The organism is Nitrospinota bacterium, assembly GCA_009873635.1.
GTDB lineage: Bacteria > Nitrospinota > Nitrospinia > Nitrospinales > VA-1 > LS-NOB.
In genome coordinates, this window is the sequence record WAHY01000010.1 from 27067 (window position 1) to 80409 (window position 53343).

Annotated in this window: 54 protein-coding genes, 6 tRNA genes, 1 other RNA gene and 1 pseudogene (1 of these 62 only partly in view); 44 read left to right on the forward strand and 18 right to left on the reverse strand. The window is 42.5% G+C overall.

From position 1 onward, the window contains the following. The 9 genes and pseudogenes from F3741_07645 to F3741_07685 all read right to left on the reverse strand — a co-directional run. A pseudogene (locus F3741_07645) lies at window positions 1–291 on the reverse strand (ParB/RepB/Spo0J family partition protein) (it extends 648 nt beyond the left edge of the window). Continuing rightward, a complete protein-coding gene (locus F3741_07650) occupies window positions 288–1082 on the reverse strand; it encodes a ParA family protein (GenBank protein MZG30670.1) in 795 nt (264 codons plus the stop codon). Before F3741_07650 ends, F3741_07645 begins: the two are co-directional and overlap by 4 nt. 267 nt (window positions 1083–1349) lie before the next feature. Further along, the gene (gene rsmG, locus F3741_07655; protein MZG30671.1) at window positions 1350–1991 is read right to left on the reverse strand and encodes a 16S rRNA (guanine(527)-N(7))-methyltransferase RsmG; all 642 of its coding nucleotides are present in this window, start codon (window positions 1989–1991) and stop codon (window positions 1350–1352) included. Window positions 1992–2013: 22 nt separating this feature from the next. Continuing rightward, window positions 2014–3000 (reverse strand): electron transfer flavoprotein subunit alpha/FixB family protein, encoded by a 987-nt coding sequence (locus F3741_07660; protein MZG30672.1) that lies wholly within the window; start codon window positions 2998–3000, stop codon window positions 2014–2016. A 126-nt stretch (window positions 3001–3126) separates the two neighbouring features. Beyond that, a complete protein-coding gene (locus F3741_07665; GenBank protein ID MZG30673.1) occupies window positions 3127–3315 on the reverse strand; it encodes a hypothetical protein in 189 nt (62 codons plus the stop codon). A gap of 15 nt (window positions 3316–3330) precedes the next feature. Beyond that, window positions 3331–4113 (reverse strand): electron transfer flavoprotein subunit beta/FixA family protein, encoded by a 783-nt coding sequence (locus F3741_07670; GenBank protein ID MZG30674.1) that lies wholly within the window; start codon window positions 4111–4113, stop codon window positions 3331–3333. 66 nt (window positions 4114–4179) lie between these two features. Continuing rightward, window positions 4180–4365 (reverse strand): DUF134 domain-containing protein, encoded by a 186-nt coding sequence (locus tag F3741_07675; protein ID MZG30675.1) that lies wholly within the window; start codon window positions 4363–4365, stop codon window positions 4180–4182. Window positions 4366–4462: 97 nt separating this feature from the next. After that, window positions 4463–4738, reverse strand: coding sequence for a hypothetical protein (locus F3741_07680; protein MZG30676.1), 276 nt, complete (start codon window positions 4736–4738; stop codon window positions 4463–4465). Window positions 4739–4868: 130 nt separating this feature from the next. Beyond that, the gene (locus tag F3741_07685) at window positions 4869–5081 is read right to left on the reverse strand and encodes a hypothetical protein (protein ID MZG30677.1); all 213 of its coding nucleotides are present in this window, start codon (window positions 5079–5081) and stop codon (window positions 4869–4871) included. Between the two features lie 443 nt (window positions 5082–5524). Here F3741_07685 and dnaA point away from each other — a divergent pair, with 443 nt between their 5' ends. The 21 genes from dnaA to F3741_07790 all read left to right on the forward strand — a co-directional run bounded on the left by dnaA (window position 5525) and on the right by F3741_07790 (window position 25201). Continuing rightward, window positions 5525–6877: a chromosomal replication initiator protein DnaA gene (gene dnaA, locus F3741_07690; GenBank protein MZG30678.1), complete on the forward strand. Its 1353-nt coding sequence runs from the start codon at window positions 5525–5527 to the stop codon at window positions 6875–6877. A gap of 236 nt (window positions 6878–7113) precedes the next feature. After that, entirely contained in the window at window positions 7114–9714 is a 2601-nt protein-coding gene (gene gyrB, locus F3741_07695) for a DNA topoisomerase (ATP-hydrolyzing) subunit B (GenBank protein MZG30679.1), read from the forward strand. An 80-nt stretch (window positions 9715–9794) separates the two neighbouring features. After that, window positions 9795–12212: a DNA gyrase subunit A gene (gyrA, locus tag F3741_07700; GenBank protein MZG30680.1), complete on the forward strand. Its 2418-nt coding sequence runs from the start codon at window positions 9795–9797 to the stop codon at window positions 12210–12212. A 10-nt stretch (window positions 12213–12222) separates the two neighbouring features. Beyond that, window positions 12223–13047, forward strand: a complete 825-nt coding sequence (locus F3741_07705) for a tetratricopeptide repeat protein (GenBank protein ID MZG30681.1) — start codon at window positions 12223–12225, stop codon at window positions 13045–13047. Beyond that, window positions 13047–14324: a serine--tRNA ligase gene (gene serS / locus F3741_07710; GenBank protein ID MZG30682.1), complete on the forward strand. Its 1278-nt coding sequence runs from the start codon at window positions 13047–13049 to the stop codon at window positions 14322–14324. The genes F3741_07705 and serS overlap by 1 nt, the downstream gene beginning before the upstream one ends. A 78-nt stretch (window positions 14325–14402) precedes the next feature. Beyond that, window positions 14403–14488: transfer RNA gene (locus F3741_07715), tRNA-Ser, on the forward strand. Window positions 14489–14703: 215 nt separating this feature from the next. Continuing rightward, window positions 14704–14795, forward strand: a tRNA-Ser gene (locus F3741_07720). 54 nt (window positions 14796–14849) lie between these two features. Next, window positions 14850–15440, forward strand: coding sequence for a hypothetical protein (locus tag F3741_07725; GenBank protein MZG30683.1), 591 nt, complete (start codon window positions 14850–14852; stop codon window positions 15438–15440). A gap of 46 nt (window positions 15441–15486) precedes the next feature. Then, window positions 15487–15563 (forward strand) — tRNA-Arg (locus tag F3741_07730). A 60-nt stretch (window positions 15564–15623) separates the two neighbouring features. Next, window positions 15624–15821, forward strand: a complete 198-nt coding sequence (locus F3741_07735; GenBank protein ID MZG30684.1) for a hypothetical protein — start codon at window positions 15624–15626, stop codon at window positions 15819–15821. A 463-nt stretch (window positions 15822–16284) separates the two neighbouring features. Then, a tRNA-Ser gene (locus F3741_07740) sits at window positions 16285–16374 on the forward strand. 145 nt (window positions 16375–16519) lie between these two features. Further along, an RNA gene (gene ffs / locus F3741_07745) (signal recognition particle sRNA small type) lies at window positions 16520–16617 on the forward strand. Between the two features lie 161 nt (window positions 16618–16778). Further along, window positions 16779–18392, forward strand: a complete 1614-nt coding sequence (dnaX, locus tag F3741_07750) for a DNA polymerase III subunit gamma/tau (protein MZG30685.1) — start codon at window positions 16779–16781, stop codon at window positions 18390–18392. Window positions 18393–18413: 21 nt separating this feature from the next. Next, entirely contained in the window at window positions 18414–18734 is a 321-nt protein-coding gene (locus F3741_07755) for a YbaB/EbfC family nucleoid-associated protein (protein MZG30686.1), read from the forward strand. Window positions 18735–18838: 104 nt separating this feature from the next. Continuing rightward, complete coding sequence (recR, locus tag F3741_07760; protein ID MZG30687.1) at window positions 18839–19441, forward strand: recombination protein RecR; 603 nt, start codon at window positions 18839–18841, stop codon at window positions 19439–19441. Between the two features lie 136 nt (window positions 19442–19577). After that, window positions 19578–19652, forward strand: a tRNA-Asn gene (locus tag F3741_07765). Window positions 19653–19788: 136 nt separating this feature from the next. Next, window positions 19789–20772 carry a porphobilinogen synthase gene (gene hemB, locus F3741_07770; GenBank protein MZG30688.1) on the forward strand — a complete coding sequence of 328 codons (984 nt, stop codon included), beginning with the start codon at window positions 19789–19791 and terminating at the stop codon, window positions 20770–20772. A gap of 54 nt (window positions 20773–20826) precedes the next feature. After that, window positions 20827–21642: a prolipoprotein diacylglyceryl transferase gene (gene lgt, locus F3741_07775; GenBank protein ID MZG30689.1), complete on the forward strand. Its 816-nt coding sequence runs from the start codon at window positions 20827–20829 to the stop codon at window positions 21640–21642. Between the two features lie 227 nt (window positions 21643–21869). Then, a complete protein-coding gene (locus F3741_07780; protein MZG30690.1) occupies window positions 21870–22910 on the forward strand; it encodes a DUF4325 domain-containing protein in 1041 nt (346 codons plus the stop codon). Between the two features lie 109 nt (window positions 22911–23019). Further along, window positions 23020–23700 (forward strand): thermonuclease family protein, encoded by a 681-nt coding sequence (locus F3741_07785; protein MZG30691.1) that lies wholly within the window; start codon window positions 23020–23022, stop codon window positions 23698–23700. A gap of 61 nt (window positions 23701–23761) precedes the next feature. Then, complete coding sequence (locus tag F3741_07790; protein MZG30692.1) at window positions 23762–25201, forward strand: sigma-54-dependent Fis family transcriptional regulator; 1440 nt, start codon at window positions 23762–23764, stop codon at window positions 25199–25201. Window positions 25202–25383: 182 nt separating this feature from the next. On the opposite strand, the gene F3741_07795 is transcribed toward F3741_07790, so the two are convergent. Next, window positions 25384–25563, reverse strand: coding sequence for a hypothetical protein (locus F3741_07795; protein ID MZG30693.1), 180 nt, complete (start codon window positions 25561–25563; stop codon window positions 25384–25386). A 144-nt stretch (window positions 25564–25707) separates the two neighbouring features. Between F3741_07795 and F3741_07800 the strand changes: the two genes are divergently transcribed. The 4 genes from F3741_07800 (at window position 25708) to F3741_07815 (ending at window position 28748) form a co-directional block, all read left to right on the forward strand. Beyond that, entirely contained in the window at window positions 25708–26100 is a 393-nt protein-coding gene (locus F3741_07800) for a cyclic nucleotide-binding domain-containing protein (GenBank protein ID MZG30694.1), read from the forward strand. Between the two features lie 136 nt (window positions 26101–26236). Continuing rightward, window positions 26237–26608, forward strand: a complete 372-nt coding sequence (locus tag F3741_07805; protein ID MZG30695.1) for a cyclic nucleotide-binding domain-containing protein — start codon at window positions 26237–26239, stop codon at window positions 26606–26608. 348 nt (window positions 26609–26956) lie between these two features. Next, the gene (locus F3741_07810; GenBank protein MZG30696.1) at window positions 26957–27346 is read left to right on the forward strand and encodes a cyclic nucleotide-binding domain-containing protein; all 390 of its coding nucleotides are present in this window, start codon (window positions 26957–26959) and stop codon (window positions 27344–27346) included. A gap of 115 nt (window positions 27347–27461) precedes the next feature. Further along, a complete protein-coding gene (locus tag F3741_07815; protein MZG30697.1) occupies window positions 27462–28748 on the forward strand; it encodes a U32 family peptidase in 1287 nt (428 codons plus the stop codon). A 19-nt stretch (window positions 28749–28767) separates the two neighbouring features. Here the strand turns inward: F3741_07815 and F3741_07820 are convergent, their stop codons facing one another. Beyond that, a complete protein-coding gene (locus F3741_07820) occupies window positions 28768–28965 on the reverse strand; it encodes a hypothetical protein (GenBank protein MZG30698.1) in 198 nt (65 codons plus the stop codon). 203 nt (window positions 28966–29168) lie between these two features. Between F3741_07820 and hpnH the strand changes: the two genes are divergently transcribed. Further along, on the forward strand, window positions 29169–30176 hold the full coding sequence (gene hpnH, locus F3741_07825; protein MZG30699.1) for an adenosyl-hopene transferase HpnH: 1008 nt from the start codon (window positions 29169–29171) through the stop codon (window positions 30174–30176). 134 nt (window positions 30177–30310) lie between these two features. Here the strand turns inward: hpnH and F3741_07830 are convergent, their stop codons facing one another. From F3741_07830 to F3741_07840, 3 genes are all read right to left on the reverse strand, one after another. Next, window positions 30311–30760: a pentapeptide repeat-containing protein gene (locus F3741_07830; protein MZG30700.1), complete on the reverse strand. Its 450-nt coding sequence runs from the start codon at window positions 30758–30760 to the stop codon at window positions 30311–30313. A gap of 95 nt (window positions 30761–30855) precedes the next feature. After that, window positions 30856–31701 carry a tetratricopeptide repeat protein gene (locus F3741_07835; protein MZG30701.1) on the reverse strand — a complete coding sequence of 282 codons (846 nt, stop codon included), beginning with the start codon at window positions 31699–31701 and terminating at the stop codon, window positions 30856–30858. Window positions 31702–31878: 177 nt separating this feature from the next. Then, window positions 31879–32418 carry a hypothetical protein gene (locus F3741_07840; GenBank protein ID MZG30702.1) on the reverse strand — a complete coding sequence of 180 codons (540 nt, stop codon included), beginning with the start codon at window positions 32416–32418 and terminating at the stop codon, window positions 31879–31881. 521 nt (window positions 32419–32939) lie between these two features. Here F3741_07840 and F3741_07845 point away from each other — a divergent pair. The 10 genes from F3741_07845 to F3741_07890 all read left to right on the forward strand — a co-directional run bounded on the left by F3741_07845 (window position 32940) and on the right by F3741_07890 (window position 42181). Next, window positions 32940–33734, forward strand: a complete 795-nt coding sequence (locus tag F3741_07845) for a tetratricopeptide repeat protein (protein ID MZG30703.1) — start codon at window positions 32940–32942, stop codon at window positions 33732–33734. Between the two features lie 8 nt (window positions 33735–33742). Beyond that, entirely contained in the window at window positions 33743–34651 is a 909-nt protein-coding gene (locus F3741_07850; GenBank protein MZG30704.1) for a helix-turn-helix domain-containing protein, read from the forward strand. A 3-nt stretch (window positions 34652–34654) separates the two neighbouring features. Beyond that, complete coding sequence (locus F3741_07855; protein ID MZG30705.1) at window positions 34655–35728, forward strand: type IV pilus twitching motility protein PilT; 1074 nt, start codon at window positions 34655–34657, stop codon at window positions 35726–35728. Between the two features lie 7 nt (window positions 35729–35735). Continuing rightward, the gene (locus F3741_07860) at window positions 35736–36908 is read left to right on the forward strand and encodes a PilT/PilU family type 4a pilus ATPase (protein MZG30706.1); all 1173 of its coding nucleotides are present in this window, start codon (window positions 35736–35738) and stop codon (window positions 36906–36908) included. Between the two features lie 15 nt (window positions 36909–36923). Further along, window positions 36924–37592, forward strand: coding sequence for a hypothetical protein (locus F3741_07865; GenBank protein ID MZG30707.1), 669 nt, complete (start codon window positions 36924–36926; stop codon window positions 37590–37592). Then, window positions 37589–38014 (forward strand): cyclic nucleotide-binding domain-containing protein, encoded by a 426-nt coding sequence (locus F3741_07870; GenBank protein MZG30708.1) that lies wholly within the window; start codon window positions 37589–37591, stop codon window positions 38012–38014. Before F3741_07865 ends, F3741_07870 begins: the two co-directional genes overlap by 4 nt. An 11-nt stretch (window positions 38015–38025) precedes the next feature. Next, window positions 38026–39225, forward strand: coding sequence for a type II secretion system F family protein (locus F3741_07875; protein ID MZG30709.1), 1200 nt, complete (start codon window positions 38026–38028; stop codon window positions 39223–39225). 33 nt (window positions 39226–39258) lie between these two features. Further along, the gene (locus F3741_07880; protein MZG30710.1) at window positions 39259–40953 is read left to right on the forward strand and encodes a PAS domain S-box protein; all 1695 of its coding nucleotides are present in this window, start codon (window positions 39259–39261) and stop codon (window positions 40951–40953) included. Between the two features lie 39 nt (window positions 40954–40992). Further along, window positions 40993–41220 (forward strand): CDGSH iron-sulfur domain-containing protein, encoded by a 228-nt coding sequence (locus F3741_07885; protein ID MZG30711.1) that lies wholly within the window; start codon window positions 40993–40995, stop codon window positions 41218–41220. 115 nt (window positions 41221–41335) lie between these two features. Then, window positions 41336–42181, forward strand: coding sequence for a formylglycine-generating enzyme family protein (locus F3741_07890; protein MZG30712.1), 846 nt, complete (start codon window positions 41336–41338; stop codon window positions 42179–42181). Window positions 42182–42255: 74 nt separating this feature from the next. Here the strand turns inward: F3741_07890 and F3741_07895 are convergent, their stop codons facing one another. The 4 genes from F3741_07895 to F3741_07910 form a co-directional block, all read right to left on the reverse strand. Beyond that, complete coding sequence (locus F3741_07895; GenBank protein ID MZG30713.1) at window positions 42256–43185, reverse strand: motility associated factor glycosyltransferase family protein; 930 nt, start codon at window positions 43183–43185, stop codon at window positions 42256–42258. Window positions 43186–43289: 104 nt separating this feature from the next. Beyond that, the gene (locus tag F3741_07900; protein ID MZG30714.1) at window positions 43290–44519 is read right to left on the reverse strand and encodes a flagellar hook protein FlgE; all 1230 of its coding nucleotides are present in this window, start codon (window positions 44517–44519) and stop codon (window positions 43290–43292) included. A gap of 25 nt (window positions 44520–44544) precedes the next feature. Continuing rightward, entirely contained in the window at window positions 44545–45201 is a 657-nt protein-coding gene (locus F3741_07905; protein ID MZG30715.1) for a hypothetical protein, read from the reverse strand. 35 nt (window positions 45202–45236) lie between these two features. Further along, window positions 45237–46835, reverse strand: coding sequence for a flagellar hook-length control protein FliK (locus F3741_07910; GenBank protein ID MZG30716.1), 1599 nt, complete (start codon window positions 46833–46835; stop codon window positions 45237–45239). Window positions 46836–47216: 381 nt separating this feature from the next. Here F3741_07910 and F3741_07915 point away from each other — a divergent pair. The 8 genes from F3741_07915 to F3741_07950 all read left to right on the forward strand — a co-directional run. After that, window positions 47217–47288: transfer RNA gene (locus F3741_07915), tRNA-Val, on the forward strand. 289 nt (window positions 47289–47577) lie between these two features. Next, window positions 47578–49332, forward strand: a complete 1755-nt coding sequence (gene thrS / locus F3741_07920) for a threonine--tRNA ligase (protein ID MZG30717.1) — start codon at window positions 47578–47580, stop codon at window positions 49330–49332. Window positions 49333–49356: 24 nt separating this feature from the next. Next, entirely contained in the window at window positions 49357–49956 is a 600-nt protein-coding gene (gene infC / locus F3741_07925; GenBank protein ID MZG30718.1) for a translation initiation factor IF-3, read from the forward strand. Between the two features lie 19 nt (window positions 49957–49975). Further along, window positions 49976–50170 (forward strand): 50S ribosomal protein L35, encoded by a 195-nt coding sequence (rpmI, locus tag F3741_07930; GenBank protein ID MZG30719.1) that lies wholly within the window; start codon window positions 49976–49978, stop codon window positions 50168–50170. A 77-nt stretch (window positions 50171–50247) separates the two neighbouring features. After that, a complete protein-coding gene (rplT, locus tag F3741_07935; GenBank protein ID MZG30720.1) occupies window positions 50248–50604 on the forward strand; it encodes a 50S ribosomal protein L20 in 357 nt (118 codons plus the stop codon). Window positions 50605–50713: 109 nt separating this feature from the next. Then, the gene (pheS, locus tag F3741_07940; protein ID MZG30721.1) at window positions 50714–51718 is read left to right on the forward strand and encodes a phenylalanine--tRNA ligase subunit alpha; all 1005 of its coding nucleotides are present in this window, start codon (window positions 50714–50716) and stop codon (window positions 51716–51718) included. Between the two features lie 90 nt (window positions 51719–51808). Next, window positions 51809–52786, forward strand: a complete 978-nt coding sequence (locus tag F3741_07945) for a hypothetical protein (GenBank protein MZG30722.1) — start codon at window positions 51809–51811, stop codon at window positions 52784–52786. Between the two features lie 87 nt (window positions 52787–52873). Further along, window positions 52874–53343 (forward strand): hypothetical protein (locus F3741_07950; protein MZG30723.1); only part of this gene is annotated, 470 nt, incomplete at its 3' end.

Genomic DNA, 53343 nt, shown 5'->3' on the forward strand with positions numbered 1-53343 from the left:
ACCCGCTTTTTTTGAAGCTCGCCATCGCCTCTCACCCACTACCAACTCATAACCCGATTCTGCTCGTTGCACCACTACCGGCTGCAAAACTCCATTCTCCTTAATAGAGGCTATCAGCTCTTCAAGTTTTTCATCATCAAAATATTTTCTAGGTTGAAAACGATTAGGCGAAATTTCGTCGATCAACAATTCCTTACTATGCATCGTTTCTTGCGCATCTGTTTCAGGAACTCCCATCTCGAAGTCTGGGATCAACGCATTGATACCTTTGCCTAATGCTTTTCTATTCATATCGCAGTGCCAGAAAGCGAAACCTGTTCATCGGTTTTGGAACGTGAAATAATTTCTTTAGCCAATTCCACATAAGCATCCGCACCCCGGGAACGACCTGCATAGAGCATGATGGGCTTGCCATGACTGGGAGCCTCGCTCAAGCGCACATTCCTGGGTATGACCGTTTTCAATAAAAAATCGCTGAAATATTTTTGCACCTGATCTTTCACCTGCGCGGCCAAAAGAGTCCTGGTGTCATACATTGTTAATAAGATACCTTCCACTTTTAAATCCGGGTTGATTGATTTTTTTACCAGCTTTAATGTCTTCAGCAAATGACTCAATCCCTGGAGTGCATAGTATTCACATTGCATGGGTATCAATACAGAGCTGGAAACAGCAAGAGCGTTCAAAGTTAAAAGTCCCAAAGAAGGCGGGCAGTCAATCACCACAAACTCAAATTCTTCACGTACACCATTGAGGGCCGACTTTAAAACTTTTTCCCGCGCTTCCCTTGCGACCAATTCAATTTCGGCACCCGTAAGATCTACCTTGGAAGGAATAATTTTAAGAGTTTCAATTTCGGTGGAGCGTATGACTTGCGCTTGCGGCACCTCACCCATCAAGAGCTCATAAATTCCCTGGGTGTTTTCGTCAATACCCAAACCACTGGAGGCGTTGCCCTGAGGGTCAATATCAATCAGCAACACTTTTTTGCCCGAAAGGGCTATTGATGCTGCCAGATTGATAGCAGTAGTGGTTTTACCCACCCCGCCTTTTTGATTTGCAACGCTTATGATTTTGCCCATGAAACTCCCGGGGAATAGTGCGGCAATCGAACTAAAACTACCATATTTTCAATTCTCTGCCAACATAATTTTGGATTATCAGACCTCTCGGTTCGGTGCCGGTGAGGATGAATTTCTCAGTCGCATGCATTTTTATATAACCGATTGATAATTTTAATCTTCCAGTTGACAGCTTGACATTGTTTCACGTGAAACACCGCTCGGCGTGGGGCCGGTGATTGTGAACCTCCCGGACGGATTTCTTTTTCAGGGTTATATCTATTGCTTCTAGCGGTTCGCCGCCAACTCATAAACCAGCAAGCTTGAGACCAGACCTTTATAACTGGTAATTGGGATATCTTTTTTTATGACCAGGTTTGTACTTTGTTGGCAAGGGGCTTCGTCCGGGGGTTTTTTTACTATGAGCGTTCCGCCTGGTTTCAAAAACCTCTCTCCAAGAGCCAGACATGATTCTAAACTTGTTACAGCTCGGAAAACCACTTTGTCATATCGGTCCTCATGTTCCCCAGACAGATCTTCCGCGCGAGCGTTGATCACCTCGACCCGATCCAGTCCCAGCTCACGGACCACAGTTTCCAGAAAACTGCAACGCTTGCGTTGGCTCTCTACCAGGATCAATGTGATTCCGGGACAAGTAATTTTTAATGGCAGGCCTGGAAAACCGGCACCGCTACCAATGTCCATCACTCTTGAATCGGGGTCCAGCACACGTAAATATTGCAGTGAGTCAAACACATGCTTCTTAAGCATAATGTCCGGGTCTTTGTCTGCTGTAAGATTAATTTTGTCATTCCATTTTACCAATAGGTCTAAAAACTGCTGAATCTTCACATCCGTATCATCCGGAAGTTCTCGATTGATAGATAATCGGGGATCCTGCAGAACTTCTGAAAGGCTGGCCCGCTGCATATTAAAAAGAAGAAAGTATTATTCAGGAAGCGAGAATCTTTTTAAATTCCCGGGTGAGAGCAGGTACCACTTTTAGCGCATCACCGACAATTCCATAGTCAGCGACGGAAAAAATAGCGGCATTGGGATCGGAGTTGATGGCCACAATACATCTTGAAGAAGACATTCCTGCCAGATGCTGCACAGCACCGGAGATGCCACAGGCAATATAAAGGTCGGGGGAAACGGTTCTGCCAGTCTGGCCGACCTGATTGGAATATTCACGCCATCCATTATCAACCACCGGCCTGCTTGCACCCACCGCGCCATTCAAGACATCGGCAAGTTCTTCCAATAAACCAAAATTTTCTGGTCCCTGCATACCCAGTCCACCTGACACCACGATGCGGGCTTCCGTGATGTCCATTTTCGAGCCGACCTGTTTGACCAGTTCACGGGCCCTTTTAGAAAATTCCGGTAATTGGATTTCCTCCTCAACAATATCACCTTGCCGCTCAGTTTGAGGACTACGAAAAACATTTGGCCTTAAAGAAACAATATAAGGTCTATTCCCGCTAAAGCTGATCGTAGAATGTGCCTTGCCAGAAGAAACAGGCCGCACCGCTTCTACATCCCCTTCCCCATTGACAGAAAGGGATATGCAATCGGTCGCCACCCCTACTCCCAGTTGAGCAGAAAGAACTGCTGATAATTCTTTGCCATTATTGCTGGCAGGCATGAACAAAAAATCAAACGGAGATTTTTCATGTTGCTGCAATAGAACCGAAGAATAATTTTCATGAATATAGTTTTGCAGATCTGGATGAATAAGAAATCGTACTTCATCAGCACCATGCTTAATAAACGACTCAGGATTTAAATCCTTAGAATGACTACAACATAAGGCAATAACTTTTCCTGAGATCTGATCCGCAAGTTTTCTGGCTGCGGCAAGAACCTCTAAAGATACCGGCTTAATGTTACCCTGGTCATGTTCAACAACCACTCCCAATATCCTGTTATCACTCACTAAAAAAACTCCTGCATAAAAAATTTATCCGCCTTGATATCAACCCAACAATAAAAACCATATTTGCCCGTATGGGCTCATATTAATCAAAGCCTTTCAGAATAGATGGAAATCTTCACAGAATGGTCAATATTTACCGGGGGGCCGAAACAGGGGCAGATCCAAAATCCATTCTATCTCCCAGATTTCACCAATGGTTCCAAGTCCAAGAAGAAAAACATACAAAACCAGGAGACCGATTCCAATTTGCCCCTTGTATTTCTGTGCAAGGCCTTTTATCCCTGTATCATCAGGGGTGGAGGAATTTTCATTCATAGGATAGATAAAAAATTATATGATTTTCTCTTCTTCCCGCAAAAGACGCGTCAGTTCTTGACTGATCTCTTCATCAGTACCTTGAAGAATTATTCCCTTTTTTCGTTCCGGGGGCAAGCATAGATTTTTCTCAATCACACGCTTGTCGCCAATTTCAAGCGTTTCAAAATCCAGATCCGTTGCAGAAACTGTTAAAACCTCTTTTTTCTTAGCAGCCATTATACCTTTAAGCGAAGGCAGTCGCGGTTCATTCAATCCTTTTTGGCAAGTGAGTAAAAGTGGAAGAGGCAACTCACGAACCTCACTACCCCCTTCAACCTGCCGGGTAATTTTTGCATGTTTAAAATCATCGGAGAACTCCATGCCGGTCACAACCGTAATAAAAGGTATGCCAAGAAGTGTTGCCAGGGCCGGACCAGTCTGGGCCTGGTCAAGGTCGACAGCCTGCCGTCCACAGAGAATCAGATCGTAAGGAATTTTTTCAATACTGCGAACCAGTAATCTAGCAAGAGAATAAGAATCCAGCTGTTCAAATTTTTCATCCATCAAATGAACAGCCTTGTCGGCCCCCATGGCAAGAGCCTTTTTTATGGAGTCTTTAAATCCCTCTGGGCCCAGAGATAAAATTGTGATTTCAGTATCAGGTTTTTTTTCCTTGATACGGACAGCTTCTTCAATCGCAAACTCATCATAAGGATTAATAATGCGGGGGCTTCCGGGAGAAACCACCTGTCCATTTTCAATCTGTATTTGAGCCGCTGTGTCCAGCACCTGTTTGACACAAACAATGATCTTCATACTTGTACCAAAATTAAAGTTAAAGGGATATTATCTCAGAGGAAACCAATTTGCAAAACACTTAGTTTATGTTAAAGCCTGACTGATTTTTTTCAGAGCCGCCTTGATATGATCCGAAATTGCCTGGCTGCTTATTTTCATTATTCGCGCCGCAAGTTTTTTACTAAGCCCTCCATAAAAAACCAGCGACACGGCCATCAGTTGCCGGTCCGTTAATCCCATGCCTTCAAGATTGATCGGCTCTTCTTTCAAATAAGAATATTTTGAACCTAGAAGATAATCATGCCACGCAACACCAAAGTTTTGAGCATTACGAATAATCTCCAGTTAATCAAGGTGCTCCATGTTATCAGACAAGGACCCAGACATATCTATTTTCCCCGGCGTTCAGCGCACCAACAATTTGATTTACAGACTTTGCAAGCTCGTTCAATTGTTTAAAGATTCTGATTATCAAAGCTTCATTTTTTTCGAAGGCAACATAAAAAGCTTTTAAGTCTACATACTGCTCTAAAAAATATTTTTGATCGTCCTGTCTTATTCGATCAATGTCACGAAGCAAACCTTCGATATCTTCAATATTTTTCTTAAAATCGCTAAATCGCAGGAGGTTATCTGCCAACATCCAACGCAATAACCATCCTATCGTTCCAACTACAAATAATAGTAATAGCGTGATTCAGGGGGTTAAAGCTCGGAATAATTCAAGATTCATACTTTTGATCTCATAATAGTGTTGTAGGATTGACCCATTGTTAACCCGCATGGGCAAAATTTATATTCTTCACGACTTCATGAACAATACTTTTCTGGGTTTGGCTGACCCCAATACGTAAAGTAGAAAGACCCATAGCTTCCAGAATGTTGATGATTTGTTCACCATTTAAAAACTCTTTCAGTGTTAAGTCGCCGGTGAATTGATGAATTAAAGACCACCAGGAAAGAAATAATATACGTTTTTTAGCCATTCAACCAACTCATTCACATCTGCCCTCATCAAATAAATTAATTTTTTTCGGTTGCTTACCAATTGGAAGGAGGAAAGGCTTGATAAGTAAATAAGTAATTATGGGCTAACTTTAAGTCAACGAACTAATATCCGTTTTTCCCGAAATATTTTTTTCCAGAGTTAGACTTTAGAGTCAGCCTCTTAAACTATGTAAAAAAGAACAAGGTATAAAGCTCCTAAACCACTAGAAAAACATGTCTTTTATTATTAAAAAGTTAAGTAATCAAAAAAGGGTAGTTAAAAATACTGAAGGAATAAAAATGTTTGAAATGAAAACTTTTGTTAATGCTGGAGTTGGAAAGCTTTTGTTTGAACCTGAGCTTTTGAGGTTGCTTTAAGCACTCTTCTTTTATATATTGGGTGCCGATTTCCCCCCACAACTCATTATCTGTTTCCAAAATTATGGAAGTTAAAGAAGCCCTTTGGAAAAAGTGTCTAGAAAAGATTGAGGAGCAAATACTCCCGGAAAACTACACCACCTGGTTTTCCCCAACATATCCGAGAGCCTTTGATGAAGGCTTAATGACAATTGCGGTTCCAAACCAGTTTTATAGAAAGTGTCTGATAGAAAATTACAGGGACCTGATTGAAACCACTTTAAAATCTGTAGCGGAAAAATCTATCTTAGTAGATTTTTGTATAGAGTCTGAAATATTAGCCCAAACGGAACATATCAATGAGGCGCCTGAAGTGCCTGTAACAGAACCCATTGAAAGTTCAATATCTTCGGTTTCGTCCTCTCTCAATCCTAAATATGATTTTTCTAATTTTGTCGTCGGTTCCAGCAACCAGTTTGCTCATGCTGCTGCTTTAGCGGTCGCTTCACATCCGGCCATGGCCTACAACCCCTTATTTTTATATGGGGCCGTTGGGTTGGGTAAGACTCATCTATTGCACGCGATAGGCAATAAAATTCGTGAAAATAATCCTGATTCTCGGGTTCGTTATATCTCTGCAGAGAGTTTTACCGTAGATCTTATAGAATCTATTAAAAGAGATAAGATGCCGTCTTTCCGAAAAAGATATCGGCCTTTAGATGTTTTACTTGTTGATGATATCCAGTTTATTGCTGGAAAAGAAAGAACACAGGAAGAGTTTTTTTATACCTTCAATGCACTATACGAATCCCACAAGCAACTTGTTATTTCAAGCGACAGATACCCTAAAGACATTCACAACATGGAAGAGCGGTTGAGATCCAGGTTCGAATCCGGGCTTGTAGCTGATATTAACCCCCCGGACTTGGAAACGAAAGTTGCTATTCTGTACAAAAAAGCTGATTTCCATAAGAAAACGATCCCACAGGACGTTGCGATCTTTATAGCAGGAAACATAAAGTCCAATATCAGGGAATTAGAAGGGTTTTTGCTGAGAGTGATAGCATATTCATCCTTTACACATCGTAAACTTGATTTAGAGCTCACAGAGGAAGTTTTAAAGGATTTTACTCTGGATAAAAATAAGCATTTTACAATCTCAAATATCATCAAATTTGTTGCCGCATATTACGGACTCAAGGTCTCAGATATAAAATCAAAAAGGCGCACCCGGGACATTTCCATACCCCGTCAGATAGCCATGTTTTTGTGTCGGGAACACACCAAATCTTCTCTTCCTGAAATTGGTCGCCAGTTTGGCGGCAAAGATCACACAACGGTAATTTTCTCTCACAAAAAGATATCCAAATTAATCAAAGAAAACAAAGAGTTAGAGACCTCCATCCAGGAAATAATAAACCTGATCGAAAAAGGATAACCTGTCTAAAACATGTTAAAAAAACCTGAAAAAAAAAGGCAAAATAAGGTATAATTGAGCGAGTAAAAATTTCCCCCACCTTTACTCAAAAAAACACATTTTTTACAACGGTTTCTTCTTTAAACTCTGCCTTTAAAATTGAAAACTTAGCTGGCTTTTCCACATACTTATAGGCTCTACAACTACAACAAAATATATATAGAAAATTTTCTTATCAAGTAACTATTAAAACATTTATGAACACTCCTCAAAAAACAACTTACGACTCCTCTAATATAAAAATATTGGAGGGACTAGAAGCCGTTAGAAAAAGACCGGCAATGTATATAGGTGGGACAGGTATAGATGGTTTGCATCACCTGATTTTTGAGCTTGTTGATAATAGTGTAGATGAAGCAATCGCTGGGTTTTGTTCTGAAATTGAAGTTATCTTACATATTGATGGAACGGTTACTGTTGGTGATAACGGACGCGGTATTCCTGTTGATATGCATTCGGATAGAAAAATCTCGGCGGCAGAAGTGGTTATGACGGTTCTTCATGCTGGAGGTAAGTTTGATAAAGATACGTATAAAGTATCAGCAGGTTTACATGGTGTTGGGGTATCTGTTGTTAATGCTTTATCTGAGATATTGAAACTGGAAATTAAGAAAGATGGAAAAGTTTATACTCAAGAGTATTGCAAGGGAAATCCAACCACCAAATTAGAAATAGTAGGTAAAACGAGTTCTTCCGGGACAAAGATAGTTTTTAAACCAGACTCTGAAATTTTTGAAGAATTGATTTTCAGTTTTGAGGTTTTATCTAACAGGCTTCGTGAGCTGGCTTTTCTAAATAAAGGTGTGAAAATTCATATCCATGATGAAAGGGATGGCAAGGATAATGAATTTTTATTCGAAGGGGGAATACGTTCCTTTATCGAACATCTTGGAAAAAAGAAGAAAATTATTCATCCAGATCCCATTTATATCGAACGGAGCAAGGACGATTGCGATTTAGAGCTAGCACTTCAGTATAACGATAGTTACACGGAAGAAGTTTTCACATTTGTCAATAATGTTAACACCAGGGATGGTGGAACACATTTAAGTGGATTCAAGTCGGCTCTTACGAGAACAATCAATAGTTATGCCACCCAGAATAATTTACTGAAAAACACCGGCGTTACACTGACCGGGGATGATGCCAGGGAAGGACTGATCCTTGTTTTGAGCATAAAAATACCGGAACCGCAATTTGAAGGCCAGACAAAAGGGAAACTCGGTAACACAGACGTAAAAGGAGTTGTTGAACAGATTGTCAATGAAAAATTAGGCCAGTTTTTTGAAGAACAGCCTGCGACAGCCAAAAAAATAGTTGCGAAGGTTATCAGTGCGGCACAGGCCCGCGAAGCAGCTAAAAAGGCAAAGGATCTGGTTAGAAGAAAAAGCGCGTTGGAGGTTAGTGCTCTACCGGGAAAACTGGCAGATTGTTCCGAAAAAGACCCGGCTTTATCTGAACTCTATATTGTAGAGGGAGACTCGGCTGGAGGTACCGCCAAGCAGGGCCGTGACAGAAGGTTTCAAGCAATTTTACCAATGAGAGGAAAGATCCTCAACGTTGAGAAAGCTCGTACTGAGAAAATGATCGGTAGCGAGCAGATCCGAACCCTGATTACAGCATTGGGGACAGGTATTGGAAGCGACTTTAAGATAGAAAATCTCCGTTATCATAAAATTATCATAATGACGGATGCGGATGTTGACGGAGCGCACATCAGGACACTGCTCCTAACCTTTTTCTTCCGTCAAATGCCCCAATTAATTGAAAAAGGATATTTATACATCGCCCAGCCCCCGCTTTATAAAGTGAAAAAGGGTAAAAAAGAAAACTACTTAAAGGATGAAAAGTTTCTATTTAAGTTCTTGATGGAGCAGGGAACAGAAAAACTTGAAATTACCACTCAAAAGAATGGTCATAAAATTTCAGGGTTGGAGCTGAATCAGCTCATAAACAATTTATATAAATTCGAAGAATGTTTTGAGCAGGTCGTAAAAAATAATATTCCGCAATCTGTCTTGAATGTATTGATAGGGCTGAGTTTTAAAAATGAGGCCTTCAAGAGTCTGGAACAAGTCATGCAAATAGTCATTCAGATTCTGGATGCGTTGATTGATGATGAAAACAGGAATAAATACGAATACAAGTCGCAGCACCTTAATGTCCCGGTCGAGTTTGATAAAAGCATCGACCTCAACATAGAAAAAGAAAATCGATTAAAAGAGTTTTTGGTAGAAGTCAACAGGGACAAACCCGCAGAAGTCTGTGCCAGAACATCTCATGGCTTTAAAAAGATCGACTTAAACCAGGAATTAAAAGATGTGTTTTTCCGGTTGGAGTTTGACTCAGAAACCGCACAGTACGAAATCTTGATGTTTGGCTCAAACAATGGAAGGGATTTTCAGATAAAGTTTAATGTGGAGTTTATGGAGTCCGTAATTTTCCAGAATATTCTGGAAGTGTACGAGCCTATCCGGGAGAACGACCATCCACCTTTTATTTTAAACAACAATGGTGAAAGCATTACCGTAGACTCTAAACATGATTTGCTGCGGGCAGTTTTAAGCATGGCTAAGAAAGGCATATACATTCAACGCTATAAAGGCCTTGGCGAAATGAACGCCGAACAGTTGTGGGAAACAACAATGGATCCGGAAGTTAGAATACTTCTAGAAGTCAGGGCCGACGACCTGGTTGCGTCTGAAGATTTATTCACCGTGTTAATGGGTGAAGAAGTAGAACCTCGACGAGAATTCATTCAGAAAAACGCGTTGCAGGCACGAAATGTAGATGTTTGATATACAGCCTATGGCTGTTTTCCTTTTTGACCACTGCGCCAACACCACTTTTTAGAATTCATACACTGAAAGGTATTTGAATGCCAGAAACGATCGAACCGATCAATATAGATGATGAAATGAAAAACTCGTACCTTGATTACGCAATGAGCGTAATCATTGGACGTGCCCTGCCAGATGTTCGAGACGGGTTGAAACCAGTACACCGCCGTGCTCTGTACGCGATGCATGAAACCGGTAATGCCTGGAACAAACCCTACAAAAAATCGGCGCGTATTGTTGGTGATGTAATGGGTAAATATCATCCTCACGGAGATCAGGCAATATACGACACGATTGTTCGGCTGGCACAGGAGTTTTCTCAAAGGTATCCACTGATTGATGGTCAGGGGAACTTTGGTTCTATAGATGGTGATTCCGCCGCCGCCATGCGTTATACAGAAATCCGTATGGAGGAAATCACCGGGGAATTACTCCGGGACCTGGATAAAAACACAGTCCAATTCATTCCCAATTATGATGATTCATTGGAAGAACCTTCCGTCCTTCCGGCGAGCTTTCCTCAACTGTTGGTTAATGGTTCGTCAGGAATAGCTGTAGGCATGGCGACTAATATTCCTCCGCATAACCTGGGGGAGGTTATAGATGCCACCGTTCACGTTGTTGATAACCCTGATTGTACTGTTGAAGATTTGATTGCGCTTATGCCCGGCCCCGATTTTCCCACCCGGGGAATCATACAGGGAAGAAACGGCATTCAGGCGGCTTATAAAACCGGCAAAGGAATCATCAGGGTTCGGGGTCGTGCAGAAATTGAAACCATGGAGAAGGGCGACCGGGAGCGCATAATTATTAACGAATTGCCATATCAGGTAAACAAAGCGAAATTTGTAGAAAAAATCGCTGAACTGGTGCGAGATAAAAGGTTGGATGGGGTATCGGACCTGAGAGACGAATCTGACCGGGATGGAATCCGCGTAGTGGTTGAGCTGAAAAAGGGCACTGTGGGTCAAGTGGTTTTAAACTCCCTTTATAAAAACACCCAACTTCAAGATACCTTCGGGGTCATCCTGCTGGCACTGGTAAATCAACAACCCAGAATTCTTAACCTGAAAGAGTTTTTACACCACTTCATTCTCTTCCGTAAAGAAGTGGTAACCAGAAGAACGGAGTTTGATCTAAAGAAGGCCCGGGAAAAAGAACACATACTCGAGGGACTGGCCACCGCGCTGGATAATCTGGATGCTGTCGTCCAGCTCATTCGCGATGCTGACGACCCAGTCACCGCCCGTGATGGATTGATGGCAGAGTTTGGCCTGTCAGAAATCCAAGCCAAGGCGATTCTTGAAATGCGTTTGCAACGCCTCACAGGATTAGAACGGAAAAAAATAATAGAAGACCTGGAGGATACCCGCAAACTGATCAAAGAACTTTTGGAAATACTGGCCCATGAAGAAATCAAACTCAGAATAATTAAAGAAGAGTTGATAGAAATTAAAAACAAGTACGGCAATGAAAGACGAACAGAAATTGCCGATACGGATGAAGGCGATTTGGTAATTGAAGACCTCATTGCGGATGAGGATGCTGTGGTCGTTTATACACGCAGTGGATACATCAAACGCCAAACGGTCGATAATTACAGAGCGCAAAGAAGAGGCGGCAAGGGTATCAGGGGCATGAACCTCAAGGAAGAAGATGTTGTTGAAAAACTTTTCATTGCCTCAACACTGAGCCACCTCCTGGTGTTTACCAGTATTGGAAAGATTCATGCCTTGAGGGTTTACTCCATTCCCGAAGTGAGCCGGATTGCCAAGGGAAAATCCATTGCAAACCTTTTGCGGCTCCAGCCTGGAGAATCTATCGCCAGCATTCTTTCCCTAAGGGAATTTGAAGAGGATAAATTTGTAATGGTAGCCACAGAGCGTGGTATCGTTAAAAAAACATCTTTAATGGCATACAGAAAACCCAGGCAGGGGGGAATTATCGGGCTGACCATTGATGAGGGAGACCGTGTGATTGCCGCTGAGTTGTGTGATGGAAAAAGTGATATTTTGCTTGCCACCGAAAAAGGATTTTCCATTCGTTTTAATGAGGAAGAAGTGCGCCCCATAGGACGCACAGGTAGAGGGGTTCGAGGGATACGACTTAAAAAAGATGACCGTGTGGTGGGTGCGGAAATTGTTCAAGATGGCAATAAACTCCTTACAGTTACCTCAAATGGTTATGGCAAAAGAACACCGTTGGAAGAATATCCCCAGCAAGGCAGGGGCGGAATGGGTGTTATGACGATTCGTTGTAACGAAAAAATAGGAAGCGTGGTGGGTGTGCAACAAGTTGATGAGCAAGATCAACTTTTGGTCATCACTTCTGATGGTAATATTGTTCGTATGCGGGTTAGCGAAATATCCTTGATAGGTAGAAATACCCAGGGAGTTCGCCTGGTAGGTACCGGTCAAGACAACCAGGTTGTCAGCATAGAAAAACTGGTTGAATAATACTTTCCTTATGGATGTAACCACTCCCAGGAGCACTAACCTGAAGGGTTGGAGCAAACTGAGCGCAGGCATTTTTCTTCTGGCATGGGTTTTCTCTGTTTCCTGCTCGGAACAGATGGATCCTCTACTTCAGAAGGCTAATGAAGAGTGGATTGAAGGCAGAAACCATAGCGCTATTGAGATGTTTAATGAGGTGTTGAAAAAACATCCCAGCGGACCGTTAGCGGAAGAAGCCCTGTTTCGACTCGGAGAAATACATCATTTCAGCCTGAATAACAGTTCACGGTCTCTGGTTTATTTTCAGGAAGTCCTGCAAATGAATCGAGATGGGGAGTTTGCGTATCCGGCGCAAAAATACATTGCGGAAATCGCTGAGTTTGGATTGAAAGATTACGATCAGGCCATCATTGAATACCAGAATTTAATCAATCAATATGCTAATAAAAACGGAAACGATGACCATCAATATCGAATAGCCTCTATCTATTATAAAAAACAAAACTATGAGCAGGCCCTTGTAGAGCTGGAAATTTTGCTGGAAAACTATCCTAAAAGTTCCTGGGCGGAAGAATCTAAATTTAAAATAATAGAAATTCTTTATGCGTTAAGCCGCTGCCCCGAAGCGAGGGAAAAGTATCGGCATTTTAATCTGGAATATTCAGAAAGCCGCTTCAAAGAAGATATGGATTTTGTTGTCGCCTCTTGCCTGGAAGAAGAAGGACACCTGCAAGAGGCTTATAACCGGTTTAAAGCTCTGGAAGGTCAATATGTCTACCCTGCCATACTTAAAATGAAACTCGTTGGCATTGAAAAAAGGATGAAAAAGCAACGCTGATGCTTGATATAAAAATCATTCGCGAAAATCCCGAAGCTGTTAAAACCAGCCTCAAACGCAGAGGCGGTGACTTTAAGGAACTGGATGAACTGCTCAAACCTGAAGAAGACAGGAGGGCGGGACTTCAAGAGTCGGAATCATTAAAAAACAGGAAAAAGAAACTTTCGGCTGAGGTAGGGAAACTTAAACAAAATGGACAAGACGCTTCACAACTTATGGAAGAGGTCAAGGCCATCAATGTTTCTATAAAAGAGCTGGACGATAAAATCCAATCCTGGGAAACACAGGTACAGGAAAAACTGCTTGGTATCCCAAATATTCCTGACGACACAATTCCCGATGGTGCGGATGAAACCGCTAACCGAATGGTGCGTGACTGGGGAACGAAACCGCAGTTTTCTTTCAAACCAAAAAGCCATGTTGAAATCGGGGAACAACTTGGACTGATAGATTTAAAAAGGGCGGCAAAAATCTCCGGCGCCCGCTTTGCTGTTTACAAAGGACAAGGGGCAGGGCTGTTGCGGGCTTTGATTAATTTCATGATCGATGTGCAGACTCGCGAAAATGGTTATCAAGAATTGTATCCACCTTTCCTGGTTAATAAAGAAAGTATGCAAGGTACAGGGCAACTGCCCAAGTTTGAGGAAGAGTTGTTCGCTACACGCGATGACCCTTTGTATCTCATCCCGACAGCCGAAGTTCCTGTGACAAACTTTCACCGTGATGAAATACTGGAAGAGGAATCGCTGCCAATCTGTTATGCCGCTTACACTCCTTGTTTCAGAAGAGAAGCGGGATCTTATGGAAAAGATACGCAAGGGTTGATTCGGCAGCACCAGTTTGACAAGGTCGAGCTGGTTAAATTCAGTCGTCCCCGGGAATCAGAAGCAGAGCTCGAAAGTCTGGTTACGAACGCGGAGTCTATTCTTCAAAAACTTGATCTGCATTATCGGGTCGTGGAGCTTTGTACGGGTGACCTGGGTTTTTCCGCCGCTAAAACTTATGATCTGGAAGTATGGCTTCCCAGTCAGGATACTTATCGTGAAATTTCATCCTGTAGTAATTTTACCGACTATCAGGCCCGACGTGCCCGGATTCGCTGTAAAAAACGTACAGGCGGTAAACCTGAATTCGTGCATACCTTGAATGGGTCCGGCCTGGCCGCGGGCAGATTGTTTGTAGCTCTTCTCGAAAATCATCAACAGGAAGACGGAACCGTAAACGTGCCGGAAGCCTTGCGGCCTTATTTGCATGGTCAGGAAGCTATAAAGCTATAAAGCATTGACTTAAAACTGGAAACAGTCGCTTGACATTTTCCCGCAAGTAGATAAATATAGCCGGGTTCACGATATAATGGAGGGATGGCCGAGTGGTTTAAGGCGGCGGTCTTGAAAACCGTTGTACGAAAGTACCGTGGGTTCGAATCCTACTCCCTCCGCCACCCACTTGCGTGGGGGGCAGTTAGCTATAGCTCATCAGTACCATATAAGGGATGAGCGTAGGAAAAGGATATAGCGTTTTATTTGTGGAAGTTATTTTTCCCACTTGAGTGGGATGCCACTTACAATGATCGCTGGTCAAAATGCTCACTTGGGTGAGGGCAAATAACAAGTCCGATCAAGCTTTGTAGTTTGCTGGCAGGGTAAAATATAAAACGGAGAGGTGGCCGAGCTGGCTTAAGGCGCACGCCTGCTAAGTGTGTGTAGGCTTATCCCCTACCGAGGGTTCGAATCCCTCCCTCTCCGCCACCCACTTGCGTGGGGGGCAGATAGCATTGGGCCTATATACTAAAAGGACAAACTTTGAAACAACTAATTAAATATATAGCCGTACTGGTATTGGTCACAGGTTGTACTTATGAGAGCAAGGAAGATATTGCCAACCTGGAGAAGAAGGACATTAGCAAACTGAATGTTTCCCAATTCGAGGGGTCGCGGTCGAAAACCCCGCCAATGCAGGCTGATTTGGATAGCCCACTACCTGAAGACGGAAGTCACCCCAATGTTCAGGAAGCGGTAAAAATCGAACGGAAAATTGTTGTACCCGATGAATCAGAGGGCAAGTGGAAAGCGGTCAAGCTTCTGATCAAGAACAAAAAAGACGAAGCACGCAATGAAATGAAAACCGTTAACCTGGGTTCCAAATTTGAATTGGAAGACTCAGGCATCAATGTCACGGTGGGACCGTTTCTACCTAATTTTGTGATGAGCAAGGGTGCTTATACATCCAAAGGCAATGACTTGATCAATCCGGCTGTTCAATTAGTGGTTGAACAAAACGGCAAGACCCTTTATACAGGGTGGGCATTTGCGAAATATCCCACAATGTATGCGTTTGAGCATGAAGATTTTGCTCTGCAATTAATAGATTATATACCTGTAGACGTATCCTGATCTGCTCGCTACAGGAGCGGAGTCACTCCGCTTAAAACCCAATTATGCGCCCATGGCTCAGCTGGATAGAGCGACGGTTTGCGGTACCGTAGGTCGCAGGTTCGAGTCCTGCTGGGCGCGCCAGTTTTCGGGGAGAGGGCATGCTCTCCCCCAAGTTTAAAATAAACCAGGGAAAAGTTTTTTATGGCTAAAAGAGAGAAACGGCCGAAGATGGTTTTTCAAAAGTTTTTAAAGGACAACCAACAACGAATGTCAAATTACTTGAGTCGTGTTGAAGCTTCCGAAAAGTATGAACGGGAACCCTGGATGTTAGGATCCGATCCTGAAAAAATCGTCACCCCTGAAACCATTGTTGAACTCAATCAATTGGGAGACGGTTAAGAACATTACGCTCCGACTCAAATAACCATAACTTTAGTTGAGAAACGGGTTTAAATTCATCCTGAATGTTATGACCATCGGTTGGCTCATTGGGGTCGCTATGATCTATTATTATTCAGGTGGAATGGGCCCGGGTATTTATATGAGCGGTGTCATGGTAGGTTTGACCTGGGCGGTCTGGTATTTCATGGATTGATATTTGCAGGAACTCTTTAGTTTTCAGTCAGATTCGAAAACAAAAGGTTTGAGAGTTTTTAGATTGGAATTGACCTTGAATCTCAAGGTGGATGAAACTAGAATACTGCACGCTTTGATTGTGGTCGGGACCAACGTCGAATAAGCGGACGTGTTCTCGGCCTTTTTTGTTAGAATAGCCCTTAACAGGGCAGGTAAATTATCAATCCTGCAGAGAAAACTATTGTTTGCAAGGTAGGGTGATTGCTCGTTGGCCCTGCGCCTGACAGGAGAGGTGGCCGAGCGGTTTAAGGCGCACGCTTGGAAAGCGTGTGTAGGTTGACCCCTACCGAGGGTTCGAATCCCTCCCTCTCCGCCACCCACTTGCGTGGGAGGCAGTTAGTATTGATCTTACGGTTTGCTAAACTGCTGGTTGCAAGATAAATTATTGCAAATCACCAGCGGAGGTACTCCGCTTGGTTGAATAGAGTTTCTGAGTCCAGTGTCACGCTGGTTGGCAGTTTTGTTGGGCCTCACGCAACATAGCTTTGTGAAACCCGTCAGGTCCGGAAGGAAGCAGCGGTAGCAAAATACTATGTGTGCTGTGAGTTCCCCAACAATTCTGCCTTTTACGATATAATCCAGAATGGGGAAACCACCCCGGCCCTTTGCGGTACGCCCTTCATTTGATTTCATGCCCCGAAGGGGTGCTTCATAAAGAGGGGTCCCGTTAAACATTGCCGGCGATCAGTGCTCGCAGGCAAATCATTGATGTATTGAACAATGGATTTTCAAGTCTCAGCCCGAAAATGGCGTCCCCAAAAATTTAATGAACTGGTTGGGCAGGAACACATTGTCCGTACCCTTTCAAATGCTATTGAGCTGAACCGTGTTTCGCATGCGTTTTTATTTTCCGGAACAAGGGGTGTCGGTAAAACAACCATGGCGAGGATTCTGGCACGGGTCCTCAATTGTGAAAAGGGTCCGACCATAGAGCCTTGCGGAACCTGTAGTTTGTGCGTCGAAATTACAGAAGGCCATTGTATTGATGTCCAGGAAATTGATGGTGCCTCAAATAATGGAGTGGCTGAAGTTCGTGATCTCATCGACAATGTGCAATACGCCACATCTTCCGCCCGTTACAAAGTTTATATAATCGATGAAGTTCACATGCTTTCAAAAAGCGCGTTCAATGCTTTGTTGAAAACACTGGAAGAACCACCTCCACGCGTTATATTTATTTTTGCTACCACCGAGTTGATTAAAATTCCTGAAACGATTCTTTCTCGTTGCCAGTGTTTTGAGTTCAAACCGTTGTCTAATGCCCAAATCACAAAACAACTGGAACTGATTTGCGGACAGGAAGGAATAGAAATTGACGCAAAAGGTTTGGATGAGATTTCAAAAGTAGGCGCAGGCAGTATGCGTGACGCGCAAAGCCTGCTGGATCAGGTTATCGCATACAGCGGTAAAACAATTGATGCTGATTCGGTGGAGTCGGTGCTGGGTATTGTTGGGGGAACCACTCTGGAACTTTTTGCTGATCGTCTTATCAAAAGAGAACCTGCCGAATTGATCAGCCTGGTACAGGAAGTTGCCAACCAGGGTAAGGACCTGGGACTTTTCTGCCGCAGCGTGATGGAATATTTAAGGAACCTGTTGATGGTCAAAGTTTCCCGCAACCCGGAAAAGCTGTTAAACACCCATACCTGCAATTTGGATGTTTTGAAAAAACAAGCCGAAGGTTTTCATGTCGATGAGTTACAGCAAATGTTTACCATTCTTTCCCGGACGGAAGCAGAGATGAAACAAAGTTCGTTGGGGCAGATGGTTTTTGAAATGGCTATTTTAAGGTTGACGGAAACAAGGCCGTTTAAAAATATTGATGACCTTATTAACAAGATTAATCAGGCGGAAGGTGAAGTACAACCCGCCCAACATACAGTAACAACGGTTGCGCCGGTGCCGCAAAATAATTCCTCGCCCGTGAAGAGCGCTCCGACTGCTCCGCAACCTGAAAATGGTTCTTACGACTCTAAGGTTTGGGACAAGGTCCGCCAGGAAGTATCACGCAAAAGGCCCGCGTTTGAACATTATCTGGATAAATGCAAGGTGCTTGCGCTTGACGATAAAGAAGTTCAATTGATGTTCGGAGATTCTTTCACTCTTGAAATGGTTGAGAGCGCGGAAAATATACAGTTCATAAAAGATATAATCAAGTCCGTCAGTGGTAACGAAGTTCAGGTAGTTTTGAAACTGGGCGAGGCCAAACCTGTTTCTTCATCAAGTCAACAGGAAAAAAAAAATTTAGTTGATGAAAACCAGGGTAGGCAGAAAACGGAATCGGAAATCATTCAAGACGCTCTGGATATTTTTGGGGGCACGGTAGTGAAGTGAGAAACAATAACAGGTGTATTTATGAGCGATAGCAGCTGGCTTTCAATATTCAAACAAGCTCAAGACATGCAGTCCAGGCTTTCTGAAATTCAGGAAGGGCTCGCTGAGAAAACGGTAGAAGTGTCCACCGGGGGCGGTATGGTAAGGGTGGTTGCAAATGGACTCAATGAAATAGTCTCGGTTCATATCGATGACGAGTTGATTAATATGAGTGACCGGGAAGTTCTTGAAGACCTGATAGCTGGCGCCATGAACGAAGTTCAAAAAAAAGTGAAAGAACTGGCGCAGGGCGAAATGTCCAAATTGACAGGTGGACTGAAAATTCCCGGACTCTTTACTTAAGGGCGCCTCTAAAAATTGCCATAAAGTATAAATATTGAAATATTAGGGTTCTCTTTAATGAGTTTGTTGAAAATTTTAGACAAGAACTGTTGGGATGTCTCACCGTGAAACGACCTGCCGCTGTTACCAACCTCATAGATGAGTTAAAAAGGCTGCCTGGCATTGGTCAAAAAACCGCTGAACGGTTGTCATTTTTCCTGATGCGAGGAAAAGCCGAGCAGGCCCATAAACTTGCCGCAGCAATCCAAAACCTGAAGGAAAAAATAGTTCTTTGTTCGGTTTGTCATGGTATCACTGAGCCCGACCCTTGTGATATTTGTTCAGATACTTCCCGCGATCATTCTCAGGTTTGTGTTGTAGAAGAACCGCACGATGTATATGTGATGGAAAACATGGGTTATTTCAAAGGAGTTTATCATGTGCTGATGGGGGTGATTTCTCCTCTGGATGGTATAGGGCCTGATGACCTGAATATTGAAGGATTGAAAGATAAGGTTGAAAAACAGGAAATCAAGGAAGTCATTCTGGCAACCAATCCTGATATGGAAGGGGAATCTACAGCCGTCTATATTTCAAAAGTTTTAAAACCTTTTTCACAAGTCAAGGTTACACGAATAGCCCGGGGTCTTCCGGTTGGCTCAGATATTGAGTATGCCGACTCGGTGACACTGCTGAAATCCCTGGAAGGCAGGATGGAAATGGGCTAACGGCTTGCCGCATGGGCAATGAGTGGCTAGTGGTCCGTCGTGTTGGAAAATCTAATTTTTTGGCTTCAAAACACCTTGACATTATGATACAAAACAATTAAATTTCAGTGTTTTAGTTCAATTCAAAAAATACCATTCCGGTGTGGCGCAATGGTAGCGCAATCGGCTGTTAACCGATGTGTTACAGGTTCGAGTCCTGTCACCGGAGCCAGTTTTTTCCCTTTAACAAGGGTATAAACCCGCAAACCCTGTCGAATTTTCGGCAGGGTTTTGCTTTAGGTTGCATTGGCCAAACTGATTCGCTATTCTTCTTCATGTTGTTTAACCTACTGAAATAAGAAATACTTATGATTCAGCGACCGCGTAGAAACAGACTGAACCCATCCATTCGGGGACTGATCCGCGAATCGCAGGTGAGTTCTGCCAATCTTGTCTGGCCGGCTTTTGTTCAGGAGGGTAATAACCTGCGCAGTCCTATTGTTTCCATGCCGGGCATTTCACGCCTTTCCATTGATGAATTGGTGGCCGATTGCCAACAGGCATTTGATTTGGGAGTTCCGGCGGTTGCCCTCTTCCCCGCTTTGGAAGACTCGTTGAAAAACTCTGAGGGAAAGGAAAGTCTCAATCCCAACGGACTGCTGCAACGTGCGGTGAAGGAATTGAAAAAAACCATTCCAGGTATGCTGGTGATTACCGATGTGGCGTTGGATCCTTATTCCAGTGACGGGCATGATGGGCTGGTTAAGGATGGCATAATAGTGAATGATGAAACGCTGCCTCTGCTTGCGGGGATGGCCGTGGCACAGGCAGAAGCGGGTGCCGATGTGGTGGCCCCTTCCGATATGATGGATGGACGGGTTGAGGCCATTCGCTGGGCTCTGGATGAAGCCGGATTCCAGGATGTATTAATCTGCAGTTACTGTGCGAAATACGCGTCGGCATTTTATGGTCCGTTTCGTGATGCTCTCGATTCGGCTCCTAAAGAGGGTGATAAAAAAACTTATCAAATGGATCCCGCCAATGCCCGTGAAGCAATACGGGAAATCATGCTGGATGAGGAAGAGGGTGCAGACTGGATACTGATTAAACCGGGTCTGCCCTATCTGGATATTATTAGGTTGACGCGAGAACACACGGTTTTACCTGTTGCTGCTTATCATGTTAGTGGTGAGTTTGCCATGCTCAAAGCCACCGCAGAAAAAGGCTGGCTTGATTATGATAGTTGTTTGATAGAATCGCTCCTCAGTATGCGCCGGGCAGGAGCAGACATGATCTTCACATACGGCGCCATCGATGCCGCAAAACTTTTAAGCGACACAAACACCAAATAGCAGTTTTATCTCAGCTGATTTACTTCCGCCACCTTAACAGCCAGGTTTGAGACTATGGCAAGCCCCAGTTACTGGGTTCACGATCTGGACCCGTTCCTAATTCAATTTTCAGAGAACTTTGGCATCCGTTATTACGGGTTGGCCTATGCGTTGGGTTTTCTGGCTGGAATGTGGTTGTTGCACCTTTTCTGTAAACATGGAAAAGCGGCTCTCACGCCTGAACAGCAGTCGTTCACGATCACCGCTATGATGATCGGTGTATTGCTGGGTGGGCGTTTGGGTTATTCCCTGTTCTACGCCCTGAATGAAACTTTGCATAGACCCTGGACCGTATTTCAAATTTGGAAAGGGGGCATGGCCAGCCATGGCGGGTTCATCGGTGTGATTGCGGCCTGCTGGTGGACAGCGAAAAAACTGAAGATTTCTTTTTTACAACTTGGGGATATCTTATGCCCTCTGGTTCCTCCGGGAATTTTACTGGGACGCATTGCCAATTTCATCAATGGAGAATTGTGGGGCAAAGTCACCAACGTTTCCTGGGCGGTGATCTTTCCTCAAAGTGCCCTGCCGGGAACTCCTTTTGATCAAATCGCGTCTCGGCACCCTTCGCAACTTTATGAGGCTGGCCTGGAAGGAGCATTACTGCTGATCTACAGCCAATGGCGGCTGTGGAAAACAGATGTTCTGAATTATCCCGGAAGATTGACTGGAGAATTTCTGATTATCTATTCCGTGGTGCGGGTCTTTGGTGAACAGTTCAGAGAACCCGATGCGCCGCTCATTTTTGACCTCAGCCGGGGCAGTTTTTATAGCCTGTTTCTGCTTGCCGGTGGACTTTTCCTCGTTTTTCGATCCAGAAAAACAGCTTAGTTCTACGGGTTCGCCCCTACCCGATTGCAACCCATTATATTCCAATACTCCAATCGTTATAATCAGGCCTACAAATAGTTATAATAAAAATATCATATAGTTATAAAAGCTAAATACACTATATAGAGTATAGTTTTAATATAGATTTCTCATTTAACGTCTTTTGACAGACAAATTATAATTAGTTATAGTTATAATTAACATTAGTTATAAAAAAGGATTCAAAAATGGTCAAGAATCAGGCTGAAGAAATACGCACCTATTTATTAGCAAAAATACCGGTGCACCCGAAAAATATTGTCGCCAAAGCTTCTAAGGCGTATGCGTGCAGCCGCATGACGGTCCATCGGCATCTGAATCGCCTGATACGCGATGGAAAGATCATCAAAACCGGTACCACCAGACAGGTGCAATATTATTTAATATCTGAAAAGAATAAAGAGATCATTGTCTCATTGAGAGATGGTGTTGTGGAGGAGCATAAAGTCTGGCAGGAAAATTTTTTAAAGGATTTTGAAACATTACCCCAAAATATTCTGGAAATTTGCGAATACGGTTTTCTGGAAATGCTCAACAACGCCATCGACCATTCAGAGGGAAAGGCCGTCGTTATCAGTACAGAATGGGAGCCTGATTCCGTTAAGATAGAGTTTGGGGATGATGGCATTGGAATATTCCAAAAGATCAAAAAAACCTTGAGCCTTGAAGATGAAAGAGAAAGCGCCCTGCACCTTTCGAAAGGCAAATTCACGACCGACCCGGAGAACCATACCGGTGAAGGCATATTTTTCACTTCCCGAGCATTCGATGATTTTTATATAACTTCAAGAGGTATGGCTTATCGGAAGGATAATGTAGTCGAAGACTGGTATATAGAAAAAGTAAAAAACTCTAAATTTTCCGGAACGGGTTTGGCAATGGAAATTGCTCTGGATTCAGAAAGAAAAATGCAGGAGGTTTATAATGAATACCAGCAAGAGGGTTCTGACGGAATAGAAAAGTTTGATAAGACTCATATTTTAGTGCAATTGAGCATGTTGGGTGACGAACGCTATGTTTCACGCTCACAGGCAAGACGCATCTGTTTAGGTCTGGAAAAATTCAAGCATGTTGTTCTCGACTTTAAAAACATTTCAACAGTGGGCCAGGGCTTTGTCGATGAGGTGTTTCGCGTGTTTCAGTCCAAGCACCCCCGGATAAAAATCACATACACCAACGCCAATGACGATGTTCAATTCATGATCGAAAGAAGCCTCCCTGTTCTGTAGAGAGACCGTAATTATGGTGTCTAAAGCCTGGAACAGGGTTGCTTGCCAGTTCAAGTTATTGCCAGATGGACCCATTGCCAGCGGCGGCTCGCCGGTGTAAAATTTTATTATGGGAATAAAGACGGGTTTATTAGTTCTGATGTTGTTTCTGGTTCCGCAGGCGGAGCTGACGAAGATCAACGGCGAAGTGACTCTCGTTCGCGATGGAGACACGTTGACCGTTAAAACAAAACGCGACAAATTATTTAAGGTGCGTTTGGCCGATATTGACGCACCGGAAATAGGTCAGCCTTTTGGCAAGCCTTCCCGCAGACTTGCATCTGATTTGGCTTTGCATAAAACGGTGCGCGTGAACTATACCTTTAAAGATAAATATGGTCGTTTGATAGGAGAAGTATTTTTACCCGATGGCAAACTATTGAATGAGGAGATGCTTAAGGCAGGCCTGGCCTGGCACTACCGGGTTAAGCACCCCCATAGCAGTTTTCTTGAAAAACTCGAATACAAGGCGTGGAAAAAACAGTTGGGACTTTGGGTCCAGGAGAAACCGATTCCACCGTGGGAATTCCGTCGGGAAAAAAGGCTACCATCTCCTCCCTCCCGGCCAGAGAATATGGATTATGACCTGTTTTTGTTATATGGCCTGGTGGGAAACCCCAAGACTCTTGTTTATGAGTGGCCGGAATGTGAAGGCTATCCTGAAGATACCAAGGGTTATCTTAGTTTCGGAAACCTTCTTGAAGCCGAAACCCTGGGGTACAGGGCTTCCTCAAGGTGTGAAACAGAATAATTATTTTCCTAATGGTAAAATCCATATGATCACCGGAAAAACCATAACGATATACTAAACCATGCCAACTAAAGACCTGTTATTTGTTGTGGATACGGACATACCTCATCGAGACATGATGGCGGGATGGCTTCAGGACCAGGGTTATCGGGTTAAAGTTTTTGATAATGGAGAGCTTTGTCTGAATACCCTGGATGAAAACCCGGGTGCAATTTGTTTAGACATCAACATGTCAGAAGGACTGGATATTCTCAAGCAATTAAAACTGGCTAACAGGGATATTCCTATTTTAGTGGTGACAAAGAATGATGCGGTGGATTCTGCTGTGGAGGCTATGAAAATAGGCGCGTTCGATTATATGGCAAAGCCCGTGGATAAGGTTCGCCTGAAAACGAATGTAGACAGGGCCATAGAAATGCACACGATGGTCAACAAGATCCAGCGGTTGCAAGGTGAACTGAAGCAAACGTATTCTTATAAAAACATTGTAGGGCAGAGTGACTCCATGAAAAAGGTGTTTGCCCAGATAGATGAGGTTTCAGCGATCAACATCAATGTTTTTATCAATGGGGAAAGTGGAACCGGAAAGGAGTTGGTAGCAAAGGCTTTGCACTTTAACAGTGCCTACAAAACGGGAGATTTTGTTGCGATAAATTGCGGCGCTATTCCCGAAGAGCTTCAGGAAGCCGAATTTTTTGGTCATGAAAAGGGAGCTTTTACCAGCGCAGATGATTCACGTGTTGGAAAACTGGAAGTCGCTAATGGGGGCACCTTGTTTCTCGATGAAGTGGGGGAAATGCCTCCTAAAATGCAGGTAAAACTTTTGCGTTTTTTACAGGATAAAAGTTTTGAGAGGGTGGGTGGTAATAAAAAAATACATGTGGATTTAAGAATCATTTCTGCGACAAACAGAGACCTGGAAGAAGCTGTCCGAAAAGGAAAGTTTCGAGAAGACCTTTATTACAGGTTGGTGGTTTATTCGATATCAATACCTCCGCTTAGAGAGCGTAGAGAGGATATTCCTATTCTGATCAATCATTTTCTCAAAAAATACAAATCGGATATTACTAAAAAAATCACAACGGTCAGTTCCTATGCATTGGAAGCGCTTGTCCGTTATATCTGGCCGGGAAATGTGCGGCAGCTGGAAAATGAAATATACAGAACCATGGTTTCAACTCGAACCGATACGGTGCAAATAGAAAACCTCTCCCCTGAAATTCAAAAGTTTCGCGCTGGATATGTGGGTGAAGATAACCGTTTCATACCTGCGCAGGAAAACCCCGAGCCAGCTTTTCCCGCAACCCCCACCCCTGTAAAACAACCGATACCTCGTTCCGTCCCTTCACCCGACTCATCAACATTTGACGAAATTGAGAAACGGGCGTTCCTGGAAGCGCTAAACCGGGCGAATGGAAAGGTTCCGCAGGCTGCGAAGGAATTAGGAATCAGTCGGGCTACATTTTATAGAAAAATTAAAAAATACCGTCCTCCCAACTAGGAAAACTACTGTCTCAATCTGTCTCAAATAGTCTCATATTGATACAATTTTGTCTCATAATGAGACAAAATCTCACCGGGATAGACTTCACCTTCCAGTATTCACTTTCAATAAAAACCCTTATTTATTGTCACTTATGGGTTTTTACCCCCTGCCTGTCGGGGTTTGGCATAACTTATGCTTTATATATTGATATAAATAAAGATAGTTAATTGAGGTGAAATAATGACAGCAGCAACAACAATTAAATCCAAAGCGAAAATCAAATCACGAAAATCAGCCAGGTCTTCTGAGCGGAATGCAGAAAGTTCTGTCCCTAAAAAGAGGGGTGTGGCCAGAAAAAATTCGCCTTGGAAAGCCATATTAATTTTCCTGATCTTTGCGGGTTTGGTGGCATATATGTTCTCCCCGAACGTTCCGAATTCGCAAAGATCGGGTTCTCAAAGTTCATCTGATAGTGGATTTGCTAAAACCTTGGCTAAATAATTTTCAGGCTTATAGCGTATATGACAAATCAAGTTGAAACTTTGAAATATAAAAAAGGCGAGCCCATTATTCGTGAGGGTGAAAGAAGCGACTGCGCCTATATTCTGGAATTTGGGTCCGCTGAAGTTTACAAATCTCTTCCAAACGGCGAACAACAGTTTTTAGGAGTTCTAAAATCAGGAGATATTTTTGGGGAACTGGGGCTGATTGATGGACTTCCCCGTTCGGCATCTGTCAAGGCGCTTGATACTTGTAGAATTCAAAAAATATCGCATGAGACTTTTAATTCGCTTGCTCAGCAAAATCCCAAGGCTTTAATGCCGATTTTAAAAGTTATTGCAACTCGGTTGAGACAAACCTTGAAGCTGGTCAACAGGCTTGAAAATAAGAGGCTGGAGCCAGAGGCAGTCTAGCCAGGTTCATATTTTATCCCTTATTATTTTTACTTTCAAAAAATCTTAACATTGGTTTTGCTGTTCCCAACGGTGTTTTGCTTCTCAAAAAATACTTAATTCTTCCTATTACCAGATCAATATAGATGGAGTAAAAATGAAAAAACAATATTTCAAAAGAGGCGCACAAATCATAAAAGAAGGTACCTTGAGTGACTGTGCCTATATCATTGACTCAGGAAGCGTAAGGGTTACTAAAACCTTGAGCACAGGTGAAGTACAAACTATAGGCACTTTACAGGAAAATGATATTTTTGGGGAAATGGGTTTAATTGACAACCTTCCTCGATCTGCCAACGTGGTAGCTTTGGAGGATTGTTCCGTATCAGTGATGACTCAGGAGGCTTTTCAATCACTTTCAAAACACAACCCCGGGGCCTTGGTTCCTGTTTTAAAAGTTCTTGCGAAACGTCTGAGAAAAACGTTAAGCACTATTGAAGAGCTTGAAGGCTCTAAAAGCTTTTCATGAAAAATCAGGATATATCAGGAGTTGGTTTGAATTCTAAGAGACAATAATTTTGGTGTCTAAAGCCGAGAACAGGGTTGTTTGCCAGTTCAAGTTATAGCTAGTTGGCCCCACGCCAAGTGGATTGATATAAATTATTTCAAATTTTCAATGGTTTGTGCAGGATCTGCAATGCCAATATGCAGATCCTTTTTACTTTTATTGTTGTTTACAGGCTCTTTTGCGAGCACAGGCTTATATTGCAATTATATACTTAAAGAATTACACTAGAGGACCATAAATTTCGCCAGGTTCATAGCTCTGAGCCAAAGGTTATTATATTCCCGGTAACGAACTCGTTGGGTTGTTTTTATGAAAACAGTATATTTCAAAAAAGGCGAAGAAATAATTCAGGAAGGAACCCTGAGTGATTGTGCCTATATTATTGACTCTGGTCAGGTTGAGGTTTCAAAAAAAAAGCCAAATGGTGAAAAGCAAATTATAGGTATACTCCAAGAAAATGATATTTTTGGAGAAATGGGGATGATAGATGGGTTTCCACGCTCTGCCACTGTAGTGGCTTTGGAAGATTGTACAATTTCGATCATGACTCAGGAAGCATTTAATTCCCTGGCTCAACATAATCCACAAGCTCTTATGCCCATACTTAAAGTTTTGGCAAAAAGGCTTAGGGCTACCTTGTCGCTTGTAGAAGAATTGCAGGAAGGCAAGCCTTCCTCACATTTGAAAGACCATATTTAACACTCCTTTGTATTTTAAATTTATTCAAACTATCCATTTTATTTGAGATTATTGCAGTGAAGCGCTTCTTTGGTGTAAGCTGGAAAGCTGAATAATACAAAATGGCAATAAGGTTATGACCCCAGAACTATTAGCGCCTGCTGGCAGCCCTGAAAAATTGAAATACGCTTTAGCTTATGGCGCGGATGCCGTGTATGCAGGCATCCCAAAATTTTCGTTACGGGCGAGAGAGAATCCCTTCAAAAATGACTTGCTTGAAGATGCCATTGCCTACACCCATGATAAGGGCAAGAAGATTTATGTTACAGCTAACATTCTTCCGCCTAACAGAAAAATTGCATCCTTTAAAAAGTCCTTGGCTCAACATGCTGAGTTAGGGCCTGACGCATTCATCATGGCTGATCCGGGAATGATTCAGTTTGCTCTAAAGGAGTTTCCCCATATTCCTGTTCATTTGTCGGTTCAGACGAATACTATGAACTGGTCATCCGTTGAATTTTGGTACAACCTTGGGGTTAAGCGGATCATTTTATCGAGAGAACTTTCTTTAGAAGAGATTCAGGAAATTCATGAGCGGGTTCCGGGTATGGAACTCGAGGCTTTTGTGCACGGGTCGATTTGCATTGCTTATTCTGGGCGGTGCCTGTTGTCGAATTATTTTAATCATCGTGATGCAAATCAGGGTACCTGTACAAACAGTTGTCGATGGGAATTTAATATTAATGAAGAAACCGGAACGGAAACCGAGCAATATCAACCCCTGAAGGGTAATTATGCCATTGAGGAAAATCAGCGGGATGGAGAAATGATGCCTATTGATGAAGACGAACATGGCACTTATATCATGAACTCCAAAGATCTTAGGGCGGTAGAATATTTAAAACCGCTTCGTGAGTCTGGTGTCATGTCATTTAAAATTGAAGGCCGTTCGAAATCTATTTATTATTTGGCCATGGTTACCCGGGCTTATCGAAAAGCTATCAATGATATTACAGAAGGGAAATCATTTGATCCAAGTTTACTTGGAGAAATAAATAAAACAGCGAATCGGGGTTTCACATCGGCATTTCTAATTTCTCCTTCCAACAGAGAAACAGAACGGTTTGATTCGCCACAGGAAAATGACCAGCCTCAGGTATTTGGTGGCCAGATTGTTAATGAGAGACCAGGCTGGATAGAGGTAGATGTGAAAAACAGAATTGAGTTGGGAGATGAAGCAGAATATATTTCTCCCAGCGGGCAACACAAGTTTTCTATAAGTGCCATGGAAACCAGTGCTGGTGAAAAAAAGAATGTAGCGCATGGTGGCAATGGAACTGTTTGGATCGGGATTGATTGGCAGGCAGAACCTTTTTCTCTATTAAGTCTGTTGCAAAAAAGCGGGACCCTAGAGACAACCTGAAACTTATCGGCAGTTATATTCACTTATGGTTGTTTTCGTCCGGGTGGGTTTTGGTGGTTTCTGCCCAGTACAGGGTGAGCAAAACCCCTATGACTAAAGCCAGTCCCAACCAGCCTGAAGCTGTATGAATCCCATAATCGAAAATATCTTTTGCCAAAGTTCCGTCAATAGCTATTGCTACCAAGACAAAAACAATAAAGAAAAACAACTTTTTCAAAATTGATTTCCGGTTAAAGGGTCTTTTGCCAATATACGTATGTTATGGCAAAAATCTATAGGTTTCATTTTAGAGTCAGGGATAAAGTTCTTTATTCCCCAAACAATCTGGCTTTATAATAAGGTTTTAAAATTTTAACAAGAAATCTTGTTGGTGCAATTGATTATTTCCTTACTTAAACAATTTAATTGGATTTTAATTACATGTCTGTCCCGCTGATACAAGCGTTGAAAATAGGAACTTATATTTTCCGGCAAAAACTAAAGGGGAACAAGCGTTATCCACTTGTGATGATGTTAGAGCCTTTATTCCGTTGTAATTTAGAATGTATTGGTTGTGGAAAAATTCAAAAACCCAATGAAATTCTAAAACAGAATATGACCCCTGAGCAGTGTTTTAAGGCCGCCAAAGAATGTGGTGCTCCTGTTGTCTCTATTGCAGGTGGAGAACCGTTGATGCATCCGCAAATTGTGGAAATCGTCAAAGGCCTGGTTGCGATGAAACGTTTTATTTATTTATGCACCAACGCCATTCTCCTTAAGGATTTTCTAGACCAGTTACCCGTATCACCTTATTTAACCCTTTCCATCCACCTTGATGGCATGGAAGAAGAGCATGACCGCATTGTTGACCAGGAAGGAACTTTCAAACTGGCTATTGAGGCGGTCCGGGAAGCTAAGAAAAAAGGATTTCGAGTAACCAGTGCAACCACATTTTTTGATGACACAAGTGTGGAAATGGCAGAGCAGTTTCTTGATTTTTTAGTTCCTTTAGGGATAGATGGTGTGACCATGGCATCTGCATTTCGCTATCCTGACGCACCGGATCAGGACCATTTTTTTGCACGGCGACGCACGTTTGAATTTTTTGACAAATTGTTGGAGAAAAATAAAAAAGGGCGATGGGATTTAAATCATTCGCCACTATACTTACAATTTTTGCGTGGTAAAAGAGATTATTCCTGCACTCCCTGGGGCAACCCGAATTATTCTGTATTAGGTTGGCAGAAGCCCTGCTATCTTTTGGACGATGGATATGCAGAATCTTTCAAAGAGTTGATGGAAACTACAGAGTGGGAAAACTACGGGCACCAGAATAATCGTAAATGTGCGGATTGTACTGCCCACTGTGGATATGAAGCCACTGCTGTTGAAGATGCGACCTCCAGCTTAAAAGGGATGTTTGATTCTGCCAAAATGGTTTTTCAGTAGTTCTGATCCTGGGAACATACCCCTTCTTGCCATATCAAGATTTACACTTTTCCAGTATTCATTTCCATACCATGAAGGGCTTATTGAGTCTTGGAAATTGGATAATTTCCAGTTGAGGCATTTTTCTTCTCTCGTTAGAGAGTGGTTTTTTCATCGGTGTGGGCTGTTGCCAGTTGTTCCTGTGTGAGCCCTTCAGCCATTTTCAGGTTGGCACCTTCGAGTCTGGCGTCTTTAATATCAGCCTGAAGAAAATCAACGCGAACAAGATTGGCATTTTTCAAATCAGCATTTTTCAGATTGGCCCACCGAAGATTGGCCCCACGTAAATTAGCCCCCTGTAATGTTGAATTCTCAAGGTTGGCATTTTTTAAGTAGGCTCCGTACAAATTGACCCCCTCAAGGTTCGCGTTGCTGAGATCAGCACCCACCAGCACAGCTCCTTTTAGATAACAACCTTCCAAGTTAGCGGGTTTTCCATCCTGACCGTTTGAATTCAGCCAGGTTTTGTGGTCGGTAAGAATGGCTTTTAATTCTGCAGCCGTAAAAGTGTTTTCTTTGGAAGTTTGGGAGTCAATATTATCCATCCCGGTATTGTACATCCGGAGAATTTAGAACTGCAAGTATTCCTGCGCGAAACTATTGGGAGCTGAATCCCTCCCTTGGTATTGTCAAAAATATTTTAGGAGGAAAAAGCTTTATTATAAAGTTCCTGAAACTTTAAATTTCCAGGGTCGGCCTGAATAGCTTTCTCCAGGTTTAGTTTGGCGGACTCTTTATTATTGGTTTTAAGGTGGGTATTCGCAAGCTGGTAATAGGCTTCAGTGTATGTTGGGTTGATATTTAATGATTTTTGAAATGAGTCAATAGCTTTTTGAAACTTTCCATTAGTTTGGTAAAGGATTCCCAGGTTGAAATGGGTGAGCATTCCATTTGTATCAATTTCAAGGGACCTTAATAGTGTTTTTTCGGCTTTTTCCAAGTCTCCTTTGAGCCGGTAGCTGTCTCCCAGGTTATTCAGGTAAGTAGAGTTTGTAGGCTCATAGGCAATGGCTTTTTGATAATACTCGATAGCTTTTGGGAAATCGTTGTTCGCTTTGTAAATATTTGCGATATTATTCAATGCTTTAGAGTCATTATCATCAGGGTTGATGCCTACTGCGTGCTCCCAGCTTTTCAGAGCTTTGTTTTTGTTCCCCGAAGTGAGATGAACCATACCAAGATTGATATGGGCCTGAACGTCTTTTGGGTCTAATTCAATAGTTTTTTGAAAACTGTTTTTAGCCTCTTCATATTGTTTCATTCCGAAAAGGAGAATGCCTTTTTTCCTGTATAGTTTTGGATCTTCCGGATTAAACTTTATGGCCAGATCAAATTCTTCCAAAGCATTTTTGAACAGATTCAACTGTGCCATTTCCAATGCTAATTTATAATGCGATTGCGATTGTTTCGCATCAATTTTTATGTCTTGGTTAGAACAGGCAAAAAATAAAGAAGAAATTACAACGAGGAAAATTGAGCGTCTCATAGTTCAGATCCTTTGAACAATAAGGTGAAAAAAAGGGGCCAGCCATCAATGGCCGGCCCCTGAGGTGAAGATTTGATTCTAACAACCGGTCTAGTTGATACCTCGACCAGCCGGAACAAAACCATCAGCTCTGCCACCCGCAGCAACATTAGTGAGGTTACCACCAACAGTGGAATCCTACATGTCGCCGATAAACTCCATGGCAAATCCCGTAGTGTTTTGTTCTATAACCACCGAACCCCAGAAGGATAACATCGTAGCATCACGATATCCATCACCAGCCCCAAGAGGATCAGCACCTGTCAAGGAATTTACATCAGTGGCTATTGGATCGATGCGAACATGTCCATGAGTAAAATTGGTGGTTCCACTAATGAACTGTCCGGTCGGAATACTGGTCGGATTAACCGTTGCGTGATTCGTGCTTACGAGAAATACTCTGGTCGTTGATCCTGAAGTGATGGTGAAATCCACTGCTGTACCAAAAGTACTGTTCTCACTGGTGATGGCGTTTACAGTTAATCCAATCTGAGAGGCCATACCTGAAAGTGAGGTGTGACTCACAGCAATAAAGGTATAGGAACCAGAATCAGACTGCCAGTAAGGAGATACAATTCTACTTCTATTCTCTATCGCGAAAGCGTTTCCTGCCAAGAGGGCCAGAAAGGCTAAAATCGCGATTAATTTTGAAAATCGCTTTGTCAGCTTAGTTTTCATTATACTTCTCTCCTATTGTATATATGCTTCAATTGAAAGTGATATCTATTTTGGGTAAATCTTCAAAACAAGTTTTTCCAGGCGCCTCCTTTCAAAAATTTGGTTAACAAGATAATTTATATTGAGCTTATCCACTCTATATTCAAAGGGTCACGCAACAAACACGTCCCCTTAGATACAAAATAGTATATATAATTCAATAATATAATTCTACCAATTTGGCTTAAATTATCTATTAAAGCCCTGTCTTAAAATAACCCATCTATTCTTTTTAATAACTAAAACCACTTTATTTATGGTGGTTTATGTCATTTTTGGGCACAAAAACAGGTGTATTAGACAATTTTCATCATAACTTTTATCGGCCCAATAAGTGCTATTCTTTAAAAAAATTTTAATGTTTTTTGATTTTATAGCTTTGGCCTTTGATTCTTTGTTAGTTACGCAGTTGAGAAAAATTTAGCGATTTGGTACAATCGGTACTCGGTATATTTAAATAACTTTATAAAATTTATAAACTTATGGGCTTTTTACCGGTGAGGACTCTATTGTCTGAAAAATGGGGTGAGGCTGTAATTTTATTGCTGATGCTGGCATTTTTTACTTCTTGCGCAGCCTCTGATCTGAAACCGGATGATAATAAATCTTTGGCACAACAAAAACTCAAGGAGGCCCTGCAGGCAGGATCATTAAACCAACAAGAAAAAATGGTGGCTTTGCTAAAAGAGGCCCAGGAGCTAAACCCTAAAGAACCAAACTACTATTTTTTCCTGGGAGAGGCTTATTTTACTCAAGGGGATCTAAAGCAAGCAGAACAGGAGTTTCTAAAAAGTATACAGTTATTCAAAGATTTAAAGGACTCTTACCGACAGCTGGGTTTGATTTACATGCAACAGGGGCAATGGGAGAAGAGCATTCAATACTTTCGGGAATATCTGGATAGACCCGGAACCCTGCAACCCCAGCAAATATATAATTGGGTTGCACTGTGTTTCTACAATTTAGGGAAAAAGAACGAAGCGGAAATTGAATGGAAAAAAGCCCTTGAAATTAAAGATAATGCAGGAATCAGGCTTAATCTGGCATTGGCTTATATAAACCAGGAGCGTTTTGATCGAGCCAAGACTTCCTTGCTGAAGGCTTTGTCTTTGAAACCTCGTTTTTCGCAGGCCCATTATGAATTGGCACAATTGTATTTAAAGGAAAAAAATAAGGACCAGGCACTGGATCATTTTCAAAAAGTGATTCTTTACTCTCCTAGAGGTAGCTTGGCCAAAAAATCTAAGGAATATATTGAACTGGTTCGCCCGGAATAAAAAAAATAATGGTAGAAGATTTTGGTTCCTATTTAAAACATGAACGCGAATTAAGAGGTGTGCCTCTGGAAGAAATCTCCGGGGCCACAAAAATTCATATTCGTTTTCTTAAAGCTCTCGAAGAAAACTCATTTGATGAACTCCCTGGCGAGGTTTTCATTAAAGGATATATTCGATCTTATGCAAACACCATAGGTTCTGATGTAGAGGAAATGCTCAATATCTACAAAGAGTCTGTGGAATTGAAAAATCAGGAAAATCTTCCAGCTGAAGAACCTTCTTCTAAAGGGAGCCAAAAAAACTATTTATCGTTTGGTTTGATGGCTCTGGGATTTCTTGGGCTCCTGTTTGGGGTTGGTTTCCTGGTAACAAAAGGAGATGACCCAAAGGAGATAAAAATATCTCCTGATCAAAAAAAGGTTGAGGAAATCAAACCGGAACCTTCAGTTCAATCCGAAATATCCAAAGAAATGACAAGTGAAGAAACATTGGATGCTAAGGATGAGGCTTCTACCCAATCTAAAACTGACAAAAAACCTGAGAGTTTGGCTGTTCAACAGGTTCCGCAGGAAGACTCGCTTCAAACGAAGTTGACAGAGCAAAGTGAAAAAAAAGTAAATGATTCACAGTCTGATCTTGGTCTACAAGGTTCTCGGGATATCGAAAAACCTTTGAAACTTATAATTTCTACTAAGGAAAACTCGTGGTTTAATATGACTATCGATGATTTCCGTGAAGAGGATTTTATTCTTACTGCTGGATCCGCAAAGACCTTTTGGGCAAATGATGCCTTTCGGTTGACCGTGGGGAATAAGTCGGGAGTGGAATTATCATTAAACGGCAAGGATATAACTTTGCCGGAAAGTAATAATAAGGTGATAAAGGACTTTATTATTAACTCTGAACGGGTGGAATAAACTGTGGCTAAAATTGATGCCTTCTTCAAGCTGATGAATGAGCAGGGTGCTTCAGATCTTCATCTTGTTGCAGGCTCACAACCCATACTCCGGGTTCATGGAGACATGGAGCGAATCAAATATAAGCCACTTGATAATGATGAACTGAAAGCCATGTTGTATGAAATTGCTCCAGAAAACAAGATCAAGGATTTTGAAGAAACTGGAGATGTGGACTTTGCTTATGAAATTCCCAACCTGGCCCGTTATCGGGCAAATTATTTTCAGCAGAAATGGGGTGTGGGAGCTGTATTCAGAGAAATACCGAGCGAGATCCTGACCGCTGAACAACTTGGATTACCAAAAGTCATCACAAAACTTTCCATGCTGCATAAAGGAATGGTTCTGGTTACCGGTCCGACGGGTAGTGGTAAGTCTACTACTCTTGCTGCAATGATGGATTTCGTCAACAAAAACAAAAAAAGCCATATTATTACTGTTGAAGACCCGGTTGAATTTGTTCATAAAAGCCAAAACTGTATAGTGAATCATAGGGAAGTGGGAGTGCACACAAAAGGTTTCAAGTCAGCCTTGCGGGGAGCTTTACGGGAAGACCCGGATATCATTCTGGTTGGTGAAATGCGTGATTTGGAAACGATTGAACTGGCTTTGGAAGCTGCATCCACGGGTCATCTGGTATTAGGAACACTTCATACCCAAAGTGCAGCAAAAACCATTGACAGGATTATTGATGTATTTCCGGCACATCAGCAACCTCAGATTCGTACTACTCTTTCAGAATCATTGAAGGGGGTTGTGGCTCAAAACCTATTTAAGCGTATTGATCAAAAAGGCAGGATGGCTGCTTTAGAAATCCTGATTGTAACTCCAGCGGTCTCCAACCTGATTAGAGAAGGAAAAACCTATCAAATTCCTTCAGCAATTCAAACAGGTAAAAAGTATGGTATGCAATCTTTAGATGACGCAATTCTCGCTGCTTTGGAAGAGAAAAAAATTAGCCCTGAAGATGCGTATGACAAAGCAATAGTTAAAGAAAGGTTTATCCAATATTTAAATACGCCACCAGAGTTTTTATGAATTATTTATGAGAAAAGCCGAAGTTGATCATATTTTAACTACAATGCTGGAAGCGTTCGGAAATATTTCCGATTTAAATATAACTGTCGGTAAAGCTTGCCAGGTTGAATCTTCAGGGCAGTTAACGGCTGTGCCTATCGTTCCTCCTATTGAGAAACTCACACCCTTTCAGGCAGAAGTATTTGCCTTAAACCTAATCAATTCAGACAGAAGGCTGACAGAAATATTAATCAGGGAAGGTTCTTGCGATTGCTCCTATTTTCTTCTGGGCAAAGCTCGTTTTAGGGTTAATATTTTTTCTCAACGCGGAAATTATTCAATTGTATTAAGAAAACTAGAAACACGAATTTCATCTATAGAAGACTTAAAACTTCCGGCTCAGTTTGCAAAAGCTGCGGAAGAAAAAAATGGATTGATTCTTGTAACAGGTGGGACTGGTAGTGGTAAGTCTACGACTCTAGCTGCGCTGTTAAATGATATGAACGAAGGTAAATCCATACATATTATTACTCTTGAGGACCCGGTTGAATTTGTACACCCGCATAAAAAAGCCACCTTTAACCAAAGGGAATTAGGGATTGATTACGATTCTTTTTCAAGTGGACTTAGGGCTGCTCTTCGTCAGGCGCCCAAAGTTATTCTAGTCGGGGAAATGCGTGACCGGGAAACGGTTGAAATAGGTCTTAGTGCTGCTGAAACGGGTCATTTGGTAATGAGTACTTTGCATACGGTTGATGCCGGGCAAACCATAAATCGTATCGTGGGTATGTTCTCCCAGGAAGAAGAACAACAAATACGCATTCGTCTTGCTGATACGATTCGTTGGATCATTTGTCAGCGTTTGCTTCCCAAAGTGGGAGGAGGGCGAGTGGCCCTGCTTGAGATTATGTCTTCCAATATGCGGGTGAAGGACACAATCATCAATGGCGAATCTGAAGGAAAAACATATTACGAAATCATCACTAATGGTGATGCATACGGTATGTGGACTTTCGACCAGCATATAATGAAATTGTATCAGGACGGTCTTATAACAGAAGAAACCGCTTTGGCATATGCTTCACGCAAGGCTGTGGTGGGTAGAGGAATTGACACGCTCAAGTCGGCGAAAGGTGAAAAAACCACAGATATTGATGAGCTTGGTATGGACGATGAATATGGGGCAAACATTAAAAAATAGGAAGGGATAAGAACTATGCAAGTAGTATGTGATTCTTGTAAAAAGTCCATGAATATTCCTGATGAAAAGTTGCCGAAGGATCAGGCTTTTTCAATCACTTGCCCTGGGTGTAAAAACAAAATCAAAGTGGACCAGCATCTTAAATCCAATGAGCCATCAACTCCTCCCGCACCTGAACCAGAAGAAGCTATAGATACACAAAGCATGGTTGTTCAACATGAAGACTTTGAAGATGATGAGCTGGTCATTTATGATGAAAACGACCAACTGGCATTGGTGTTGGATGAAAAAAACCAGTCTGTGTGGACCGAAGCACTCGAAAGTAAAGATTTTAAAATTCAATACGCTAAATCACCTGAGCATGCTGTGCATAAAATGAAGTTAACCCATTTTCACTTTATTGCATTGCACGAAAACTACGGAAACAAAAACTTGGAAAGCAGCCCGGTATATCAAACCTTACTCGAAATGCCTATGGTCACGCGTAGAAACATATTTCTTGCACTATTAGGATCAAACTTTAAGACATTAAACAACATGGAAGCTTTTCAGAAAAGCGCTAACGTTGTAATCAATGAAAAGGATTTGGATAAATTGAGAGACGTGTTAAAAAAATCAATTACTGATAATGAAATGTTTTACAAAGTGTTCAAAGAAACTCTTCACGCAATGGGGAAAGCATGAGCCTAAAAGACACACCTATTCAGCAACATTACTCTGATGGCGATACGATCGTTACAGAAGGAATTATGAGCAATAATGCTTATGTGATTATAAAAGGTCAGGTTCGCGTTTCACAAAAAGTCGATAAAAAAATTGTGACCATAGGAACCCTCAAAGAAGGGGAAGTATTTGGAGAAATGGGTTTAATAGCAGAAACAGTGAGAAGTGCCAATGTTTCAGCTGTTGGAGATGTGACGGTTGGTGTGATTGGAAAAGATTTTTTTGACAACGCGATGGACGAACTTTCAGATGATATGAAGCCTATCATTTTAGCTTTGGTGAAGCGCCTGAGTAATACAACTCATTTATTGACGCGCATTGGACTTGAGCTTGAAAGCACAAAAAGTAAGATTAATGCGTACACCTTGAAACAACAGGAATAGTACAAAATCATATGCCTACTTTTACCTATAAATCGCGAGTCCGGGGAAAAATGAAAGCCGGAGAAGTGGAAGCGGAAGACGAAAAGGCTGCGATCTCGAAGCTCAAACAGCAGAATATTCGTGTTACCACCGTTAAGAAAAAAAGTGAAGGCAGCGCTTTATTTGGGCCTAAGCAACATAAAATCACCACCCGTGATGTGGTTATTTTTACAAGGCAATTTTCTACCATGGTTGATGCCGGATTGCCCCTGGTTCAGTGTTTGGAAATTCTTGGAAAGCAGTCTGAAAATCCAACTTTTGGCGAAACAATTCTAAAGGTCAAAGGGAATATTGAAATCGGAAACAATCTCTCTGAATCCCTGAAAAAATTTCCTGAAATTTGGGACTCGTTGTATTGCAACCTGGTCGAAGCTGGCGAGGTAGGGGGAATTCTGGATGTCATCCTCCGGAGGCTGGCTGAATATATTGAAAAAGCAGAAGCACTGAAGAAAAAAGTAAAATCTGCAATGGTGTATCCGGGAGCCATTGTTACTGTGGCGTTTGTTGTCGTGGCATTTTTAATGATATTTGTAATTCCTGCCTTTGCCACCATGTTTGAAGGGGGAGGAAAGGAACTTCCGGGACCAACTCAGATTGTTATGAATGTCAGTAGTTTTTTCCGAAACCAGTGGTGGGTCATGTTAGGAGGGGCGGTAACCTTTTTCTTTGTTTTCAAAAAAGTCTATGCAACGGAGCGAGGAAATATTGAAATAGACAGGCTTGCTCTAAAACTCCCTGTATTTGGGATGTTAATTCGCAAGGTTTCGGTGGCAAAATTTACCAGGACCCTTGGAACGCTGATTTCCAGCGGGGTGCCTTTGATTGAAGGTCTGGATATCTGTGCGCGTACTTCAGGAAACAAAATTGTCGAAATAGCCGTGTTTAAAACTATTGAGGCTATTAAGGAAGGTGAAACCATTGCGGCACCTCTTGCGCGCGAAGATGTGTTTCCACCAATGGTTATTCAGATGATTGATGTTGGAGAAGCCTCTGGTTCCCTGGATAAAATGCTGGCCAAAATTGCAGATTTTTATGATGAAGAAGTTGATGCCGCGGTTGAAGGCCTGACGGCCATGCTTGAACCCATGCTCATGGTTTTTCTGGGAATTATTGTTGGATTCATTGTTGTCGCCATGTATCTACCTATATTCAAGATGGGAGAAGCTATTTAGAAGAAGGACAATTTTAGCGGAACCGACCGCACTATGGCACGAGATATCCAAAATAAGGATCAAGAGCTACAGCAAAGAGTCAGAAGAATAATGCTCTTAAGAGTTTTCTTTTTGACTGGGTTTTTGGGCCTGTTGCTTGTATTTCAAAAACGACTGGGAATCACCGCGCCTATCGAGCCTGTCTGCACGGTAATCGGGATAGGCTTTTTCATGTCCTTGATTTATGCGGTACTTTTTAGATATTTGACCCTGACTGAGACTGCATCGATCCAGGTAGCAGGAGATTTACTTCTCGTAGGCGGCATTCTCTTTACCACGGGGGGTATTGATAGCCCCATTTCCTTCCTTTTTTTATTTGTAATTATTGCCTCCGGTGTCATGTTACCAAGAGCCGCAGCTTATTTGGCGGCCTCCGGTGCCATTATCATTTATGGCGTACTGGTTGACCTGGAATATTTTGGCATCATTACACCCGTTTATTTGTTTCCCGAATCTAAGGTATCTTTTGCAAGTGGTTATGTCTTTTATGTGATTTTTTTGAACATTGTTTCTTATTACACAGTGGCCTATCTCAGTAGCTTTCTTTCGCATAGGTTACGAATTGTTAAAGAAGAACTGGCCCGCATAAATTTAAACTTAGAAGAACAAAGGGCCTTTAACAGAAATATTGTTCAGAATATGGGAAATGGGTTGATCACCACCGACTCTGAAGGCAAGATCACATCAAGTAACCCTGCAGCAAGTGCCCTAATGGGTTTTTCTGTGAAAGAAAGTTTGGGGTACCCAATAGAACAATTAATACCTTTAACAGAGTTAAAAGAATTATTTCATGGTGATAAAAAATTTTATCTTCCCAAACAAATAGAAGGTGAGTGCCAAAGGAAAGATGGAAGAATAAATTTCATTCGTATAAAAATCAGCCACCTTTCAGACCTTAATAACTCAGCAGGATACATCCTCGTATTTGAAGATCTCACGGAAGTTAAAGAAATGCAGAATAAAGTATTGAGGACCGAACAGCTGGCTGCTGTAGGAAGGTTTTCTGCGGGGCTGGCCCATGAAATCAGAAACCCGTTGACTTCTTTGAGCGGTTCTATTCAGGTTCTATCCAGAGGCCTTAAACTTGAAGACTCTTATAAAAAACTCATGGAAATAGTTATGAAGGAAACGGATCGTTTAAATAGCATTCTTTCAGATTTCCTTAATTATTCTCAGCCAAAAAAAAATAATAATACTATTATTGATTTGACCCAACTGATTCAAGATGTAATCACACTGTTAAAAAACAAAGAAGATTTAAGTACTAGAAAAAATATTGTTTTCAATAGAACCTCAGACCATTTGACTTTAAATGGGGATGAGGAGCAAATTAAACAGGTTGTATGGAATTTGTGTATCAATGCTTTGGAGGCAATGACCCAGGGAACCCTGACCTTATCTTTAAAGGAAGTTGTTTCTTATAATAGCGGTGATTTCAAAACTGATCAGGCAGGAATGGTGCTTGAGGTTCAAGATGAAGGATGCGGAATAGCCTATGACCAGATCAATAATATCTATGATCCATTTTATTCTAGCAAGAAAGACGGTGTTGGGTTAGGGTTGGCTACTGTTTATCAAATTGTTAATCGAAATGGAGGAACTTTGAATGTTCAAAGTACTCCTGGTAAGGGAACTTTGTTCACGGTTTTTTTACCCGATCAGGAAACTATAAAACCGGTTTCTTTGTAATAAGATTAATTAAAAAAACTTTTTAAAAGGATTCCAATCATGTCAGGAGAGGGACCAATAAAAATAACCGATACTTCTGAAATAGCTGTTTGTACCTGTATGCAGTCAAACCATTGGCCGTTTTGTGATGCCACGCACCATACTACAGGGGGCGAGCCAGAAATCGTCCAACTGGATAAAAACAAAACCTATTACTTGTGTGGATGCTTCAGAACGAAAAAAAGGCCGTTTTGTGATGGGTCCCATGAAAAAATAAAACCAGCATGAAGATTTGGATTAGACTGGCAATAACTGGCGATAGGTAAAAAGTTTCTCGTCTTAAAGAAATAATGAAGCATTGCTAATGCGTGGCAACTTTCCATTTCTAACCGATTTCCAAACAATGAAAAACAAAAAATATTTTAAAATCCTGAAAGGGTTGATAATAGCTCTTCTATTTCCTGCATGCACTTCCAGTTTTGAAAAAAATCCTCCTATGGTTTTCATTCCTGAAGGTTCTTTTACTATGGGATTTGCCATTGAAAACGAAAACGAATGGGGAGACATGGACGAAGACCCTGTTCATGAAGTTATGCTTAGTGATTATTGGATCGATAAATTTGAGGTGACAAGTGCCGACTTTGCCGAATTTTTAAATTCTCATCAGGATTCAGCAGAGAGGTTTATAGAAATTACCCCAAGCGTAACCATTCAATATGTAGGGGGAAAATACAAACCCCGTCCCGGTGTGAAGAAACTTCCTGTCAATCGCGTATCCTGGTTTGGTGCTGATGCTTATTGCAAATGGAAAAATAAACGCCTGCCTACGGAAGCGGAATGGGAAAAGGCCGCGAGGGGAACTGACCAGAGAATTTTTCCCTGGGGAAATGAATACCCTGACAATAGCCGGGTTACTTTCCGACGTAAATTTTCTGAACAGGGTTTTAAGGTGATGGAGCCTGTAGATAGTATGAGCCAGGGCGCATCTCCTTATGGTCTTCATCACATGGCTGGCAATGTCTGGGAGTGGGTGTCAGACTGGTTTGATGGCGGTGCCTATGAAGATCGAAATCCTATAGACCCTCAAGGTCCCAAATCGGGAGTCAGCAAGGTCTTAAGGGGAGGCAACTGGTATTACAAGGCCTATTATATGAGAACCACATACAGGTTTAATGAGCGCCCTGAAAAGTTCAATATCTGGCAGGGGTTTCGCTGTGCCCGTACTGCGGCTGATAGCAACAAGCCGTGACTTCATCTTTTTAAAAGTGGTTTTGGAGTGATTACCTGCTGGAGAATTTTATCCGCAACGTTATTTGCTTGAGCTCAAGCCTGGTTGCGGTTTTTTCGTTTCAGTGCTTTTTTCAATATCCAGGGGATATTAATTTTTTTTGTACAATGCTTGATAATAGCTTCCGTCAACGGTTCAACGGTGCAGTTATCCGTCAGTATGCCGGCCTCGCTGCAATTGGAAAGTTTTAATGGATTATCCCGTTTCCAGGTTGTGAATGCCCAGTTAAACCATTCTTTGGATACAGACATGGATTTTAATGTTCGCAAACTTTTTCCATTAATGTCTGTTTCCAAAACCAGGTTGTCCTTTTGTTTTTCCATCATGAGTTTCAAGCCTTGTCCCGAAGCATCGCTGCCTTGGCTATGTGAGTTTTTTTTGGGATAAGAAAGATCCTGACCAACAAAAATAATCGGAGCACTTCCAGCCTGAAAGGCCAGATCATAGGTTACCGACAACACCGTTCCCCCGGGAGTTAATATGCCGATGTGGGGAACAGCTTTTTGAATTTCAACTAATGTGGGAATATCAGGAGCAAACTTGTTGAAAAACAGAATATCGCTTTCCCAGAGTTCAAGTATATGCGGGTGCACGATGGAAGGGACTACAAGGGTAATTCCCTTATGAGGAACATTCATAAGAAACCGGGAAATTTCTTCTTGTGGATCAAGGCAGACCACAAAGTCCGGGGTGATGCCGTGACTCATTAAAGGCTTTAATGCTGCGTCACAAGAAATTATTACAGCTTTATTTTGAGCACGATGAAGAAAGCGTATATTTTTATCCAACGATGGCCCAGCCCCTACCACGATACTGGGTAAATCTCGGAATTTGTTTTTCAAGGCTATGACACCGGGATTTTTTTGTATGGCACTTTTATTGGTCTGAAAGTTTTGTTTCCAAATCTGATTAAAGCGGAGAAATGTGGCGGATTTTACTTCGCGGATTTGTTCATCACGACTCATGTGTCTAATGTAGCAAAGCCTGGGTTCTACAGGCAAGTTATCGTTGCAATAAAAAAGGCCCGGGCTAAAACCCGGGCCTTTAGAAGATTAAACCTGTTGCAGATTTACCGTACTAGATTCACAGCTTCTGTCAGTAAATCGTCAGTTGTGGTAATGATTCTGGCGCTGGCTTGAAAAGCTTGTTGCATTTGAATAAGAGAAACAAATTGTTCTGCTAAGTCAACATTTGATAACTCTAAGGACTGGCCAGTAATATCACCAAAACCTCCGGTCCCAGCAGTTCCAAGTACAACTTGCCCTGAGTCAGCAGTTTCTGAAAATAAGTTGTTACCCATTCGCGTTAATCCTGAGGGTGCCAGAAAATCTCCTAAAGTGACTTGATATAATTGATCTGTTTGTCCATTATTAAATAAACCTGAAATAATACCGGCTCCATTAGTTGTCAGGCCAATAAGAGTCCCTGTGCTAAAACCGTCTTGCACAAGAGAATTATTATTAGATGATGCAGCAAAACCCGTAAGTTTACCATTTGTAGTACCAGATGAACCTATTAGATCCCAATTTAAAGTCTGGCTAGCGGCAGGTGATGTAGCAGAAGAGTAATCAATAACTATACTTGGGTCGGTTGTTGGTGAACTCAATTGTCCTGAGTTATCAAAACTAACAGTACCAGATGCGCCTGAAGTAACGGTACCCTCAGAAGTAGTAATTCCATAAGTCCATGAATTGCTACCTGAGACTTTAGTAAATTGAATACTAGCTATAACTTGAGTACCTACAGAATTATAGATACTTACGGGTGTAGTAAAAGTAGTAGACGCAGATGATGAGGAGTCTAGGTTTGTTCCAATTGTAAATGTTGTTGTGGCTTGAGGAGCAGATTGAACTCCTGCAAGATCTATATTACCAACAGTAGTAGAAACAACACCATTCTGTATTTGTTGACCTTGCAATGTCTCTCCAGTAATAGATTGAACTAAACCATTTTCACTTAATCTAAATTGACCGGCTCTAGTATATTGATTTCCACTACCATTGTTCACAACAAAGAAACCAGAGCCATCAATAGCCATATCTAAAGCATTTGATGAAGATTCAAATGCACCCTGACTGAATTCCTTAAGGGACCCAGATAATGCAGCTCCTCGTCCTAATTGCCGGGTTGTCGAACCGTTTGCCAAAACAGTGCTAAATAATTCGCTGAAAACAGCTCTACTACTCTTAAACCCAACTGTATTTACGTTTGAAATATTATCACCAATGATTCCCATAGCTTCAGAGTTTGCCGAAAGGCCTGAGACTCCAGTGAATAATGAACTAAGTAAAGAGGGCATTATAATCTCCTAGTATTTATATTGATTAAAGGCTTACTTTTGAAATTTCGCTTACAGAAAGTTTTTGTCCATTTACAACTGCAAATGCTTGGCCGTCCTCAAAAATTACGTCAGTAACTTTTCCTGCAGTAAACGTTTCAGCAGATACGAAATTATTTGAAGTATCAGAAGCTGTTACACTGAAGGTATACATTCCGGGAGGCACTAATGAACCTGAAGTGTCTCGACCGCTCCATATGTATTCATGTATTCCTTTGTCTTGAGCGCCAAGATTGACAGTATTTACTTTAACTCCCGTGCTATCATAAATATCAATACTAACTTCACTAGCATCATCTTTTACTGAGAAGGATAAAGTTTCGATTTCACCAGATTTTAAGTCTATAGTATTGCCAGGTGCATCAACAGACTTTCCAATTAAGGCAAGTGTTGAGTTGTTACTCAAGGCGATATTAAGGGACTGCATTGTTTCTAAGTTTCCATTTACATTAGTCAATTGCTCAAGACTACTAAACTCTGCTAGTTGCGATGCGAATTCCTGACCTTCCATGGGCGAGAGTGGATCTTGGGCTTCCATTTGAGCAACCAAAATTTTCATAAAAGCGTCTTTACCTAAGGAGCTATCCCCGGCGACACCTTTCACTCCTATTGAATTTGTTGAAAGTGGGTTTATAATTGGCATATAGATTCCTGATCAAATAATGTTTTTATTTTTTACTAAGCAATAATACTTATAGATTGATTGTCGTTAAAAAACAGAGGTAGTGTCTCAATCTCTTCTTTTTCATTTAGGTTTTTGTCAATAGTATCTTCAGGCATGGAAGCAATATTTTCTTTGCTGGATGAGTCTTCAAACTGATTCTCCTGATTTGACTCACCCCCAACCGTTACAGTGAAGCTATCTACCTTAAGACCCTGTTCCCCCATAGCATCACGCAACTGATTAAAATTATTTTCGATGACCTGCTTCACGGCATGGTTTTCCGCAACAATCACAGTCCTTACCGTATCTCCGGAAGTGGTGATATTCATCCTCACTGTTCCCAGAGATGGTGGATCGAGTTTTAGATGAACTTCATTCTTTGACCCGTTGGAACGGATAGTCATCTTGTCAGCAATTTGGTTGATAATTTTTGCTTCCGTTGCTCCCCTGGCCAGCAGGTTCTCAGGTAAAATTGGTTTGCTAGACTCCACCGATTTCACAGCGTTATTAGCGGTTGTCGTGGGAGGCTGAATTTGCAGGTCGGGGCTTGCCTTGGTTGTTTCCAGACCTTTAATATTCTTGCCGTCGGAAAAACTTTCCGTTTGGAGTATGTTTGCCTGGGTATTTTTGTCAATCAACAACTCACCTAGATTGGAAGTTGCGCCAGGCTTTTCTCTTACCGGTTCCTGATTGGTAATTCTTGGAGCCTCATTTTGTTTTGATTTTTCATGGAGCTTGTCAGCAGAAGAAGAGCTATTGGTCTTTTCTGTTCTTTTAGAGAGGGTGTCGGTTTTTTCAGTTTCTTTTGCAGGATTCTTAAGTTGTGCTAATACATTTGGTCCTTCTTCAGTATCATCCTGAGTATTTTCAATTTCAGAATTTTTTGTGGTTGTTTCAGAAGACTGGCGTAACTGAGAATCTATTTTGGCCTGAAGATCGAACTCCTTATTAAGTTCTTTTTGAGCGTGTGCATTTTTCAAAGATTGTAAATGATCCAGCAGTTTATTTGCATCCTGCTCAGACAAACCAGCCTGCTTAAGAAGATCAACCGCCTCCCCTTTATTTTGTTGAATTCTATTTAAAAGATCTACAACACCTGTTTTTTTAACAGCGTTTTCCTGTGTTTTTTCAACAGCATTTTCCTGGGCCATGTTTAATGCTTGAGATAATGTCTCGAGCAAATCATCCATATCAGCATCACCGTTTAAACCCAGTAGATCCAATAATGCTTCAAACTGATCCTGGTTGATATCAAGCTCCTGCAACTGGGCGGAAAGAACCTCTGTATCTTCTATGAGGGACTCTTTGGAAACCCTTTCGAGTTTTGTTTGAGGTTTGTCCTGGGAAGAGACTGAGACCTCTTGATAATTTGAGTTTTCCTCGTCTTTTGGCTCGGTCTTCGGTTTTTGAGATTGAGTCTTACCAGTCTGAGTATCATTCTGGTTTTGCGGAGAATTTTCTTTGGATGGTTTTTGAGCCGTGTCGGTTTTATGTACGGCTGTATCCATAAAGTTTTTAAAGTCTGAACTGTCGTCACCTATTAAATCCTGATTAGGACCAGTAGGTTCCACAGGGGGTTTAACAGCGAATATAGCTAGTGCGTTTGCGGCCATGTGTTATTTCCGATCAAGTAGTAATAATTTTTCTGCACCCCCTTCTTGAGCAAAACCGATGCCAAACACAATTATTTGTTTGCAAATGGTTTAATTATATAGGCTTACGCTATTTTGTGCGGATGAGTTTTATTCCTCAGAACAGGGTAAAAACTGCCTTGATAAGAAAAAAAATTCCTCACCCCACTCGGAGTGGAGAAGAGAGGAGTTAATTGTTTATCTAACGCCTTCCCTCGCTCGGAGTGAGGTCAATGAACAAGCACTTTTTGAAAAGTGAAAGAGCCAGTCGGCAAAATAAAGACATGCGAATTTACCTGCGGAGATTCTCCGCACTTGACCAAATTCGTTGTAGGAATTACAATAACCAACATCTTTTTTTTCAGGCGCGTAGCTCAGGGGTAGAGTACTTGCTTGACATGCAAGGGGTCGGCGGTTCGAAACCGCCCGTGCCTATTTTGTGAAAACCTTTTCATTGAGTTAGCCTTATCCGGTGAGGCAAGGTAGTTTATAAATCCACCTTCACCCCCACCCTCTTCCTTCAAGGGCGAGGGGGCTAGAGGCTTTCATTCCATAATTCATGAATAATTGGATTTTGGATCAAAGTCGGGCATCATACCGGTGCGTATGGTGCCTTTTGTCTATGAACAACAAATAAATGTGAATCACTCTCACCCCAACCCTTTACCCTCAAGGGAGAGGGAGTTATAAAGGGGAAAATAATTTTTAATCTGTATTTTAAGTAATGATACCTAACGCAAATCCTAGCGAGCTGGAAACCATTCGACACAGTTGCGCCCATTTGATGGCGCAGGCGGTTCAGGAGCTGTTCCCCGGAACCCAGGTCACCATCGGACCTGTTATCGAAGACGGATTCTTCTACGACTTCCACCGTGACAAGGCGTTCGTTCCGGAAGATCTGGAAAAGATCGAGAAGCGCATGAAGGAGATCGCCAAACAGGATCTCAAAATAGAACGATCGGAACTCACCCGCGAAGAGGCGGTCAAAAAGTTTGGCGACATGGGTGAGAAGTTCAAGCTCGAGATCATCGACTCGATTGAAGAGGGCGAAGCGATCACGGTTTATTCCCAGGGCGACTGGTCGGACCTTTGCGGCGGACCACATGTCGAGTCGACCAAGCAGATCAAGGCGTTCAAGCTGTTGCACACGTCTTCGGCCTACTGGCGCGGGGATGAGCGCAACCCGGTTCTGCAACGCATTTACGGCACCGCCTGGAATACGGAAAAGGAACTGCGCCTCTACCTGAAACGGCTGGAAGAAGCCAAGAAACGCGACCACCGCAAGCTGGGTAAGGAGCTCGACCTGTTCTCGGTTTCGGACGACATTGGTCCCGGGCTCATCCTCTGGCATCCCAAGGGCGCGCGCATTCGCCACTTGATGGAAGAGTTCTGGAAGAAGGAACATTTCAAGCACGGTTATGAGATGGTCATCAGTCCGCACACGGCGAAGATCGACTTGTGGAAGACCAGCGGCCACACGGAGTTCTATAAGGAGAACATGTTCTCCAATATGGATATCGAGGGCAAAGAGTATGTGATGAAACCGATGAACTGCCCGTTCCACATTCAAATTTATAAAAGCCAGTTGCGCAGTTACCGGGACCTGCCGGTGCGGTTTGGTGAGCTGGGCACGGTTTATCGTTACGAGCGTTCCGGCGTTTTGCATGGGTTGCTCCGTGTACGCGGATTCACCCAGGATGACGCGCACCTGTTCTGCCGTCCGTCGCAGATTGAAGATGAGATCACCAAGGTTCTCGACCTGATTGTTTATATTCTGCAGTCGTTCGGGTTCTTCGAATACAAAATTTATTTGAGCACACGACCGGATAAATATGTCGGCGCGGATGAGGACTGGGAAAAGGCAACCAAGGCGCTGGAAACCGCGTTGAACAACAAGAAGCTGGATTTTGAGGTGGACCCCGGCGAGGGTGTTTTTTATGGACCGAAGATCGACATCAAGATCAAGGACAGCCTGAACCGGTATTGGCAGGTATCGACGGTGCAGGTCGATTTTAACCTTCCCGAACGCTTTGACATAAGTTATATTGAGGAGGATGGTCAACGCCATAAGCCGATCATGCTCCACCGGGCTTTAATGGGCTCGCTGGAGCGTTTTTTTGGTTGTCTGGTCGAGCATTATGCAGGCGCTTTCCCGTTGTGGCTGGCCCCGGTTCAGGTGATTCTTTGTACCATTACCGAAAATCAGGCCGAATATGCCGAAAAATTGGCCAAACAGCTTGAAAATTCAGACATACGGGTAGAAAAAGACTTGCGAAATGAGAAGATTGGGTTCAAGATACGGGAGGCCCAACTACAGAAAATCCCTTATATGGTCGTTTTAGGGGATAAAGAAGTTGAATCCCAGACTCTGGGTGTTCGCAAACGCCGTTCCAAAGAAACCCGGACCCTCGATTTCGAGACCTTTCTTTCAGAACTGAAATCTGGCATAGATTCTAGAATTATAGAGTCTGATGATTAATATTTTTTAGAAGGTTGTATTTAAATTAATAAGAAACAGCGTATCAATAATATGATTCGGGTACGAGAAGTATCCGTGGTTGATGATGACGGAGAGTCGATCGGTGTAATGCCGACGGAAGAGGCTCTGAGTTTGGCTCAAGATCGCGACTTGGATCTTGTAGAAGTTGCACCCAACGCTAATCCCCCTGTGTGCCGTATCATGGATTATGGCAAACACAAGTATAAGATTAGCAAAAAGGCGCACGAGGCAAAAAAGAAGCAGAAGGTCATTCACCTCAAGGAAGTCAAGTTTCGTCCCAATACCGACCAGCACGATTTCGATTTTAAATTGCGGAATGTCCGCCGGTTTATTGAAAATGGCGACAAGGCCAAGGTGGTGATTTTCTTTAAGGGACGTGAGATCGTCCATCGTGAATTTGGTATGAGAGTGCTGGAGCGTATCGCCGAGGCTACTGAAGACCTGGCGATGATTGAACAGCAGGCCAAGCAGGAAGGGCGCACTCTGGTCATGATTCTGGCACCCTTAAACACAAAGACTAAAAAAGGCGGCGCCGTTAAAGTGCAGCCGGTTGCTGATCCCGAACCGGCGGTTACTGCTGACGAGAAACCTGAAGAAAAATAAATAGAACACGGAGCTAAAAATGCCAAAGATGAAAACCAACAAAGGTGCCGCTAAACGGTTCCGCAAAACAGGCACCGGTAAGATTGTCAAGAACAGCGCTTTCACCAGCCATATCCTGACAACTAAAACCACCAAAAGAAAAAGAAACCTGCGTAAATCCACCATCATGGCGCCGGGGGATGCAAAACGCATGAAAACTTTGCTCCCTTACTAAACAGGGTTCATCGCAAAAATAATTACACATTGCCGCATTGACGCTGGTGATTGTGCAGGCCAAAGGAGAAATTAAAAATGCCACGAGCAGTAAACGGGACTGTTGCCCGAAACCGAAGAAAGAAAATCTTAAAATTAGCCAAAGGCTACCGCAGTGTCCGCAGTAACTGTTTTCGCAAAGCCCGGGAAGCGGTTGAACATGGTCTGGCTTATGCCTATCGCGACCGGAAAAACAAAAAGCGCGAATTTCGACGGCTCTGGATTTCCAGAATCAACGCTGCGGTCAGAGCTGAGGGATTGAACTACAGCCAGTTCATGTATGGCCTGAAAAAAGCTGAGATTGAGCTCGACCGTAAAGTTCTTTCTGAAATGGCAATCCATAACCAGGATTCCTTCAAGGCCCTGACCGAAACTGCCCGCGCCCAACTCAGCTAGGTTTCGGGCCCGTGGGCTCGTGAATTTATCCTGAGCTATCGAGGGGTAATCGTTAACCAAATCCCTGGCGTTGGAAATAGTTGTCAGGTCGATCCTGCCGAACCCCAAAATGATTGATACCATAGAAAAACACCGCAGGGAATTCGACTCCCGCATCCAATCTGCTTCAGAACCACTCAAGCAATTACGCATAGATTTCCTGGGCAAGAAGGGTTGTGTTCAGACTCTCATGAAAGGACTGCGCGAGGCCGCGCCGGAAGAAAAACGGCAACTGGGCAAACTCATCAACGATTTCAAGCGGCACGTTGAAACCAAACTCGAAGAAAAAGAAGCCGGGCTCGATAAATCTTCCCAGTCTTCCAAAAACGCGACCTTTGACACCTCACTGCCCGGAAGAAAAGAGATAACCGGAACCCTGCACCCCATCACCCAGGTGATGGAGGAAATCACCACCATTTTTATGAGTCTGGGATTTCAAATTAAGGAAGGTCCTGAAATTGAAACGGACTACTACAATTTTGAAGCTTTAAACATACCCAAAGACCACCCGGCGCGGGATATGCAAGACACTTTTTATGTGGAAGGTGAAACCGTTTTGCGCACACACACTTCTCCCGTACAGATTCATGCGATGGAGAACAGCGAACCCCCATTACGTGTTATCGCACCGGGAAAAGTCTACCGATGTGATTCCGACATATCTCACACACCCATGTTCCACCAGATTGAAGGACTCATGATCGACAAAAATGTTTCCTTCAGTCATCTTAAAGGCATTATGAATATTTTCCTCCAGGAAGTATTCGGCAAAGACACGCAAGTCCGGTTCCGGCCCAGCTTTTTTCCTTTCACCTGCCCCAGCGCGGAAGTCGATATTCAATGCGTCATTTGCGGGGGAGACGGGTGCCGGGTTTGCTCGCAAACCGGGTGGCTGGAAATTCTCGGTTGCGGAATGGTAGACCCCGCGGTTTTAAATTTCGTCAAGTATGACCCGGAAGAATGGACCGGTTTCGCGTTCGGGCTTGGCATCGAACGCATATCAATGCTGAAGTACGGCATCAACGATATACGGCTGTTTTTTGAAAACGACCTGCGCTTCCTGAAACAATTCTAACCACGCAACGTGTGGCAGAAATCGACTATCGCTTTATAGAGCGAGCAAGGATTTCCCTGGTTCGCTAAGTTTTCCCCAGTTTCTAAAACGATGAATCTTTCGGCCAGGCTCTTAAATCTTCTCACCGCTATAGGCTGTTTTGCAATTGCCGGAATTGCTATTGCCTATTTTCTTATCAATGAAAAGTTTGAATGGATTCCGGAGTCCGCTCTTGAACTTGTTCGCGTGAAAGAACTGCTGGAGCGTCCCGAAGCCAAACGCTGTTCTGAATGTCACAAAGAAATTTATGATGCGTGGAAGGAAAGCCGGCACTCCATTTCATGGACCAGCAAGACTTATATCGAAGCATCTGAAGACCGCACAAAAGAAAAATGCCTGGCCTGCCATATTCCCGAATCCGTTACCGGAGAAAAACCCAGCCCCAGACTGGACCGGCGTGATGAAGGTATCTATTGCGTCTCCTGTCATTTTATAGATGGAAAAATGAATGGGCCCTATGATCTGGTCGCTCCTCCACACCCCACCTACCGCAATCCGGATTACGTAAACTCCAAACTTTGTGGTTCCTGTCACCAGAAAACTTTTAAGGAATGGAAGGAAACAGGAATAGAAGACACCTGCCAGGACTGCCATATGCCCCGCAAGAAAGACTGGCTGACACAAAAGTTTCCTTTAAATTTGTTACACAAAAAAAAGTGGGTTGGGAATCACGAGTTTTTACACGGCGACTTAACAGAAAAAGACATACAAATGGAGGCGCAGTTTAAGAATAATTTTTTCAATTTAAGCCTGCTTAATAAAACTATTCCGCATTGGGTACCCACTGCGGACAATGGAGATCCCCGGCTTTATCTTTACATCACATTCTTAGACTCAGCAGGGGAAAAGGTTGACCAGGCTAAGGAGATTATCGCTCCCCAGCAGGAAACGGCTTTGCCTTATCAAAAGAAGGTGAATTTCCGTTACCGTCTTTTCGATTCGGTAGCAAAAGCGGGTATCGCCTTAAAATATCAACCGGCATGGTCGAAGGAAAAAGAGCTTATCTGGGAAAAAACCATCCAATTCTGACAAGTTATCATTTGATTGTTACGGCCTTTTTCAATTAAACTTTTTATAACTTCCCAATTTGTTTTATCTCGTATATGGAGGCAGATCATGAATTCAGTCCTAAATATTTCTTTACTTGTTGCAATCTTTTTTTTCCTGGCAGTTCCAGTTCAAGCTAAAGATATGGTTATAAAGGAGCCACCAAAGTCTTTGTCAAAATACTATCCTCCAGAGAGTAAACAACCAAAATGGATTCAACAGATGCATAAAATGAGCACACATTTTGGAGGAGTGTTTGTGAACCTGAAGGAAAAAGATTACGAAAACGTCGATAAACATGCTGATAAGCTTGTTGAGGAATATAAAAAGACTTCAGAGATGGTTCCGGAATGGGAAGAGTACTTTGATATTAAAGCTGCAGAAGCATTTGCCGCGGCGGCCAAAACCCACAACATAGCCAAGGCCGGCAAAGCCTCAGGGGGACTTGGTAAAACCTGTGGAAAATGTCACGCGGAACAGGAAGTCGCTGTGTGGACAAAATTTCACTGGCCCAGTTTTCACAAGATAAAAGTAACCGA

Coding starts and splice junctions, on each gene's coding strand:
- F3741_07650 (MZG30670.1), bottom strand. CDS start 1,082: ATGGGCAAAATCATAAGCGTTGCAAATCAAAAAGGCGGGGTGGGTAAA.
- rsmG (MZG30671.1), bottom strand. CDS start 1,991: ATGCAGCGGGCCAGCCTTTCAGAAGTTCTGCAGGATCCCCGATTATCT.
- F3741_07665 (MZG30673.1), bottom strand. CDS start 3,315: ATGAATGAAAATTCCTCCACCCCTGATGATACAGGGATAAAAGGCCTT.
- F3741_07670 (MZG30674.1), bottom strand. CDS start 4,113: ATGAAGATCATTGTTTGTGTCAAACAGGTGCTGGACACAGCGGCTCAA.
- F3741_07680 (MZG30676.1), bottom strand. CDS start 4,738: ATGTTGGCAGATAACCTCCTGCGATTTAGCGATTTTAAGAAAAATATT.
- F3741_07685 (MZG30677.1), bottom strand. CDS start 5,081: ATGGCTAAAAAACGTATATTATTTCTTTCCTGGTGGTCTTTAATTCAT.
- dnaA (MZG30678.1), top strand. CDS start 5,525: ATGGAAGTTAAAGAAGCCCTTTGGAAAAAGTGTCTAGAAAAGATTGAG.
- gyrB (MZG30679.1), top strand. CDS start 7,114: ATGAACACTCCTCAAAAAACAACTTACGACTCCTCTAATATAAAAATA.
- gyrA (MZG30680.1), top strand. CDS start 9,795: ATGCCAGAAACGATCGAACCGATCAATATAGATGATGAAATGAAAAAC.
- F3741_07705 (MZG30681.1), top strand. CDS start 12,223: ATGGATGTAACCACTCCCAGGAGCACTAACCTGAAGGGTTGGAGCAAA.
- serS (MZG30682.1), top strand. CDS start 13,047: ATGCTTGATATAAAAATCATTCGCGAAAATCCCGAAGCTGTTAAAACC.
- F3741_07735 (MZG30684.1), top strand. CDS start 15,624: ATGGCTAAAAGAGAGAAACGGCCGAAGATGGTTTTTCAAAAGTTTTTA.
- dnaX (MZG30685.1), top strand. CDS start 16,779: ATGGATTTTCAAGTCTCAGCCCGAAAATGGCGTCCCCAAAAATTTAAT.
- F3741_07755 (MZG30686.1), top strand. CDS start 18,414: ATGAGCGATAGCAGCTGGCTTTCAATATTCAAACAAGCTCAAGACATG.
- hemB (MZG30688.1), top strand. CDS start 19,789: ATGATTCAGCGACCGCGTAGAAACAGACTGAACCCATCCATTCGGGGA.
- lgt (MZG30689.1), top strand. CDS start 20,827: ATGGCAAGCCCCAGTTACTGGGTTCACGATCTGGACCCGTTCCTAATT.
- F3741_07780 (MZG30690.1), top strand. CDS start 21,870: ATGGTCAAGAATCAGGCTGAAGAAATACGCACCTATTTATTAGCAAAA.
- F3741_07785 (MZG30691.1), top strand. CDS start 23,020: ATGGGAATAAAGACGGGTTTATTAGTTCTGATGTTGTTTCTGGTTCCG.
- F3741_07790 (MZG30692.1), top strand. CDS start 23,762: ATGCCAACTAAAGACCTGTTATTTGTTGTGGATACGGACATACCTCAT.
- F3741_07795 (MZG30693.1), bottom strand. CDS start 25,563: ATGGCTTTCCAAGGCGAATTTTTTCTGGCCACACCCCTCTTTTTAGGG.
- F3741_07800 (MZG30694.1), top strand. CDS start 25,708: ATGACAAATCAAGTTGAAACTTTGAAATATAAAAAAGGCGAGCCCATT.
- F3741_07805 (MZG30695.1), top strand. CDS start 26,237: ATGAAAAAACAATATTTCAAAAGAGGCGCACAAATCATAAAAGAAGGT.
- F3741_07810 (MZG30696.1), top strand. CDS start 26,957: ATGAAAACAGTATATTTCAAAAAAGGCGAAGAAATAATTCAGGAAGGA.
- F3741_07815 (MZG30697.1), top strand. CDS start 27,462: ATGACCCCAGAACTATTAGCGCCTGCTGGCAGCCCTGAAAAATTGAAA.
- hpnH (MZG30699.1), top strand. CDS start 29,169: ATGTCTGTCCCGCTGATACAAGCGTTGAAAATAGGAACTTATATTTTC.
- F3741_07830 (MZG30700.1), bottom strand. CDS start 30,760: ATGGATAATATTGACTCCCAAACTTCCAAAGAAAACACTTTTACGGCT.
- F3741_07835 (MZG30701.1), bottom strand. CDS start 31,701: ATGAGACGCTCAATTTTCCTCGTTGTAATTTCTTCTTTATTTTTTGCC.
- F3741_07840 (MZG30702.1), bottom strand. CDS start 32,418: ATGAAAACTAAGCTGACAAAGCGATTTTCAAAATTAATCGCGATTTTA.
- F3741_07845 (MZG30703.1), top strand. CDS start 32,940: ATGGGCTTTTTACCGGTGAGGACTCTATTGTCTGAAAAATGGGGTGAG.
- F3741_07850 (MZG30704.1), top strand. CDS start 33,743: ATGGTAGAAGATTTTGGTTCCTATTTAAAACATGAACGCGAATTAAGA.
- F3741_07860 (MZG30706.1), top strand. CDS start 35,736: ATGAGAAAAGCCGAAGTTGATCATATTTTAACTACAATGCTGGAAGCG.
- F3741_07865 (MZG30707.1), top strand. CDS start 36,924: ATGCAAGTAGTATGTGATTCTTGTAAAAAGTCCATGAATATTCCTGAT.
- F3741_07870 (MZG30708.1), top strand. CDS start 37,589: ATGAGCCTAAAAGACACACCTATTCAGCAACATTACTCTGATGGCGAT.
- F3741_07875 (MZG30709.1), top strand. CDS start 38,026: ATGCCTACTTTTACCTATAAATCGCGAGTCCGGGGAAAAATGAAAGCC.
- F3741_07880 (MZG30710.1), top strand. CDS start 39,259: ATGGCACGAGATATCCAAAATAAGGATCAAGAGCTACAGCAAAGAGTC.
- F3741_07885 (MZG30711.1), top strand. CDS start 40,993: ATGTCAGGAGAGGGACCAATAAAAATAACCGATACTTCTGAAATAGCT.
- F3741_07890 (MZG30712.1), top strand. CDS start 41,336: ATGAAAAACAAAAAATATTTTAAAATCCTGAAAGGGTTGATAATAGCT.
- F3741_07895 (MZG30713.1), bottom strand. CDS start 43,185: ATGAGTCGTGATGAACAAATCCGCGAAGTAAAATCCGCCACATTTCTC.
- F3741_07900 (MZG30714.1), bottom strand. CDS start 44,519: ATGCCCTCTTTACTTAGTTCATTATTCACTGGAGTCTCAGGCCTTTCG.
- F3741_07905 (MZG30715.1), bottom strand. CDS start 45,201: ATGCCAATTATAAACCCACTTTCAACAAATTCAATAGGAGTGAAAGGT.
- F3741_07910 (MZG30716.1), bottom strand. CDS start 46,835: ATGGCCGCAAACGCACTAGCTATATTCGCTGTTAAACCCCCTGTGGAA.
- thrS (MZG30717.1), top strand. CDS start 47,578: ATGATACCTAACGCAAATCCTAGCGAGCTGGAAACCATTCGACACAGT.
- rpmI (MZG30719.1), top strand. CDS start 49,976: ATGCCAAAGATGAAAACCAACAAAGGTGCCGCTAAACGGTTCCGCAAA.
- rplT (MZG30720.1), top strand. CDS start 50,248: ATGCCACGAGCAGTAAACGGGACTGTTGCCCGAAACCGAAGAAAGAAA.
- pheS (MZG30721.1), top strand. CDS start 50,714: ATGATTGATACCATAGAAAAACACCGCAGGGAATTCGACTCCCGCATC.
- F3741_07945 (MZG30722.1), top strand. CDS start 51,809: ATGAATCTTTCGGCCAGGCTCTTAAATCTTCTCACCGCTATAGGCTGT.